Source organism: Streptomyces luteosporeus (assembly GCF_039532865.1).
GTDB lineage: Bacteria > Actinomycetota > Actinomycetes > Streptomycetales > Streptomycetaceae > Streptomyces > Streptomyces luteosporeus.
In genome coordinates, this window is record NZ_BAAASL010000029.1 from 1 (window position 1) to 56,373 (window position 56,373).

Annotated in this window: 50 protein-coding genes and 1 pseudogene (1 of these 51 only partly in view); 21 read left to right on the top strand and 30 right to left on the bottom strand. The window is 74.0% G+C overall.

From position 1 onward, the window contains the following. The 3 genes and pseudogenes from ABD361_RS28225 to ABD361_RS28235 form a co-directional block, all read right to left on the bottom strand. Positions 1 to 142 (bottom strand): annotated as a pseudogene (locus tag ABD361_RS28225) (NAD-dependent malic enzyme); the annotation flags it as partial. A gap of 74 nt (positions 143 to 216) precedes the next feature. Beyond that, a complete protein-coding gene (gene aspA / locus ABD361_RS28230; protein WP_344439449.1) occupies positions 217 to 1,668 on the bottom strand; it encodes an aspartate ammonia-lyase in 1,452 nt (483 codons plus the stop codon). 71 nt (positions 1,669 to 1,739) lie between these two features. Then, positions 1,740 to 2,747 (bottom strand): asparaginase, encoded by a 1,008-nt coding sequence (locus tag ABD361_RS28235; RefSeq protein WP_344439451.1) that lies wholly within the window; start codon positions 2,745 to 2,747, stop codon positions 1,740 to 1,742. Between ABD361_RS28235 and ABD361_RS28240 the strand changes: the two genes are divergently transcribed. Continuing rightward, positions 2,748 to 2,900 (top strand): hypothetical protein, encoded by a 153-nt coding sequence (locus ABD361_RS28240; protein ID WP_344439453.1) that lies wholly within the window; start codon positions 2,748 to 2,750, stop codon positions 2,898 to 2,900. It begins immediately after the preceding gene. A 20-nt stretch (positions 2,901 to 2,920) separates the two neighbouring features. Next, positions 2,921 to 3,379: an Lrp/AsnC family transcriptional regulator gene (locus ABD361_RS28245; RefSeq protein ID WP_344439455.1), complete on the top strand. Its 459-nt coding sequence runs from the start codon at positions 2,921 to 2,923 to the stop codon at positions 3,377 to 3,379. A 19-nt stretch (positions 3,380 to 3,398) separates the two neighbouring features. Here the strand turns inward: ABD361_RS28245 and ABD361_RS28250 are convergent, their stop codons facing one another. Continuing rightward, the gene (locus tag ABD361_RS28250; protein WP_344439457.1) at positions 3,399 to 4,562 is read right to left on the bottom strand and encodes a PP2C family protein-serine/threonine phosphatase; all 1,164 of its coding nucleotides are present in this window, start codon (positions 4,560 to 4,562) and stop codon (positions 3,399 to 3,401) included. A gap of 228 nt (positions 4,563 to 4,790) precedes the next feature. Here ABD361_RS28250 and ABD361_RS28255 point away from each other — a divergent pair, with 228 nt between their 5' ends. Further along, complete coding sequence (locus ABD361_RS28255; protein ID WP_344439459.1) at positions 4,791 to 5,666, top strand: YceI family protein; 876 nt, start codon at positions 4,791 to 4,793, stop codon at positions 5,664 to 5,666. On the opposite strand, the gene ABD361_RS28260 is transcribed toward ABD361_RS28255, so the two are convergent. The 7 genes from ABD361_RS28260 to ABD361_RS28290 all read right to left on the bottom strand — a co-directional run bounded on the left by ABD361_RS28260 (position 5,620) and on the right by ABD361_RS28290 (position 15,703). Then, on the bottom strand, positions 5,620 to 6,381 hold the full coding sequence (locus ABD361_RS28260) for a tRNA-dependent cyclodipeptide synthase (RefSeq protein ID WP_344439461.1): 762 nt from the start codon (positions 6,379 to 6,381) through the stop codon (positions 5,620 to 5,622). The two genes, ABD361_RS28255 and ABD361_RS28260, sit on opposite strands and share 47 nt — an antisense overlap. Next, positions 6,372 to 7,985 carry a class I adenylate-forming enzyme family protein gene (locus ABD361_RS28265; RefSeq protein ID WP_344439463.1) on the bottom strand — a complete coding sequence of 538 codons (1,614 nt, stop codon included), beginning with the start codon at positions 7,983 to 7,985 and terminating at the stop codon, positions 6,372 to 6,374. The genes ABD361_RS28260 and ABD361_RS28265 overlap by 10 nt, the downstream gene beginning before the upstream one ends. Before the next feature lie 132 nt (positions 7,986 to 8,117). Continuing rightward, on the bottom strand, positions 8,118 to 9,233 hold the full coding sequence (locus ABD361_RS28270) for a substrate-binding domain-containing protein (RefSeq protein WP_425583351.1): 1,116 nt from the start codon (positions 9,231 to 9,233) through the stop codon (positions 8,118 to 8,120). A 67-nt stretch (positions 9,234 to 9,300) separates the two neighbouring features. After that, a complete protein-coding gene (locus ABD361_RS28275) occupies positions 9,301 to 10,302 on the bottom strand; it encodes an ABC transporter permease (RefSeq protein ID WP_344439467.1) in 1,002 nt (333 codons plus the stop codon). Beyond that, positions 10,299 to 11,804 (bottom strand): sugar ABC transporter ATP-binding protein, encoded by a 1,506-nt coding sequence (locus ABD361_RS28280; protein WP_344439469.1) that lies wholly within the window; start codon positions 11,802 to 11,804, stop codon positions 10,299 to 10,301. The genes ABD361_RS28275 and ABD361_RS28280 overlap by 4 nt, the downstream gene beginning before the upstream one ends. Positions 11,805 to 11,850: 46 nt before the next feature. After that, on the bottom strand, positions 11,851 to 14,652 hold the full coding sequence (locus ABD361_RS28285) for a SpoIIE family protein phosphatase (RefSeq protein ID WP_344439551.1): 2,802 nt from the start codon (positions 14,650 to 14,652) through the stop codon (positions 11,851 to 11,853). A 112-nt stretch (positions 14,653 to 14,764) separates the two neighbouring features. After that, on the bottom strand, positions 14,765 to 15,703 hold the full coding sequence (locus ABD361_RS28290; RefSeq protein WP_344439471.1) for a cyclase family protein: 939 nt from the start codon (positions 15,701 to 15,703) through the stop codon (positions 14,765 to 14,767). Between the two features lie 111 nt (positions 15,704 to 15,814). On the opposite strand from ABD361_RS28290, the gene ABD361_RS28295 reads away from it, so the two are divergent. Together ABD361_RS28295 and ABD361_RS28300 are read left to right on the top strand one after the other, a co-directional pair. Further along, complete coding sequence (locus tag ABD361_RS28295; protein ID WP_344439473.1) at positions 15,815 to 16,504, top strand: hypothetical protein; 690 nt, start codon at positions 15,815 to 15,817, stop codon at positions 16,502 to 16,504. A 110-nt stretch (positions 16,505 to 16,614) separates the two neighbouring features. Beyond that, entirely contained in the window at positions 16,615 to 17,616 is a 1,002-nt protein-coding gene (locus ABD361_RS28300; protein ID WP_344439475.1) for a DUF72 domain-containing protein, read from the top strand. Here the strand turns inward: ABD361_RS28300 and ABD361_RS28305 are convergent. After that, entirely contained in the window at positions 17,515 to 18,450 is a 936-nt protein-coding gene (locus tag ABD361_RS28305) for a serine/threonine-protein kinase (RefSeq protein WP_344439476.1), read from the bottom strand. The two genes, ABD361_RS28300 and ABD361_RS28305, sit on opposite strands and share 102 nt — an antisense overlap. Then, entirely contained in the window at positions 18,447 to 20,276 is a 1,830-nt protein-coding gene (locus ABD361_RS28310; protein WP_344439477.1) for an ABC transporter ATP-binding protein, read from the bottom strand. The genes ABD361_RS28305 and ABD361_RS28310 overlap by 4 nt, the downstream gene beginning before the upstream one ends. 552 nt (positions 20,277 to 20,828) lie before the next feature. Here ABD361_RS28310 and ABD361_RS28315 point away from each other — a divergent pair. Further along, the gene (locus ABD361_RS28315; RefSeq protein ID WP_344439479.1) at positions 20,829 to 22,250 is read left to right on the top strand and encodes an alkaline phosphatase family protein; all 1,422 of its coding nucleotides are present in this window, start codon (positions 20,829 to 20,831) and stop codon (positions 22,248 to 22,250) included. Between the two features lie 35 nt (positions 22,251 to 22,285). On the opposite strand, the gene ABD361_RS28320 is transcribed toward ABD361_RS28315, so the two are convergent. Then, on the bottom strand, positions 22,286 to 22,987 hold the full coding sequence (locus ABD361_RS28320; protein ID WP_344439480.1) for a phosphatase PAP2 family protein: 702 nt from the start codon (positions 22,985 to 22,987) through the stop codon (positions 22,286 to 22,288). Between the two features lie 85 nt (positions 22,988 to 23,072). Continuing rightward, the gene (locus tag ABD361_RS28325; protein ID WP_344439482.1) at positions 23,073 to 24,188 is read right to left on the bottom strand and encodes a PP2C family protein-serine/threonine phosphatase; all 1,116 of its coding nucleotides are present in this window, start codon (positions 24,186 to 24,188) and stop codon (positions 23,073 to 23,075) included. Positions 24,189 to 24,408: 220 nt separating this feature from the next. Here ABD361_RS28325 and ABD361_RS28330 point away from each other — a divergent pair, with 220 nt between their 5' ends. After that, on the top strand, positions 24,409 to 26,742 hold the full coding sequence (locus ABD361_RS28330) for an Orn/Lys/Arg family decarboxylase (RefSeq protein ID WP_344439483.1): 2,334 nt from the start codon (positions 24,409 to 24,411) through the stop codon (positions 26,740 to 26,742). 127 nt (positions 26,743 to 26,869) lie between these two features. After that, entirely contained in the window at positions 26,870 to 27,406 is a 537-nt protein-coding gene (locus tag ABD361_RS28335; protein ID WP_344439485.1) for a DUF4232 domain-containing protein, read from the top strand. A 34-nt stretch (positions 27,407 to 27,440) separates the two neighbouring features. On the opposite strand, the gene ABD361_RS28340 is transcribed toward ABD361_RS28335, so the two are convergent. Both ABD361_RS28340 and ABD361_RS28345 read right to left on the bottom strand, forming a co-directional pair. Next, entirely contained in the window at positions 27,441 to 27,977 is a 537-nt protein-coding gene (locus ABD361_RS28340; RefSeq protein WP_344439487.1) for a methylated-DNA--[protein]-cysteine S-methyltransferase, read from the bottom strand. Then, on the bottom strand, positions 27,974 to 29,491 hold the full coding sequence (locus ABD361_RS28345) for an AlkA N-terminal domain-containing protein (RefSeq protein WP_344439488.1): 1,518 nt from the start codon (positions 29,489 to 29,491) through the stop codon (positions 27,974 to 27,976). Before ABD361_RS28345 ends, ABD361_RS28340 begins: the two co-directional genes overlap by 4 nt. Positions 29,492 to 29,680: 189 nt before the next feature. Here ABD361_RS28345 and ABD361_RS28350 point away from each other — a divergent pair, with 189 nt between their 5' ends. The 3 genes from ABD361_RS28350 to ABD361_RS28360 all read left to right on the top strand — a co-directional run bounded on the left by ABD361_RS28350 (position 29,681) and on the right by ABD361_RS28360 (position 32,069). Further along, positions 29,681 to 30,325 carry a DUF4360 domain-containing protein gene (locus ABD361_RS28350; protein ID WP_344439490.1) on the top strand — a complete coding sequence of 215 codons (645 nt, stop codon included), beginning with the start codon at positions 29,681 to 29,683 and terminating at the stop codon, positions 30,323 to 30,325. 91 nt (positions 30,326 to 30,416) lie between these two features. Beyond that, the gene (locus ABD361_RS28355; protein ID WP_344439492.1) at positions 30,417 to 31,064 is read left to right on the top strand and encodes a DUF4360 domain-containing protein; all 648 of its coding nucleotides are present in this window, start codon (positions 30,417 to 30,419) and stop codon (positions 31,062 to 31,064) included. A 78-nt stretch (positions 31,065 to 31,142) separates the two neighbouring features. Beyond that, positions 31,143 to 32,069 (top strand): MurR/RpiR family transcriptional regulator, encoded by a 927-nt coding sequence (locus ABD361_RS28360; RefSeq protein ID WP_344439493.1) that lies wholly within the window; start codon positions 31,143 to 31,145, stop codon positions 32,067 to 32,069. A 277-nt stretch (positions 32,070 to 32,346) separates the two neighbouring features. Here ABD361_RS28360 and ABD361_RS28365 read toward each other — a convergent pair whose 3' ends face one another. From ABD361_RS28365 to ABD361_RS28375, 3 genes are all read right to left on the bottom strand, one after another. Continuing rightward, positions 32,347 to 33,276, bottom strand: a complete 930-nt coding sequence (locus tag ABD361_RS28365; protein WP_344439553.1) for an anti-sigma factor RsbA family regulatory protein — start codon at positions 33,274 to 33,276, stop codon at positions 32,347 to 32,349. A gap of 2 nt (positions 33,277 to 33,278) precedes the next feature. After that, positions 33,279 to 33,638: an STAS domain-containing protein gene (locus tag ABD361_RS28370; protein ID WP_344439495.1), complete on the bottom strand. Its 360-nt coding sequence runs from the start codon at positions 33,636 to 33,638 to the stop codon at positions 33,279 to 33,281. 276 nt (positions 33,639 to 33,914) lie between these two features. Beyond that, positions 33,915 to 35,309: an amino acid permease gene (locus ABD361_RS28375; RefSeq protein WP_344439555.1), complete on the bottom strand. Its 1,395-nt coding sequence runs from the start codon at positions 35,307 to 35,309 to the stop codon at positions 33,915 to 33,917. Positions 35,310 to 35,709: 400 nt separating this feature from the next. On the opposite strand from ABD361_RS28375, the gene ABD361_RS28380 reads away from it, so the two are divergent. Next, positions 35,710 to 36,429 carry a transglycosylase SLT domain-containing protein gene (locus ABD361_RS28380; protein ID WP_344439496.1) on the top strand — a complete coding sequence of 240 codons (720 nt, stop codon included), beginning with the start codon at positions 35,710 to 35,712 and terminating at the stop codon, positions 36,427 to 36,429. 66 nt (positions 36,430 to 36,495) lie between these two features. On the opposite strand, the gene ABD361_RS28385 is transcribed toward ABD361_RS28380, so the two are convergent. Beyond that, a complete protein-coding gene (locus ABD361_RS28385) occupies positions 36,496 to 36,735 on the bottom strand; it encodes a hypothetical protein (protein ID WP_344439498.1) in 240 nt (79 codons plus the stop codon). Between the two features lie 172 nt (positions 36,736 to 36,907). On the opposite strand from ABD361_RS28385, the gene ABD361_RS28390 reads away from it, so the two are divergent. The 3 genes from ABD361_RS28390 (at position 36,908) to tpg (ending at position 40,356) form a co-directional block, all read left to right on the top strand. Next, positions 36,908 to 37,540, top strand: a complete 633-nt coding sequence (locus tag ABD361_RS28390; protein WP_344439500.1) for an alpha-ketoglutarate-dependent dioxygenase AlkB — start codon at positions 36,908 to 36,910, stop codon at positions 37,538 to 37,540. A 104-nt stretch (positions 37,541 to 37,644) separates the two neighbouring features. Continuing rightward, positions 37,645 to 39,789: a telomere-associated protein Tap gene (gene tap, locus ABD361_RS28395; RefSeq protein WP_344439502.1), complete on the top strand. Its 2,145-nt coding sequence runs from the start codon at positions 37,645 to 37,647 to the stop codon at positions 39,787 to 39,789. Positions 39,790 to 39,798: 9 nt separating this feature from the next. Continuing rightward, positions 39,799 to 40,356, top strand: coding sequence for a telomere-protecting terminal protein Tpg (gene tpg / locus ABD361_RS28400; protein WP_344439504.1), 558 nt, complete (start codon positions 39,799 to 39,801; stop codon positions 40,354 to 40,356). 31 nt (positions 40,357 to 40,387) lie between these two features. On the opposite strand, the gene ABD361_RS28405 is transcribed toward tpg, so the two are convergent. Both ABD361_RS28405 and ABD361_RS28410 read right to left on the bottom strand, forming a co-directional pair. Then, positions 40,388 to 41,347, bottom strand: coding sequence for a glycoside hydrolase family 25 protein (locus tag ABD361_RS28405; protein ID WP_344439506.1), 960 nt, complete (start codon positions 41,345 to 41,347; stop codon positions 40,388 to 40,390). Positions 41,348 to 41,502: 155 nt separating this feature from the next. Next, a complete protein-coding gene (locus ABD361_RS28410; protein ID WP_425583350.1) occupies positions 41,503 to 43,548 on the bottom strand; it encodes an ATP-binding cassette domain-containing protein in 2,046 nt (681 codons plus the stop codon). 127 nt (positions 43,549 to 43,675) lie between these two features. Between ABD361_RS28410 and ABD361_RS28415 the strand changes: the two genes are divergently transcribed. From ABD361_RS28415 to ABD361_RS28425, 3 genes are all read left to right on the top strand, one after another. Continuing rightward, positions 43,676 to 45,007 (top strand): ATP-binding protein, encoded by a 1,332-nt coding sequence (locus ABD361_RS28415; RefSeq protein ID WP_344439510.1) that lies wholly within the window; start codon positions 43,676 to 43,678, stop codon positions 45,005 to 45,007. Beyond that, complete coding sequence (locus tag ABD361_RS28420) at positions 45,004 to 46,125, top strand: tetratricopeptide repeat protein (protein ID WP_344439512.1); 1,122 nt, start codon at positions 45,004 to 45,006, stop codon at positions 46,123 to 46,125. The genes ABD361_RS28415 and ABD361_RS28420 overlap by 4 nt, the downstream gene beginning before the upstream one ends. Before the next feature lie 62 nt (positions 46,126 to 46,187). Then, on the top strand, positions 46,188 to 47,081 hold the full coding sequence (locus tag ABD361_RS28425) for a DUF2127 domain-containing protein (protein WP_344439513.1): 894 nt from the start codon (positions 46,188 to 46,190) through the stop codon (positions 47,079 to 47,081). A 7-nt stretch (positions 47,082 to 47,088) separates the two neighbouring features. Here ABD361_RS28425 and ABD361_RS28430 read toward each other — a convergent pair whose 3' ends face one another. After that, positions 47,089 to 48,396, bottom strand: a complete 1,308-nt coding sequence (locus tag ABD361_RS28430; RefSeq protein WP_344439514.1) for a globin domain-containing protein — start codon at positions 48,394 to 48,396, stop codon at positions 47,089 to 47,091. A 43-nt stretch (positions 48,397 to 48,439) separates the two neighbouring features. Between ABD361_RS28430 and ABD361_RS28435 the strand changes: the two genes are divergently transcribed. Next, positions 48,440 to 48,862 (top strand): hypothetical protein, encoded by a 423-nt coding sequence (locus tag ABD361_RS28435; protein ID WP_344439516.1) that lies wholly within the window; start codon positions 48,440 to 48,442, stop codon positions 48,860 to 48,862. Positions 48,863 to 48,968: 106 nt separating this feature from the next. Here the strand turns inward: ABD361_RS28435 and ABD361_RS28440 are convergent, their stop codons facing one another. From ABD361_RS28440 to ABD361_RS28450, 3 genes are all read right to left on the bottom strand, one after another. Beyond that, positions 48,969 to 50,624, bottom strand: coding sequence for a TlrC/CarA/OleB/SrmB family ABC-F type ribosomal protection protein (locus ABD361_RS28440; protein WP_344439518.1), 1,656 nt, complete (start codon positions 50,622 to 50,624; stop codon positions 48,969 to 48,971). Positions 50,625 to 50,841: 217 nt separating this feature from the next. Continuing rightward, positions 50,842 to 51,687 carry an SAM-dependent methyltransferase gene (locus tag ABD361_RS28445; RefSeq protein WP_344439520.1) on the bottom strand — a complete coding sequence of 282 codons (846 nt, stop codon included), beginning with the start codon at positions 51,685 to 51,687 and terminating at the stop codon, positions 50,842 to 50,844. Positions 51,688 to 51,794: 107 nt separating this feature from the next. Next, positions 51,795 to 52,835, bottom strand: coding sequence for a saccharopine dehydrogenase NADP-binding domain-containing protein (locus tag ABD361_RS28450; RefSeq protein WP_344439522.1), 1,041 nt, complete (start codon positions 52,833 to 52,835; stop codon positions 51,795 to 51,797). 71 nt (positions 52,836 to 52,906) lie between these two features. Here ABD361_RS28450 and ABD361_RS28455 point away from each other — a divergent pair, with 71 nt between their 5' ends. Further along, complete coding sequence (locus ABD361_RS28455) at positions 52,907 to 53,866, top strand: helix-turn-helix domain-containing protein (protein WP_344439524.1); 960 nt, start codon at positions 52,907 to 52,909, stop codon at positions 53,864 to 53,866. Between the two features lie 118 nt (positions 53,867 to 53,984). Here ABD361_RS28455 and dmpI read toward each other — a convergent pair whose 3' ends face one another. Together dmpI and ABD361_RS28465 are read right to left on the bottom strand one after the other, a co-directional pair. Beyond that, complete coding sequence (gene dmpI / locus ABD361_RS28460; protein WP_344439526.1) at positions 53,985 to 54,167, bottom strand: 4-oxalocrotonate tautomerase DmpI; 183 nt, start codon at positions 54,165 to 54,167, stop codon at positions 53,985 to 53,987. Positions 54,168 to 54,289: 122 nt separating this feature from the next. Beyond that, complete coding sequence (locus ABD361_RS28465) at positions 54,290 to 55,207, bottom strand: LysR family transcriptional regulator (RefSeq protein ID WP_344439528.1); 918 nt, start codon at positions 55,205 to 55,207, stop codon at positions 54,290 to 54,292. 98 nt (positions 55,208 to 55,305) lie between these two features. Here ABD361_RS28465 and ABD361_RS28470 point away from each other — a divergent pair, with 98 nt between their 5' ends. Next, a complete protein-coding gene (locus ABD361_RS28470; RefSeq protein ID WP_344439530.1) occupies positions 55,306 to 55,962 on the top strand; it encodes a hypothetical protein in 657 nt (218 codons plus the stop codon). Positions 55,963 to 55,989: 27 nt separating this feature from the next. On the opposite strand, the gene ABD361_RS28475 is transcribed toward ABD361_RS28470, so the two are convergent. Next, a protein-coding gene (locus ABD361_RS28475; protein ID WP_344439531.1) for a MarR family winged helix-turn-helix transcriptional regulator crosses the window boundary here: on the bottom strand, positions 55,990 to 56,373 show its 3' portion. The gene runs 129 nt beyond the window's last position; 384 of the gene's 513 nt are visible here — the last part of the coding sequence; its start codon lies off the right edge, out of view; the stop codon is at positions 55,990 to 55,992.

Below are 56,373 nucleotides of genomic sequence, written 5' to 3' on the forward strand. Positions count from 1 at the left end.
GGCCGGAGGCGGTCACGTCCAGGCCGGTGACGGACCCGCCCGAGGACTCCACGGCCGTGGTCAGCTCGCTGACCGCGGTCCCGCTCGCGGGAACCTCCAGCCGGACCGTCATCGAGTACGAGACGCTGGGCGCCGTTGCCATGGGGGTACTACTTCCTTGCTTCGGTGGTGATCGGTGTGATCGGCGGAACGGATCGGTGGAACGGAAAAGGCGTGTCAGGCCGACGTGGCTGCGGCCCGGTCGTGCGGGCGGGCCAGGTTGTCCGGGTGGAGGATCTCCTGGAGCCGCTCCGGGGTGAGCAGGCCCTTGGCCAGCACCAGGTCGTACACGGACGCGCCGGTGGTCAGCGCCTCCTGGGCGACGGCGGTGGCCTGTTCGTAGCCGATGTGCGGGTTGAGCGCGGTGGCCAGGCCGATGGACTGGCCCACGAGCTGCGCCAGGTGCTCGCGGTTGGCGGTGATGCCGCTGACGCAGCGCTCGGCCAGCGTCAGGCAGCCGGCCCGCAGGTGCGCCAGGCTCTTGAGGAGGCTGTGGGCGATGACCGGCTCGAACGCGTTGAGCTGGAGCTGGCCGGACTCGGCGGCCATGGTCACCGTCACGTCGTTGCCGACGACCTCGAAGGCGATCTGGTTGACCACCTCGGGGATCACCGGGTTGACCTTGCCCGGCATGATGCTGGAGCCGGCCTGCACCGGCGGCAGGTTGATCTCGGCCAGGCCGGCGCGCGGGCCGCACGAGAGCAGCCGCAGGTCGTTGCAGGTCTTGGAGAGCTTGACGGCGATCCGCTTGAGGACACCGGAGAGCTGGACGAAGGCGCCCATGTCCTGGGTGGCCTCGACGAGGTCGCCGGCCACGCTCAGCGGCAGACCGGTCAGCGCGCCCAGGTGGCCGCAGGCCGCCTCGGCGTAGCGGGGGTGGGCGTTGAGGCCGGTGCCGATCGCGGTGCCGCCGAGGTTGATCTCGCCGAGCAGCGCGCACGCCTCGCGCAGGCGCTCCCGGTCCTCCGCCAGCATCACGGCGTACGCCGCGAACTCCTGGCCGAGCGTCATCGGCACCGCGTCCTGCAGCTGCGTGCGGCCCATCTTCAGCACGTCGCGGAACTCGCCGGCCTTCGCCGCGAAGGCCGTGCGCAGCACCTCCATGGCCTCCAGCAGCCGGGCGGCGGACAGCTGCAGGGCGATGCGGACGGCCGTGGGGTAGACGTCGTTGGTGCTCTGCCCGGCGTTGACGTCCTCCAGCGGGTGGAGGTGGCGGTACTCGCCCTTGGCGTGGCCGAGGAGCTCCAGCGCCCGGTTGGCGACGACCTCGTTGGCGTTCATGTTGGTGGAGGTGCCGGCCCCGCCCTGGACGACGTCCACGACGAACTGGTCGTGCAGCTTTCCGGCGCGGATCTCCTCGCAGGCCGCCACGACGGCGTCCGCCTTGCGCGCCTCCAGCAGGCCCAGGTCGCGGTTGGCCATGGCGGCGGCCTGCTTGACGCAGGCGAGGGCGACGACGAGGTCGGGGTGGGCGGAGATCGGCGTACCGGTGATGGGGAAGTTCTCCACGGCCCGCAGCGTGTGCACGCCGTAGTACGCGGCTGCGGGGACGTCCCGGTCGCCCAGGAGGTCGTGCTCGGTGCGCACCTGCGCGGGGTCGTGCGTGGGGACGGTGGCGGGTGCGGGCATGACGGATCCGATCACGTGCGTGGAAAGAAGCGTGGAGGGAGAAACGTGGGGGAGAAGGGGGGAGGGGGCGGTCAGGCCGCGACGCCCGCCGGAGCGGCGGCGGTGGCGCCGAGCACATGGCGCAGCGCACGGGTGCGCTCGGCCGGGTCGGTCGAGGACAGGACGGCGCCGAGCACGGCGATCCGCGCCTGTCCGGCGCGCAGGGTGCCGGTGAGGACCGCACCGCCGGCGACGAGGTCCACCGCGCCGCCGTGGGTGTAGATCTCCGCGACCGGGCCGGTGGGCACCCGCGTGGTGAGGGCGACCAGGACGCCCCGGGCGACGGCCGCCTCGACGGCGGCGCAGACCTCGGGGGTGGCGTTGCCCGCGCCCGTCGCCATCAGGACGACGCCCTGGGCGCCGGCCCCGACGGCGGCGTTGAGCAGCAGCGGGTCCCCGTCGCAGTGGTGCATGACGACGTCCACCCGGGGCGACGCCTGCGTGGCCGGGGGCAGGGGGAGCGGCGCCGGGCGCTGCGGCCGCCGGTGGACGACGACGCCGCCGTCGCGGACGTCGCCGACGCGGCTGCCGGAGGGGTCGGCGAAGGCGTCGGCGGCTATCGTCTGGACCTTGATCGTGCCGCGCGCGGCGTGCACCTTGCCGTCGAAGACGACCAGGACGCCGAGGTCGCGCACGGTGGCCGCGGTCAGCAGTGCGTCGTGCAGGTTGCGCGGGCCGTCGCCGTCCGTTGCCCCGAGCGGGAGCTGGGCGCCGGTGAGGACGACCGGGCGGGGGTCGTCGTGGTACAGGTCGAGCAGGAAGGCGGACTCCTCCAGGGTGTCCGTGCCGTGCGTGACGACGATGCCGTCGACGCCGGGGTCGGCCAGCACCTCGTGCACGGTGCGCAGCAGCGTCAGCTGGTGCGCGGTGGTGAGCCGGGCGCTGTTGACGCTCATCAGGTCGACGACCCGCACGGTCACGCCCTCCGGCACTGCGGCCGTGGCCAGGACGTCCCCGCCGGCGGCGTCGGCGGCGTAGCCGGAGCCCTTCCAGCGGCTGGCGATCGTCCCGCCGGTGCTGATGACGACGACCTGTCCCACGTGCTGCTCCTCTTGCGCTTCCTGCTGATGATCGCGGCCGGTGACACCGCGCAGGTGCATCTCGCACGTCAGTTCGCGGTCGGCGGGCCGAGGGCAACCATAAAACGAAACGCGCGCAATCGGATCGCCAAGTCGGCCGCGTTCCGGCGGTAACCGTGGTGGATAATTGCGCGATGGACCAGATCGACAGAAACATCTTGCGCGAGCTCCAGAACGACGGCCGGCTGACGATCCAGGAGCTCGCCCAGCGGGTCGGGCTCACGTCCTCCCCGTGCATGCGCCGCGTCCGGCAGCTGGAGCAGGACGGGGTGATCCAGGGCTACCGGGCGGTGATCGACCCCGAGGCCGTCGGACGGGGCTTCGAGGTCCTCGTCTCCGTCGAGGTCCGGCGCGACCGGGAGGCCGTCGAGGCCTTCGAGGCGGCGCTGCAGGACATCCCCGACGTCATCGAGGCCTACCGGCTGTTCGGCAGCCCCGGCTGCCTGCTGCGCATCGCCGTCGCCGACCTCGCCGCCTACGAGCGGCTGTGGATCGAGCGCCTGACCACGCTGTCCGGCGTGACCGAGGTGAACTCGCAGATCATCATGAAGCGGGTCAAGGAGGCGCGGGGGCTGCCCGTCGACGACCGCTGATGCCCGGCGCGGCCCTCGCTCACAGCGCGGGGGCCAGGGCGAGGATGGCCACGTCGTCGTGGAACGCCCGCGAGTGGCACGGCAGGTCGCCGTCGAGGAAGTCGACGACCTCGACGGGGGTGGGGGCGGGGCGCGCGCCGAAGCGCTGCCGCAGCCGGTCCAGGAGCGGGTAGAAGCCGCCGTTGTCGTCGCGGGCCTCGACGAGGCCGTCCGTGCACAGCAGCAGGACGTCGCCCGGGGCGAAGGGGTGCCGGTAGGCCAGGGGGCGCTCGCCGGTCAGCGCGCCCAGTCCCAGCGGCAGTGACGGCGGTCCGGTCAGCGCCTGCACCTCGCCGGCGGAGATCAGCACCGGCTCGATGTGCCCCTGGTTGACGATGGTCACCTGCCGGGCGCCGGAGTCGTACTCGACGAGCGTGGCCGTGACGAACAGCTCCGCGTCCTGCAGGGCCCCGGCCTCGTGCGCGATGCGCCGCTCCATGCCGGCCGCGATCTCCACCAGGTCCCCCGGCTCGGAGGCGGCCTGCCGGAAGGCCCCCAGGACGTCGGCGACGGTGCGCACCGCCTGCAGGCCCTTGCCGCGGACGTCGCCGATGACGGCCCGTACGCCCGCCGGGGCGGCGTGGAGGTCGAACAGGTCACCGCCGACCATCGTCCCCGACTCCGCCGGCCGGTACAGGCCCGCGGCCAGGACGCCGTTCACCCGGGCCGGCACCGGCCGCAGCAGCGTGCGCATCAGCGCCTCCGCCACCGAATTGACGTGCACCAGGTGGGCCTCCTGCCGCCGCCGGTACCCCGCCAGGGCCACCGCCAGGACGCCCACGAGCCCGGTGCACAGGTACGCGGCGACGTAGTGCCGCTCCCACAGGTCGTGGGAGCTGCGGCCCGCGCAGCACGGCGTACCGGCCAGCAGCCCCAGGAAGGTGACGGCGACGCAGGTGGCGACGGCGACGCCGACCGGGCCGAGGGCGAAGGCGGCGACCGCGGGAAGCGCGATGAGCACGAAGCTCACCGGCCACTGCACCGGGGTCAGCGGCTCCAGCGCCAGGACGGCGGCGACGTAGGCCACCGGCAGCCAGCGCATCCAGCGGGGCGGGGCGGGGGCCCGGTCGCCGGCGTCGCTCAGCCGCACCGCCTTGCCGCGGTGCGCGGCCGCCCCGGTGCCGCGGCGGTGCTGCCGGCTCACCCATCACTCCCCAGCGACGTGGTCAGGACGCATCAGCCTGCCGTGGTGCGCGGCCGCGCGCCCCCATTGCTCCATCGGCGGCATGTCCTGGGGAGATCTGGGGGATTCAGGACCGCTGAGGGTGGGTAGGGGCGATTTTCAAGGCCAAGTAGTCGTTTTGCCTTGTAAAGGTCGGATGTGATGGTCTATCGGTCGATCATCTTTCGACCAGAGAAAGGGTCCCCAGGGATGCCCCTCGCGCTGCTGCGCCGTTTCCGGAACTCCCCGCGGCATTCAGGTGCCCCGCTCCCCGACGGGGCGGGCGCGCTCGACTGCCTTGTCCTGGACCCGGTGCAGCTGCCGATGCACCGCGCGGAGATATCCGTCCGGGACGCGTCCGGCCGCGAGGTCGTCCACGGGCAGACCGACCCGCACGGCCGGTTCGCCGCGACCGTCCCGCCCGGCGAGTACGGCCTGACCGTGACGGCCGAGGGCTTCCAGCCGGTGCGCCGGACGGTGGCCTGCACGGAGCAGACGCGCACCGCCCTCGACCCGATCGGCATGGAGACCGCGCCGACGCCCGCGATGCCGGCACCGGGGCCCTGGCGCATCGACCCCGACCACACGGCGGTGCGCTTCATCGCCCGGCACATCGGCCTCGCCGAGATCCACGGGCGGTTCAACCGCTTCCAGGGCACCTTGTGGGTCGGCGAGCGCATGGAGCACTCGCACCTCGACGTACTGATCGACACCGCGAGCATCGACACGGGCGTCGCCCTGCGCGACGACCACCTGCGCTCGGCGGACTTCCTGAACGTCGCCGCCTACCCCCACATGCGCTTCACCAGCGACCGCTTCGTGCACAAAGGGGGCTCGCGCTGGAGCGTGGAGGGGGTGCTGAACCTGCACGGCGTCAGCAGGAGCGTCTCCCTGGACACCCGCTACCTCGGCATCGGCACCGGCATCGCCGGCGAGACCCGGGCCGCCTGCTCGGCCGGCACCGAGCTGCACCGCGAGGACTTCACCCTCAACTGGCGGTCCATGCTGCAGCGCGGCATCGTCATGATCGGTACCACCATCAGGGTCGAACTGGACATCCAGGCGGTGCCGGAGCGGGGCGAATGACGGCGTAGCCCTGCCGGGGCGAGACAGGTATCGAGGACGTTCCGCAGAAGACGAACTCCGCCAGCGGCAGCGCCCGGTGGTAGAAGTTCAGCGACGACGCAACGCCGAAGACATCGGCCGACGCCACGAAGAAGGGGAGTTCGGCGACCAGATATCCCATGGCCCGCTCGATGCGCTCCCGGGTGAACGGCCCGTCGTACCCCCGGGCCGCCAGGACGTCCTTGCTCATCTGCGCGCACGTCTCCCACAGGGCGCCGTCCTCGCCCAGCGCCCGCTCGCATTGCGCGAGTTTCTCGCGATAGACGTCGTTCGACACCAGATCCGACATCCGGTGCAGGCCGTCGGCCGCCCGCGGTCCGCCACTGCTCTTCCAGGCCCGCACCACCCGGTTGTGCAGGACATTGATCTCGGCACGCGCCTTTTTCGCCGCACGGCGGGCGTCATAGCCCAGGGCCGCGTACGTGTGCTCCAGCGCCGCATCCGGAATGACCACGTCGACGCGGGCGAATTCGGTGCACAACCAGCCGAGCAGCTCGGTCAGCCGCGTCACGTGGAAATAGCTGTTCCCGGGACTGACCCCGAACACCACGTGCTGCCGCCGCTCCCAGACCGCGCGGCAGGACGGCGTGAACGGCTCGACGACGAAGGGCCCCCGCCGGAACGCCGGGGTTTCGCGCCGGCCGACCGCGCCCTTCTGCGCCGCCGTCACGTCCACCGCCCCGTTCCCGGGTGCTCGGCGCCGGAAAGGAAGCGCCGGCGGAGCTCCTCCCGGATGATCTTTCCGGTTCCGGTGCGGGGCATGTCCGGGAAACCGATGACGACCGGCTCGGCGAATGCGGGCAGCCCGCGCACCGCCCTCGCCCATCGCTCCTCGTCCAGTCGGCCGTCGGGCGTGGCGACCACGGGGACCGGCGGCCCGTCGGGCACCGGCAGCAGGGCCACGTCGTGTCCCACGGGCAGGCGGTCGACGAGCACGTCCTCCTGCTCCAGCCAGCTCACGCCCGGGGTGTGGTTCACCTCGCGGTCCAGGAGCTTCAGGCTGCCGCTGCGGGTCTTGATGCCGATGTCGCCGGTGTTCCACCACTCGCCCACGACCTTCTCGCTCCACCGCTCCGGCTCCCGGTAGTAGCCGATGCACCGCGCCTTGGTGCGGGCGAGCACCAGGCCCGGCCGGCCGTTCGGCACCGGCTCGAAGGTCTGTGGATCCACCACCTTGAGCTGCACGAATCCCGGCATCGGCCGCCCCACCGTGCGGGGGCCCGCCTGCTCCTCCCGCCGCTTGTTCGCCGTGCGGCGCGTGATGAAGGTCATGCCCAGCCCGCCGGTCTCGGACTGCCCGTAGCCCTCGCGCCACAGCGGGAACGGGTGCCGGGAGGCGTTGAGGAAGGTGCGGATCGTCGACCAGCGCACCGCGTCGAAGTTGCCCACGAACATGCGCACCGAGGAGAAGACGTTGTGCTCGCGCTCCTCGGCGAGCTTCTCCAGCCGGGCGAAGTCGATCGGCAGCCCCTCGATCACGGTGGGCCGGTGCTGCCGGAACAGCGGGCCGACGACCTGCGGATCGCTGTCGGCCACCAGCAGGACCTTGCCGGGGGAGAGGGTCAGGACCGAATAGATCCAGGTGAAGGCCCGGGCGTGCACGTACGGCGTGGACATCGCCACCGTGTCGCCGCGCCGGAAGGTGATCGGCGGCAGATGGCGGCACTCCAACCGGGCCATCTGCCCCTGGAGTTTGGCCGGGGTGTACATGATGAGCTTCGGAATGCCCGTGGTGCCCGAGGTGTGGGTGAGCATCATCAGTTCGTCGTCGCGCCGTGGCGCGGGCACCGGATCGCTGCTTCCGTAGAGGTCGGCGAAGTCCAGTGCGCCCGGTAAGCCGCCGTCGAGGCACAAGGTCCGCTCGGCGAACGCGGACAGCGCGTTCACGTCGCTCCCCTTGCCCGTCAGGAGCCGCCGGCTGCTCACCAGCAGCTTCGGCTCGACACGCTGCAGCAGGGGACGCACCGAGTCGTGGGGCAGCAGGCCCGACAGCATCACGGGGACCGCGCCGATCCTGATTCCGGCGGCGGCCAGCAACAGGCAGTCGAAATGGTTGTCCTTGTACACCGCGAACCGATCGCCGGGACCGATTCCCGCCGCGTGCAACGCACCGGCGGCATTCCGCACGTATTGGGCGATTTCCTCGACGTCGAGGAGGGTCCGGCCCGCCGGATCGATATCGAGGGGGCGGCTCAGCCGGAAAATCATCGGCTTGCCGACTTCCGCCCTGCGGTCGAAGAGGAGCCCCACACCGGACTTCCACAGCCGGACGTTGCGCATCGATCCCCCCAAGTGCCGGTGGCCTGACGAGCGGTCACGATGATCGGGGGTGACCCTAGAGTCGGCTCAAACCGTGCGTCAAGACACCGGGATGCATTCCACGGAATCCGTCATCTCCGCAACGCTTTCCCGTTACCGCGCGCCGCCGCCCGTCCAGATCCGGCGGTAGGCCGTGCGGTAGCCGGGCGGGTCCCACGTCGTGGCGCCGCCGGTGTTGGCGGCGGTGGCGACGTGTGCGGGGGTGACGTATCCGCTGGCGGGCGCGCCCGCGAAGGCGCGGTTGAATTCGTCGACGATCTGCCAGCCCTGCGCGGCGAGCGGCTCGGGCACGGTCGCCGTCTGGAACGCGCCCTCGTTGATGCGCTCGAACGCGGACGGGTCGCCGTCGCCCGCGCCGATGTTGAAGGGGGCGCCGGTTCCCTTCCTGCGAGCGGCCCGCAGGGCCGGGGCGGCATCGGCGAAGTACACGTCGTTGATGGCCACCGAGTGCGTCCAGCGCGCGCCGTAGCGGGACAGCAGCGAGGAGACGGCCTGCGGGGTGCGGCTGCCGGTGTCCGGCAGCGGGATGTTCTCCTCGGCCAGCAGCCGCACCCCCGGGCAGGTGGCGAGCTCGGCCCTGATCAGCTGCGACTTGTGCCGGGCGAAGGGGATCGAGGCGTCGGTGAACAGCACCGCTCCTCCTCTGCCCCGGGAGTGCGTGATCACCCAGTCGGCGCTGGTGCGCGCGACGTCCTCGACGCGCGTCGTGACGTTGGAGAACAGCGGCGGATCCGCGCTGGGGCCCGGGGCGTCGACCGCGTGCCAGCCGACGAGCACGATGTGCCGGGCGGTGGCCGCGGCGACCTGACGGGAGGTCAGGCGAGGGTCGAAGCCGCCGACGACGATGCCGGCGGGCCGCAGCGTCACCGCCTCGCCGAACGCCGCCTGGATGCCGGCGGGGGTGCCCTGGCCGTCGAGCACCCGCACGCTCCAGCCGGCGGCGCGCGCGGCGTCCCGTACGCCCCGGGCCGTGCCCGCGACGCCGGGGTTGGTCATGCTCTGCGCCACGTACACCACCTCCTTGCCGCGGGCCGCCCGCGGGCCGGCCACCGGGCCGGTCCACCGGGCGTCGGTCCGCTCGGCCCGGCGGACGGCCTCGGTCGCGCGCGCCAGAGCCGTGGGGCAGCCGGCCGCCGTCGGCCGTACGGGGGAGGGCGCGGGCCCCGTCGAGACGTCCCGTTCGCAGCCGGTGAGGGGCGCGGCCGTCATCGCGAGGAGCAACGTCGCCCCCAGGGCGGTCCTGCGTCGTCGGAGCACGGGCACTCCTCGCGCGCCTTCAGGCCGTCCGCCGCCGGCGCACCTGCCGGCGGGCGGCCCAGCCGGCCAGGCCGACGGCGATGAGCAAGGTGGCGCCGTTGAACAGCGGGGTCACCCAGAACTGGGCGCCGAGCTGCTCGATGCCGGCCAGCCCGACCGCGAGGACGCTCACGGCGACCAGGGTGCCCGGGGCGTTGGCCCGGCCCGGCCGGATCGCGGTGGAGCCCAGCAGCGCCCCGACGAACGCCGGCAGCAGGTAGTCCAGGCCCACGCTCGGGTTGCCGGTCTGCTGCTCGGCGGCCAGCAGCACACCGGCGACGCCGGTCACCAGCCCCGAGCCGGCGAAGGCACAGGTGATGCAGCGCCGGACGGGGACGCCGAGCAGGTCGGCGGCGCGGCGGTTGGAGCCGATGACGTACAGGTACCGGCCGAGGGGGAGCCGCTCCAGCAGCACCCACAGCAGCACCGTCAGGGCCAGGACGTAGAAGGCGGCGACCGGCAGCCCGAGGAGGTACGAGTCGTACAGCGCGGTGAAGGCGGGCGGCAGCCCGTGCGGGCCGGGCACGATCCGGGCCCCGCCGGTGAGGGCCCCGGTGAAGGCGTACATGATGCTGCCGGTGCCGAGGGTGGCGATGAACGAGTCGATCCTGGCGAACTCGACGACCAGGCCGTTGACGACCCCGGCGGCCGCCCCGCCGAGCACCACCACCAGGCAGGCGAGCGGCCAGGGCCACCCCTCGGCGACGATCAGCTGCATCGTCAGGACGTGGGCCAGGCCCAGGCCGTAACCGATCGACAGGTCGAACCGGCCGGCCGCGATCGGCAGCGTCGCGCCGAGCGCGAGCAGGGCGGGAATCGACTGGTTGGACAGTACGGCGGAGACGTTGTCGAGCGTGGGGAACGTCCGCGGCAGCGCGAGGGAGAAGGCCGCGAAGAGCACGACGGTCAGTGCCAGCAGCCCGTAGGCGCCCACCAGGTGCCCGACCCGGTGTCCCACCAGGTGCCGCAGCCGGGCGCTCACCCGTGCGCCCCGGTCACGGCGGGCATGGCCGAGGCGGCGCGCGTCAGGGCGGTGGCGGTCAGCTCACGGCCGGCCGGGCGGGCCGCGACGGATCCGCGCACGAAGACCAGTGCCCGGTGGCACACGTCGGCGATCTCCTCGAAGTCGGTGGAGACCAGCAGGACGGCGAGCCCGCCCGCGAGCGCCTCCCCGAGCAGGCGGTGGACCGCGGCCCGCGCGCCGACGTCGATCCCCGCGGTCGGCTCCTCCAGGACCAGCAGCCGCAGGTGCTGCGGCAGCCACCGGCCGAGGACGACTTTTTGCTGGTTGCCCCCGGAGAGCGCGGCGATCGGCGCCTCGGTGTCGGGCGGGCGTACCCCGAGCCGTGCGACCAGCGCCGCGGCCCTCGCCCGTTCGGCCGCGGTGCCGATCCAGTGCGCGCCCCGCCGGCCGCCGGCGGGCGGCCCGGCCAGCAGGTTCTCCCGTACGGTCAGCTCGGCGGCGCACCCCTCCTCCAGGCGGTTGCCGGTCACCAGGCCCACGCCGGCGCCGACCGCGGCCGCCACCGAGCCCGGCCGGTACGGCCGCCCGGCGAGCAGGACGCGCCCGCCGAGCAGCGGACCGCAGCCGGCCAGGGCGCGGCCCACCGCCGCATGCCCGGACCCGGTCAGGCCCGCCAGGCCCACGACCTCGCCGGGACGCACCGTGAGCTCCAAGGGCCCGGTCCGCGCGGTGCGCACGCCGTCCAGGGTCAGCACGGGCGGGCCCGGGGGCGGGGTCGCGAAACGGTGCCGGCCGCCGGGGTCGTGGCCGACGATGTCGTGCACCAGGCGGGCGGGGTCGTGGCCGGCGACCGGCCCCCGGCTGACCAGGCGCCCGTCGCGCAGCACGGCGAAGGTGTCGGCGACCTCGTACACCTCGTCCAGCCGGTGGGTGACGAAGACGACTGCCCGGCCGCGGTCGCGCAGGGCGCGCAGGACGGCGAAGAGACGGGCGCAGTCCGCCGCGGGCAGGCTCGCTGTCGGTTCGTCCAGGACGAGCACCGGGGCCCGGGTGGCCAGGGCCCGGGCGATGGCCACCAGCGAGCGCTCGGCCCGCGGCAGGCCGGCGACGACGGCGTCCGGGTCCAGGTGGGCGGCGACGAGGTCCAGGGCCTCGGCGCACCGGGCGCGGGTGCCGGGCCAGGAGATCAGGCCCGCGCGGCGGGCGTAGCCGGTGCCCAGGGCGATGTTCTCGGCGACCGTCATCCACGCGACGAGCCCGAGGTCCTGGTGGATGAAGGACGTCGCGCGCGAGGCCGCCTCCGTGCCGAGCGGGTGCCCGGCGACGGTCACCTCGCCCGCGTCCGCGCGGTGCACGCCCGCGAGCACCTTGATGAGCGTGGACTTGCCCGCGCCGTTGGGGCCGAGCAGGGCCAGGACGCTGCCGGGGCGGATGTCGAGGTCGACCCCGTCCAGCGCGAGGGTGCCGCCGAACCGCTTGCCGAGGCCGCGGATGCGCACGAGGGGCTCCGGGGGCCGCATGCCCGTCATGCTACGACCCCTTTCGCCCGTGATGCCGGATGGAGCGTCAGATAGCCGGTATGTCGTCGAAGGAGGCGAGCGCGAGGTGGGCGTCCAGGTCCTTGCCGGCGGCCATCTCCAGCGGGCACTCCGCCCAGATGACCTTGCCGCCCGGGGTGTAGCGGGTGCCCCAGGACTGCGAGAGCTGGGCGACCAGGAACAGCCCGCGGCCGCCCTCGTCGGTGCTCGCCGCGTGCCGCAGGTGCGGGGCGGTGCTGCTGCCGTCGGAGACCTCGCAGGTCAGGGTGCGGTCGTACAGCAGGCGCACCTGGATGGGGGTGCTGCCGTAGCGGATGGCGTTGGTGGCCAGCTCGCTCAGCAGCAGTTCGGTGGAGAAGGCCAGCTCCTCCAGCCCCCACGCGGTGAGCCGGGCGGTGACGGCGGAGCGCACCGAGGAGACCAGCGCCGGATCGGCGGGCAGGTCCCACACGGCGATCCGGTCCGGGTCCAGGACGTGGGTACGGGCGACCAGCAGCGCGATGTCGTCCGCGGGATGCTCGGGGACCACCGCCTCCACGACGGCCCGGCACGTCTCCTCGGGCGGCCTGCTGGGGTGGGACAGGGCCCGGCGCAGCAGTTCCAGGACGGCATCGAAGTCGCGCTCGCGGTCCTCGATGAGCCCGTCCGTGTACAGCACCAGCTGGCTGCCCTCGGGCAGGTGGAACGTGGCGGTCTCGAAGGGCAGGCCGCCCAGCCCCAGCGGCGGGCCGGCGGGCAGGTCGGGGAAGGTCACGGTGCCGTCGGGGTGCACCAGTGCGGGCGGGCAGTGCCCGGCCCGGGCCATGACGCACTCCTGCGAGGTGGGGTCGTAGACCGCGTACAGGCAGGTCGCGCCGATGATGCCGGTCAGGCCCGCGCCCGGATCCCCGCACTCCTCCCGGTCCAGGCGCCCGACGAGGTTGTCGAGGTGGGTGAGGACCTCGTCCGGGGGCATGTCCAGCTCGGCGAAGTTGCGGGCGGCGGTGCGCAGCCGGCCCATGGTGGCCGCGGCGTGCAGGCCGTGGCCGACGACGTCCCCGACCACGAGGGCCACGCGCGTGCCGGACAGCGGGATGACGTCGAACCAGTCGCCGCCGACCCCGGACTCGGCCGGCATGTAGCGGTGCGCGACCTCGACCGCGTTCTGCTCGGGGAAGGTCTGCGGCAGCAGACTGCGCTGCAGGGCCAGCACCATCGCGTGCTCGCGCGTGTAGCGGCGCGCGTTGTCGATGCAGATCGCGGCCCGCGTGGCCAGCTCCTGCGCCAGCGCGCGGTCGTCGTCGCCGAAGGGGGCCGGATCGCGGGCGCGGTAGAAGCTCGCGATGCCCAGCACCATGCCCCGGGCCAGCAGCGGCACGGCGATCAGGGAGTGGACGTTGTGGGCGAGGATGCGCTGGGCCTTCGTACGGTCCTGGGCGACCCACCCGGGGGCGGCCCGCAGGTCGGGCTCCAGCACCGTGCGCCGGGTGGTCAGGCACTGCAACTGCGGTGTCGTCGGCTGCAGGTCGACGCGCCCGCCCGCCGGGTAGAAGGGGCAGTCGTCGCGGACGCCGTGCACCACCGTGCGGTACAGGTCCCTGGCGGGATCGGCCGGCTCGTCGCCGCGCAGCACCGCCTCCGGCAGGTCGACGGTGACGAAGTCCGCCAGGCGCGGGACGGCCGCCTCGGCCAGCTCCTGCGCGGTGCGCGTGACGTCCAAGGTGGTGCCGATGCGGGTGCTGGCCTCGGCAAGCAGCTCCAGGCGGCGCCGGGCCGCCACCGCGTACGTCCCCACCCCCGGCTCGCCGACCATGACCAGCTCGCCCGCCTCCTCCCGCGCCGCCGGCCGGGAGGGCGGCCCGGCGACGGGGACGCTCTCGGCCAGGGCCTGCCGGCCCAGCAGCCGGGCGGGCCCGCCGGCCACCGGCGCCCCCGGCTCCGGGACGACGGCGAGACGCTCGTGCCGGGCGGGCAGGACCGCCTCCACGGCCAGGCCCTCCACACCGGAGGGGCTGGTCACCGGGCGGCTGAGCAGGGTCACCCGCCGCCCGCCGGGCAGGGACACCGCCAGCGCGGCCCGCTGGCCCGAGGAGATCAGTTCGGCGGCCTTCTCCTTGAGGATCATCTGGTCGCGCCAGTCCAGTCCGCTCGCCGCCAGCTCGCCCAGGCGCGCGTCGCCGTCCGGCAGCAGGCGCCTGGCGTCGAAGTAGGCCTGCAGCAGGGCCCGTTCGCGCCCCGTGCTCTGTTCGAGCAGTCGCTGTTCGATGGCGCCGGCCGCCCTGCGGATGACGGTGTCCAGCCCGCCGTCCACGTCCGCGTACGGGTAGCCGAAGCACAGCACGCCCTCGATGCGCCCGCTGAGCAGGTCCCGCACGGGGATCGCGGAGCAGGCGTTGGACTGGGAGCGCTCGGCGAAGTGCTCGGCGCCGTAGACGTTGATCAGCCGGCGCTCGGCGAGGGCCAGGCCGATGCCGTTGGTCCCCGCGTACTTCTCCGCGAACACGAAACCCGGCACGCTCTGGATCGCCGGCAGGCTCCGGGCCAGGGAGGCCGTGCCGAAGCGGCGCTGCAGCACCGCGCCGCGCCCGTCGGCGAGGCAGATGTTCATGTTGCGGTCGGTGAAGCGGGCCTGCAGCCGGTCCATGACCGGCGCGGCCGCGCGGACCAGGCGACCGTCCAGGTCCAGGTCCTGCACGTACGGCAGCTCGCAGCCGTCCGGCGACAGCCCCAGCTGCCGGCTGCGCTCCCAGGAGCTGAGGATGGGGCCGCGCACGGCCTCCTCGACCGTCCCGCCGCGGAAGAACTTCTCACGGGCGAGCACCGGCCCGATGTCCTCCGCGACGAGGCCCATCCGGATCACTTCCCGTACGACACTGCGGAAGTCGCTCGACGTTCCATTTTAAATCGCCCCTCGGGCTTCGCCGGGCGGGCGCCGGTCACGCTCGGCTGCGCACCGTCCACGCTCAGAGAACCGCCACCGGGTTGACCGGGGATCCCGTGCCGCCGGGGACGTCGAGCGGTGCCACCACGCACAGGAACGCGTACCGGCCCGCGTCCGCGCAGGCCGCCGCCAGCGCCTCCAGGTCGAGGTTGTCCAGCAGCGGAACCCCCATCGCGGCCACGGTCAGGGCGTGGACGGGGGAGTGCACCCCCTCCACCGGCGAGGGCCGCACGTCGTTGTCGCCGTCGGCGCCCAGCAGCGCGATGCCGCGCTCGGCCAGCAGCGGCACGGCATGGACGTGCAGGCCCGCACCGGCCTCGTCGGCGTCCCAGGCACCCAGGCGGCGACGCCGCCGGAACCGGCCGGTCCGCACCAGCAGGGCGTCCCCCTCGCCGATGCGCACGCCGTGTGCGGCCTCCGCCGCCAGCAGGTCCGCGGCGTGCACGGCCTGCCCGGGCTCCAGCCAGTCGGTGCCCTGCACCGCGGGCAGGTCCAGCAGCACCCCGCGCGTCACCAGCGGGCCCAGGGCCGCGACGTCGCCGAAGCGGGCCCCCGCGGCGCCCACCAGGCGCCCGGCCTCGCCCCCGTCGTACAGCCGCCCGCGGTAGGCGACGTGGCTCAGGGCGTCGAGGTGGCTCACGCCCTTGCCGTGGTAGTCGGCGCCGATGAAGTCCTTGTGGGTGGCGGGCTCGGGCGGCTCGACGTCACCGAGGTCGGAGAAGTAGTGCAGGGCGGGCTTGCGGTTGTCCGGGCCGCAGACGGTGTTCCACGGCAGCCCCATCGCCACGACCGTTCCCGACCGCACCAGCTCCACCGCCCGCCGGACCTGGCCGGCACCGACCCGGCCGAACGCCCCGCGCCCGGCGTCCGCCCAGCGCCCCCACGTCCGCAGCCGCTCGAAGAGCGCGTCGAACTCCGCCCGCGCGACGGCCGGGGACGACCCGGAGGCAAGGCTGCTCACCTGCCCCAGTGTGACCGCCCCCCGGGCGCCCGGCACGCCCGGATGCCTGAGTACGCGATCTGAGTACGGGCACTCAGGCCGCAGCCCCGCGCGGAGGGAAGGCTCAAGGCCATGACCAGCCCGACGCCGCCCTCCCCCCAGCCGTACCACCCGCCCTGCCCGGCCCATGCGCCTGCCCCGCCCCCGGCCCCCCGGCCCGCGCGGCGCACCGCGGTGATCGCCGGCGCCACCGCCCTGGCCGTGCTGCTGGCCGGGGGCGGCGCGCTCACCTGGTGGCTGACGCGCGAGGGGGACGACTCCCCGCTGGCCGGCCGGCCCCGGGTGGACGACACCAGGGCCGGACTGTCCTACGCGATACCCGCCGGCTGGAAGCACGACGCGGCCAAGGACGCCGGCCTGATGAGCGCCTTCACCTCACAGATCATCAGGAAGCCGGACGCCGCAGCCGCACACGACGCGACCGGCGCCACCGTCATGGCCGGGCGGTCCGGGCAGGTCGTCCCGCCCGCGGCCCTGCCGCAGCAGACCGAGCGCGCGGCCCGGTCGAACGCCGAGTTCTTCTTCCCCGACCAGCCCGCGACGCTGGAGGACTCCCGCCCGGCGCAGGTCGGCGATCAGCCGGCCCACACCGTCACGGTGAGGATCACCGACCCCAAGGGCGGCACCGCACACCTGAGGATGACCGTGGTCACCGTCGACCACCGCCGCACGTCCTTCGTCCTGGGCCTCAGCGGCGACGCCCCCGGCACCCGGGCCGGCCAGGAGGTCGACGCGGTGCTGCGCAGCACCGCGGTCCGCTGAGGGGGTGTCACCGGGCCGATCCGGGGAACACGCCTGAGCTCCCGGTCCGCCACGCACCGGCGGCACCTTCGACCGGGAAGGCACCGGGAAGGCACCGGGAAGGAGACGGCGTGAGCACCATCGACCGGTCCGGCATCCTGGTCGGCACCTGCTCCTGGACGGACCAGGCCCTCGTCGCGAGCGGCTGGTACCCGCCGGGCGCGCGCTCCCCCGAGGGACGGCTGCGGCACTACGCGGCCCGCTTCCCCGTCGTGGAGGCCGACACGACGTACTACGGGCTGCCCGCCCCGCACATCGGCCACCAGTGGGCGCAGCGCACGCCCGCCGGCTTCACCTTCGACGTCAAGGCGTTCGCGCCCCTGACCGGCCACCCCGTACGGGCGGCCATGCTGCCCGCCGACCTGCGGCCGCCGGGGCCGGCCGAACGGCGCCTGACGAGCGCGCAGCTGCCGCGCGAGCTCATCGGCGAGCTGTGGCGCAGGTTCACCGAGGGGATACGGCCGTTGCGGGAGGCGGGCCGGCTGGGCGCGGTCCTGGTGCAGTTCCCGCCGTGGCTGGCCCCCGGGCCGCGCAGCCGCGCGCGGGTGGCCGCCTGCCGGGCGTACGCCGGTGACCTGCCGCTGGCCGTCGAGTTCCGCCACCCCGGCTGGTTCGGACACACCGAACTGCCGGGCACCCTCGGGCTGGCGCGGGAATGCGGCATGGCGCTCGTGGCGGTGGACACCTCCCCGCGGGTGCCCGGGGCCGTCCCGCCCGTGGCCGAGGTCACCTGCCCGGACCTCGCGGTCGTGCGCTTCCACGGCCGCTCGGCGGCCTGGGGGCGGGGCAGCAAGGAGGACCGCTTCCGCCACGACTACACCAGCGCCGAGCTGGCCCCGTGGGCCGCGCGCGTGCGGCGGCTCGCCCGCGGCGCCGCGCGGGTGCATGTGCTGTTCAACAACTGCTGCGGCCAGGCCGCCGTCACCGCCGCGGAGACCATGCGCACTCTGCTCGCGACAGCGGCGGCCCCCTCACTCCCGGGGCGCAGCGGTGCGGCGCCCCTGCGGCAGCAGGGCGTCGAGCGCGGCGGCGAGGGCGTCCAGCGGGGGGCGGGCGGCCGGGTCCGGCCGTAGGCAGGCGTCGATCGCCGCGGCCAGGCCGGCGGGCAGGCGCCGGCGGGCCGCCACGGACGGTGCCCGCCCGCGCAGCTGCGGATAGCGCGCGGCCAGTTCCTCTTCGCCCCATGCGTCCTCGTCCGGCTCGTCCTCGCCCGGCGGCTCGTCGGAGGTCTCCTCCTGCGGCTCCTCGCCCTCGTCGAACGGCACTGTTGCGGTGGCGGCCTCGTACAGCGTGACGCCGATGCCCCACACGTCCGTCGCCGCCGTCAGCGGCCCGCCGCGCGCCTGCTCGGGGGAGAGGTAGCAGCGGGTGCCGATGCCGGGCTCACCGGGGCCGGGCGGGGCGGCGGTGCTCAGGTCGAGCAGTTTGGCCCGGCGGCAGTCGATGACGACGTTGTCCGGCTTGATGTCCAGGTGCAGCAGCCCTTGGCCGTGCAGGTAGTGCACCGCCGAACACAGCTGCACGCCGAGCAGGGCCAGGTCGCCGGCGTCCGGCAGGGCGTCTGCGTACTGCACCAGGTGATCGAGCGTCTCGCCGGTGAGCGTCTCCAGGACGACGTACGGCCGCGGGTCCGCGGCGCCGGCGACCTCGTAGGCGCGCACCAGGTGCGGGTGCGTGAAGTCCTTGAGCCAGCGGCCCTCGCGCAGCAGCCGCTCGCGCAGCTCCGGATCGGCGTCGCGGTCCGGGCGCAGCACCTTCACCACGCAGCGGCACTCCCGCTCCCGGCTCCAGGCGTCGTACAGATCCAGCCAGCCGGTGCGATGCAGGTGCGCCAGCACCTCGTAGCCCGGTGCGACGAGCGCCCCGGCCGGCAGCGGCGCCGGCCGCGGGCCGGCGCGGGCGCTCATGCCGCATCCCCTTCGGCCGGCGCGAGCGGCAGGCCGCCGCCGGCGCCGTGCAGGCGGTGCAGCCGCCGGTAGGAGGCGCTGCGGGCGAGCAGCTCGGCGTGGGTGCCGCTGTCGGCGACCCGGCCGTCCTCCAGCAGCACGATGCGGTCGGCGCTGCGCACGGTCAGCAGGTTGTGGGAGATGATGATCGTCGTGCGCCCGGCCATCAGCATCCGCAGCGGCTGCAGGATCCGGCGGCCCGACGCGGCGTCGAGCCCGGTCGTCGGCTCGTCGAGGACGAGGACGGGCGCGTCGCGCACCATGGCCCGGGCGATCGCCAGGCGCTGGCGCTGCCCGCCCGACAGCAACCGGCCGTGCTGGCCGACCACCGTGTCGTAGCCCTGCGGCAGGCGGCGGACGAAACCGTCGGCGTCCGCGGCCCGTGCCGCCGCGACGATCTGTGCCTCGCTCGCGCCGGGCCGGCCGTAGGCGATGTTCTCCCGGACGGTGCCGTGCAGGACCGGCGTCTCCTGCAGGAGCAGCGCGATGTTCTCGCGCAGCTCCGCCAGGCGCAGCTCGCGCACGTCAAGGCCGTCGATGCGCACGGCGCCGCGCTCGGGGTCGTAGAAGCGCAGCAGCAGCTTGGCGACGGTCGACTTCCCCGCACCGCTCGCCCCCACCAGGGCCAGCGTCTCGCCGGGCCCCGCTCGCAGGGAGACGTCCGTGAGCGCGGGCCGGGCGGCCGCCGGATAGCGGAAGGTGACCGCGTCGAGGACCACCTCGCCGCGAGCCCGCCCCAGCCGGGCGGGGAAGAGAGTCTCGGTGACCTGCGGCCGCTGGTCGAACATCTCGATGATCCGCTCGGCGGCCGCGGACGCCGCGTAGAAGGTGTTGCTCAGCCGCGCCACGCCCCGGATCGGCCCGTAGAGCCGGGTCAGCAGGGTGAGGAAGACCAGCAGCCCGCCCAGGGTCAGACCGCCCCGGGTCAGCTCCCAGGCCCCCAGCCCCATGACGACCAGCACGCCGCCCAGCTCCAGGACGTCGACGACCGGGCCGAAGAGGGCGGCGATGCGGGCGGAGGCCATCTCGGCCCGGTACCGGCCGAGGTTCTCGGCCCGGAAGCGCTGCTGCTCGTGGCCCTCGCGCCCGTAGGCCTGGGCGAGGGCGACGTTGGCCAGGCTCTCCTCCGCGACGGCGCTGATCGTCCCGCTGCGCCGCTGCCGCTCCCGGGAGGCGTCCTTGACCAGGGTCGCGAACCAGCGGGCGGTGCCCCAGAACAGCGGGGCGACCAGGAGGGCGACCACGGTCAGGTCCCAGCTGAGGTAGAAGAGCACGGCCAGGAAGACGGCGAGTTCCATCAGGTGGGCGATCGCGGTGACGATCCCGGAGAGCAGGAACGTCTCGACCGCCTCGACGTCGCCCGTCAGGCGGGCGAGGACGTCACCGAGCCGGCGGCGCTCGAAGAAGCCGAGGGAGAGGCCCTGCAGGTGCCGGAAGAGGTCCGCGCGCAGGGTCATCAGGAAACGCTCGCCCACCCAGGTGGAGGTGACCTCGTCGCCGAAGCTCACCAGGCCCGCGGCCAGCGTGATGCCCACGTAGGCCAGGGCGACGGGCACGAAGAGGGCGAGGTGCCGCGGCACCAGGACGTCGTCGATGACGATCTTGAACAGCCAGACGCCGGCCGCGTCCAGCACCGGGCCGGCGGCGACGAGGACGAGGAGGACCGGCAGCCAGCGGCGCCCGCCGCGGGTGTAGGGCCAGAAGCGGCGGAAGACCTCGCGCAGCGGCACCGGGGGAGCGGCCGGGACGACCGACTCCTCCTCCTGCGGGTTGGCGATGGCGGCCACGAACCGCCGCGGCGACCACACAGCACGTGCCCCCGCCCCATCGACACGGCCGGGCCTGCGAGGCCCGGCCTGGACGGTTGCCGGATGCCGTCAGTAGCCCTTGCCGTAGCGACGACGGTGATCCGTCTTCTTGTGGTGCCTGCTCCTCCTCCTGCGCCTGTCGTCAGTGCGCTTGCGCATGCTGCCGAGGGCCGGAGTCAGGTTCGCCAGGATCCCCATGGCGTCCTCCGGATCCTTCCGGTCCCCGCACCGGGAGATTGCCGGAACGGGGATTGTTTAATCTGCCACGATTCCAGCGTAACGCGGTGCCGCCGACACCTTCCCCGGCGCCCGGCCGGATGCCGGGCGCCGGGGTGCGGGGCCCGTGCCCCCCGTACGTGATCGCCCGGCGCGCCATGGCGTCCTCCCGGGCGCCGATCGGCCAACTTCCCCTCATTCACAGCTAATTGCCGCATCGTTCACTCCCTCCCCCCTGTCGTCGACGGGCCCGTACCGGGACAGTCGTACCGGTCATGCGTGTGGCCCCCACACGACACCCAGGGAGGGATCCTCATGTCCGACATCACCCGGCGCAGGCTCCTCGGCGCGGCGGCCGGCACCGCGGCTCTGTCCGTGCTGCCACCCGGCCTCCAGCGGGCGGTGGCCGCAGGACCCGCGCGGGGCGGCTCGCTCGCCGACGTCCGGCACGTCGTGCTGCTGATGCAGGAGAACAGATCCTTCGACCACTACTACGGCACCCTCAAGGGGGTGCGCGGCTTCGCCGACCCCGGCGCCCTCACGCTGCCAAGCGGACGCAGCGTCTTCCACCAGCCCGACGCCAAGAACCCCAAGGGCTACCTGCTGCCCTTCCGCCTCGACACCCACCGCACCCGCGCCCAGGCGATCCCCTCGACCGACCACTCCTGGCGCACCCAGCACGAGTCGTGGAACGGCGGCAGGATGGACCGCTGGATGGCCGCCCACCGCCGCCCCGGCTCCGACGGCGCCAAGGCCCCCTACGTGATGGGCTACCACACGCGCGAGGACATCCCCTTCCAGTTCGCGCTCGCGGAGGCCTTCACCATCTGCGACAACTACTTCTGCTCCGTCCTCGGCCCCACCTGGCCCAACCGCCTGTACTGGATGACCGGCACGATCGACCCCGGCGGCACCCGCGGCGGCCCCGTCATCGACAACACCGCGCCCACGCCCTACCGGTGGACCACCTACGCCGAGCGCCTGGAGAAGGCCGGCATCAGCTGGCGCGTCTACCGGGAGGAGGACGACTACGGCACGAACATGCTGGAGCAGTTCCAGCAGTTCAAGAACGCCAAGCCCGGCAGCCCCCTGTACGAGCGCGGACTGCGGGCAGCCCCCGAGGGGGCCTTCGAGGCCGACGCGCGAGCCGGCCGACTGCCGGCCGTCTCCTGGATCCTGCCCACCACCGCCTCCTGCGAGCACCCCGACTCGCTGCCCGCCGCCGGCGCGGACTTCATCGCCAAGAAACTCGAAGCGATCGCCGAGAACCCCGAGGTGTGGCGCAGGACCGTCTTCATCCTCGACTTCGACGAGAACGACGGCCTCTTCGACCACGTGCCCCCGCCCGTCCCGCCCAAGGGCACCCCGGACGAGTTCGTCCAGGGCCTGCCGATCGGCGGGGGCTTCCGCGTGCCCTGCCTCATCGTCTCGCCGTGGACAGTGGGCGGCTGGGCGGCCGGCGAGGCGTTCGACCACACCTCGGTGCTGCGCTTCCTCGAACGCTGGACGGGGGTGCGCGAGCCCAACATCAGCGCCTGGCGCCGGCGCACCTTCGGCGACCTGACCTCCGCCTTCGGCTTCGGTTCCGCCGCCGGCAGGCCGCCGGGCCTGCCCACCGACACCGAGGAACGGCTGCGCCAGGCCGAGTGGGACGTCGCCCACCTGCCGGCACCGGCCTTCCCCGGCGCCGCCCAGCAGCCCCCGCGCCAGGAACCGGGCACCCGGCCCCGGCGGTAGGGCCCTGCGGCTCAGCGGCTCAGCGGCTCAGCGGCTCAGCGGCTCCCGGCGCGGGCGGCACCGCGCCGGGAGCCCGCGGGCCGTCGTCGCTGCGGCCGGGCGGGTACGGGGAGCCACCGGGCGGCCGCCCACACGCCCGCACCGCACCACGCGACGGCGAACAGCCAGCCCCCGACGACGTCGCTGATCCAGTGCACGCCCAGGTAGGCCCGCGTCAGCCCCACCGCCGCTCCCCAGCAGCCGGCCAGGACGGCCAGCGGCCACCGGGCCCGTGGCGCGCGCAGCAGAGCCACCGCGACGAGCAGGGCGGCGGTCAGGGCCGCCGTCGTCGCGTGCCCGGAGGGGAAGGACCAGTCCGAGGCGTGCGTCGCCCAGTCCCGCGCGGGCGGCCGCGCCCGTTCGACCGCGTACAGCACCGCCCGCCGCAGGCCCTGGCCCGCCCCCAGGAAGAGCAGGCACCACGCGGCGTACAGCAGGCGCTGCCGGGCCGTGCGCCCGGCAAGAAGCCCGGCCAGGACGGCCAGCAGGTACGGCACGGCACCCGTGCCGGTGTCGGTCAGACGGCGCGCGAAGGTCACCGCCGGGCCCGGCCGGTGCTCCACGGCCCACCCCAGCACCCAGGTGTCCACCGGCCAGGGGGCGCCGCCCCGGACGACGACCAGAGCGGCCAGCACGGCGAAGGCGGCCAGTGCCACGAGGCCGGTCACGGCTGCTGCCCGGCGCTGGACGGACGTCATCGGCCCCCTCCTCGGCTGATCGGCAGCACTGTAGACGACGACCGAGGACGGCCACCGGCCGCACCGGGCAGGGCCCGGCAATCGCCTACGGCGCGGCCAGCCGCTGGACGGCCACCATGGCCGCGTCGTCGCCCAGGGACCCGCCCGCATGCGCCAGCAGGTCCTCGCGCAGGTGCCGCAGCAGCGCCTCGGGATGGTCCCCCGAGCGCCCCGCCAGCCGCTCGGCCAGGGGGTAGAACACCCCGGCTCCGTCCCGCGCCTCGATCACCCCGTCCGTGTACAGCAGGACGACGTCACCCGGGCCGAACGCGAAGGACTCCAGGACAAAGCCCGACCGGTCGAAGGAGGCCAGCCCCAGCGGCAGCCCCGGCTGTGCCGCCTCCAGCGCGCTCACCCGGCCCTCGCGCAGCAGCAGCGGAGGCGGGTGCCCGCAGCTGACCATGTGCAGCACCGGCACCCCGTCCGGCACGTCCAGTACGGCAGCGGTGACGAACGCCTCGCTGCGGTCGGCCCGCTCCCGCCCCCCGAGCCCGTTCACGCCCGAGGCGAGGGCGCCCTCCAGATCCGCCACCAGGTCCGGCAGCTCCGCCTGCCGGTGCGCCGCGGCCCGGAACGCCCCCAGGACCAGCGCCGCGTCCCCGACCGCCGCCAGCCCCTTGCCGCGCACGTCCCCCACGACCAGCCGCGTGCTGCCGGCCGTCCGCGCCACCGCGTACAGGTCGCCGCCGATCTGCGCCTCGGCCTCGGCGGCCAGGTAGACCGACGCGATGCGCAGCGGGCCCGAGCGCCGCGGCAACGCCCGCAGCACCACGCCTTGAGCGGCCTCCGCCACCGACCTGAGCTGCGTCATCTGCCGCTCGTGCCGCTCGCGGCGGTGCGCGAAGAGCGTCACGATCGCCGAAATGAGGATCAGCGCCGTGACCTGCAGCGTGTGGTTGAGATCCGTCAGGGAGGTGCGCAGGACGGCCACGAGGACCTGCGCCACCACCGCCACCAGGCCGACGAACGCCGTCAGCCGTGCCCCGCCGAACGACGCCGTGACCGCGGGCGCGGCGACCAGGAAGGGACCGAGGTGCACCTCGGGCGGCGCCAGGACGTCCACCACCGTGACGACCAGGATGAGCACGAACGGCACCGCGACCAGGGCCCGGTTGCCCCGCCCCGGCCGGCGCGGGGCCCCGCGCGGTCGCCAGAGATCCATGCCTCCTGCTTACACCACCGCGCCCCGGGCCCGGCCCGCCGCCATGCCCGCCCGCGGCCCGTTCCCACCGATCAGCCCCACCGGGGGCACCCGCCCGCAGCACGCGCACCGATTGCCCACGACCGGGTGGTTTGGGCATCGGCGGACCTCGTGCGGGGAGTGGCCGCGGCCCACCACGGGCAGGGTGTGGTCCGTTGATCTCAATAACGGGGGAGTTGAGATGACCGACGGAACCGTCCTCTTCGCGCTGCAGCAGGACCCGCTCGCCGCCGGATCCCACAGCGAGCAACTGCGCAGGATCCGCGCGGCGGTGGAGTCCCACGGGCTCGAAGTGCGCTGGGCCCGCACCGACTCCGACGCCCGGGCGGTGCTGCGCACCGAGGCCGGTCTCGCGGCCGCCGTCGTCTCCTGGGACCTCGCCCCGGCCGGCGCCCCCGCAGCGGACGGGCCCGGCGGCGCCACCGTCCTGCGCGAGATCTCCCGCCGCTTCAAGGGCCTTCCGGTCCTGCTGGTCATGACCGACGACGCCGACGAGGACCTCGAACGCCTGCCCCTGTGGGTCGCCGAGGCGGTGGTCGGCTACGTGTGGCCGCTGGAGGACACCCCGGCGTTCATCGCCGGCCGCATCGCCGGCGCGGCCCGCGCCTACCGCGAGGCCGTCCTGCCGCCCTTCTTCCGCGCCCTGCGCCGCTTCCACGACGCCCACGAGTACTCCTGGCACACCCCGGCCCACGCCGGCGGCGTCGCCTTCCTCAAGTCCCCGGTCGGCCGCGCCTTCTTCGACCACTACGGCGAGCGCCTCTTCCGCACCGACCTGTCCATCTCCGTCGAGGAGCTCGGCTCCCTCTTCGAGCACACCGGCCCCGTCGGCGACGCCGAGCGCAACGCCGCCCGCATCTTCGGCGCCGAGCGCACCTACTTCGTCCTGCACGGCAACTCCACGGCCGACCGCATGGTCGGCCAGTACTGCGCCGCCGAGGACGAGATCGCCCTGATCGACCGCAACTGCCACAAGTCCGTCCTGCACGGACTGGTCCTCTCCGGCGCCCGGCCCGTCTACCTTGTGCCCACCCGCAACGGCTACGGGCTGGCCGGCCCCCTGCCCCCGGCGGGCGTCGCCGCCGACGCCGTCGCCGCCCGCATCGCCGCCAACCCCCTCGCCGCGCAGGCCACCTCGCCCGCCGCCCAGTACGCCGTGGTCACCAACTCCACGTACGACGGCGTGTGCTACGACGCCGTGCGCCTCGCGCACGAACTGGCCCCCAGCACACCGCGCCTGCACTTCGACGAGGCGTGGTTCGCCTACGCGCGCTTCCACCCCCTGTACGCCGGCCGCTACGGGATGGCCGTGGGGCCCGGCACCTTCCCCGGGCCCGAGCGCCCCACCGTCTTCACCACCCAGTCCACGCACAAGCTGCTCGCCGCGCTCTCGCAGAGCGCGATGGTGCACGTCCGGGCGGCGCCCAGGGCCCCGGTGGACCACGAGCGGTTCAACGAGGCGTTCATGATGCACGGCACCACCTCGCCGCTGTACCCCGCCATCGCCTCCCTCGACGTCGCCGCCGGCATGATGGACGGCCCCCAGGGCCACTGGCTCGTCGACGAAGCGGTCACCGAAGCCGTCCGCTTCCGCCAGGCCGTGGTGCGCACGGCACGCCGCATCGAGCAGGCCCAGGACCGGCCCGCCTGGTTCTTCGGCGTCTGGCAGCCCGAGGAGGTCACCGACCCCGCCACCGGCGAGCGGTACGCCTTCGCCGACGCCCCCGCCGACCTGCTGCGCACCGAACCCTCCTGCTGGCAGCTCGGACCGGACGCCGACTGGCACGGCTTCCCGGGCCTCGACGAGGGCTACGCCCTGCTCGACCCCGTCAAGGTCACTCTCACCTGCCCCGGCATGGACGCCACCGGCACCTGGGCCGAGCGCGGCATCCCCGCCCGCGTCCTGGTGGCCTACCTGGCGACCCGCAACATCGTGGTGGAGAAGACCGACAGCTACACCACCTTGATCCTGTTCTCCATGGGCATCACCAAGGGCAAGTGGGGCACCCTGCTCGACGCCCTGATGGACTTCAAGTCCCTTTACGACGCCGCCGAACCGCTCGAGCGCGTCCTGCCCGGCCTCGTCGAGCGGCACCCCGGCCGCTACGCCGGCGTGACGCTGGACGAGCTGTGCCGGTCGATGCACGAGCACCTGCGCCGGGCCGACCTCGTCACCCTCCTCGACCGGGCCTTCCGGGAACTGCCCGAGCCCGTCGCCGTACCCCGCTGGTGCTACCGGCAGCTGATCCGCGAGGGCACCGAACGGGTCAGGATCGCCGACGCCGCGGGACGGGTGGCGGCCGCCATGGTGACCGTCACGCCGCCGGGCATCCCCGTGCTCATGCCCGGCGAGTCCACCGGCGGCGCCGACGGGCCCCTGCTGCGCTACCTGCGCGCCCTGGAGTCCTTCGACCGGGCCTTCCCCGGCTTCGGCTGCGAGACCCACGGCGTGACGGTCGACGAGGCCAGTGGCGACTACCAGATCGAGTGCCTGCGCAAGGACAGGCTCGGCTGAGGCGCATCACACACCCTCCCTGTGCCGCAGGGCGTTTGGGGAGACCTGCGCGAGGCAGACGGAAGAGAGATCATGGAGAGCACGGGGAAGGCTCGTGCTTCTCCTCTCCACTCCGAGGGGGCGTGTGATGATACGGAACGCACTGGGCAGGACCGCCGCGACGGTCGCGGCGACGGCAATGGCGGCCGGGGTCGTCCTCGGCGGGGCAGGCGCCGCCTCGGCCGCACCGGCCGAGGCAACACCGACCTGCGGGGTCGCGGGCCTGAAGGCCTCGCTGTCGGACGCCGGTCACCAGGTGGGCATGTCCCACGAGGGCACCGTCCTGAAGCTCACCAACACCACCGGGCACACCTGCGCCCTGCGCGGCTACCCGGGCCTGGGGCTGGAGGACGCCGGGCGCAAGGCGCTGACCACCCACACCCGCTGGGGCAGCACCTACTTCGTGACCGACCCGGGCAAGCGCACCCTGTTCCTGAAGCCGGGCGGCTCCGCAGAGGCCGCGCTCGCCTGGGCGCACGCCGACGCCCCGGTCATGGTGCGGGCCTCGTACCTGCAGATCACCCCGCCGGCCTCGCGCGAGCACCTGACCGTGCCGTTCGACAAGCTGGTGACCAACGGCGACCTGTCCGTGACCGCCTTCGCCGAGCACATCGACGTGCAGTAGTCAAAGGCGTGCCGTAGTCGCAGACGTGCCGTAGTCAGAACAGGGCCGCCTGAGCGTCGCCGGAGGTTGCCGGCAGGGCGCACTCGTGCGCCAGCAGGGCGCGCTTGCGCTCGATGCCGCCGCCGTAGCCGGTCAGGCTGCCGTCCGCGCCGACGACGCGGTGGCAGGGCACGACGATCCCGAGGGGATTGCGGCCGTTGGCCAGACCGACGGCCCGGGACCCCGTCGGCTGCCCGATGTGCTCGGCGAGCTCGCCGTACGTCCACGTCCGCCCGTACGGGATCTCGCGCAGCGCCGCCCAGACCCGTTGCTGGAAGTCGGTGCCGTGCAGCAGCAGCGGCAGGTCGAACTCCCGGCGCTCGCCCGCGAAGTACTCCCGCAGCTGCCGGACGGTCTCGGCGAACGGCTCACCGCCCGCGTCCGGCAGCCGCCGGCCGAAGCGTTCCACCGGCGGGCGGTGCCGCTGGTCCTCCATGTACAGACCGACCAGATGCCGGCCCTCGGCCACCAGGGTCAGCGGCCCGTACGGGCTGTCGACGACGGTGTGGGTGCGCTGGACTGGCGTGGTCATCGGTGGGCTGCTCCTCGGTCGTCGGTGCGGGCCGGCGCGGCGACGACGTCCGCGGTCGGCATGTGGTTGACGGGGTGGTCGCCGGTCGCCCACAGGTGCTGGACGGCGTACGCGCGCCACGGCCGCCACGCCGCGGCGCGGCGGGTCAGCGCGGCCGGCGTCGTGGGCAGGCCCAGTCCCGCCGCGGCGAGCCGTACGCCGAGGTCGGTCGCGGTGAACGCGTCGGGGTCGCCCAGGGCGCGCATGGCGATCGTCTCCACGGTCCATGGTCCCACCCCCGGCAGGTCCGACAGCACCTGCCGGGCCCGCTGCCAGTCGCTGCCCGCCGCCAGGTCCAGCCGCCCGGCCGCCAGCACCTCGACGAGGCCGGCGAGGGCCTCGCGCCGCTTGCGGGGGAAGGCGACGGTGGCCGGATCGAGGCCGGTCAGGGCGGTGGGGGAGGGGAAGAGGTGGGTCAGCCCGCCGCCGGGGTCGGCGACCGGCGTGCCGTGGGCGGCCACGAGCCGCCCGGCGTGGGTCCGGGCCGCCGCCGTGGAGACCTGCTGGCCGAGCAGCGCCCGCACGGCGAACTCCGCACCGTCCACCGTGCCCGGCACCCGGCGGCCGGGCGCCTTGCGTATCAGGGGCGCGAGGACCGCGTCGCCGCCGAGCAGTTCGTCGACGGCCTCGGGGTCGGCGTCCAGGTCCAGCAGCCGCCGGCAGCGGTTGATGGCGGTGGTCAGGTCGCGCAGGTCGGACAGGGACAGCCGGCACTGGACGTACGGGCCGGGGCCCGGCCGCAGTTCGGCGATGCCGTGCCCGTGCGGCAGGCGCAGGGTGCGGCGGTAGGTGCCCGCGCGCCACTCCTCCACGCCGGGCACGGCCGTGGCGACCAGGTGCCCGAAGAGGTTGTCGGGGCACAAGGGGGCCCGGTAGGGCAGTCGCAGGCACAGCTGGCCGGCGGTGTGCTCGGGGCGGCTGCGCCGGCGCAGCTCGGTGGGGGAGAGGGCGAAGACCTCGCGGACCGTGTCGTTGAAGGCGCGTACGGAGGCGAAGCCGGCGGCGTAGGCCACGTCCGCCATCGGCAGCGTGCTGGTCTCGATCAGCAGGCGGGCCGCCTGGGCGCGCTGCGCCCGGGCCAGGGCGAGGGGGCCGGCCCCCACCTCGGCCCGCAGCCGGCGCTCGATCTGCCGGGTGCTGTAGCCGAGCCGGGTGGCCAGCCCGTCGACCCCCTCGCGGTCGACCACCCCGTCCCCGATGAGCCGCATGGCCCGGGCCACGAGGTCGGCGCGCTCGTTCCACTGCGGTGAGCCGGGGGTGGCGTCGGGCCGGCAGCGCTTGCAGGCCCGGAACCCCGCCTGCTGGGCGGCGGCCGCACTGGGGTGGAAGGTCATGTTCTGTGGTTTGGGCGGCACCACCGGGCAGCTGGGCCGGCAGTAGACGCCGGTCGTCAGCACCGCGGTGAAGAACCAGCCGTCGAACCGCGCGTCCTTGGACTGCACGGCTCGGACGCATCGCTCCCTGTCTTCATGCACCCGCTCAGCATGACGGCAGGCAGGCGCGGTGGCTGGCGGATTTCCGACATCACCCTCGGGCCGCGGCGGCCGCCCCGGCCCCGGGCCGGGGCGGGCATTCTCGGCCTGTCTTGTTCTGTACATGCCCGCCCCTGCCTGCTGGTATGGACCGCGCCAAGCACGCTCCTGCACCCCGATGGGAGGACTCCCGTGCTCAGACCCGCACTGATCGCCGGCGCCACGACGGCGCTCCTGGCCGCATCGTTCGCGCCACAGGCCGCCGCCGTGCAGGGCCCGCCGCCGCCCGACCGCATCGTCATCGACGTCGTGGCCGTCAACGGCTCCGGCTGCCCCGCCGGCACCGCCGCCGTGGCCGTCGCCCCCGACAACACCGCCTTCACCATCACCTACAGCAACTACCTCGCCCAGGTCGGCATCGGCGCCAAGCCGACCGACTTCCGCAAGAACTGCCAGCTGGGCCTGAACGTCCACGTCCCGCAGGGCTTCACCTACGCCATCTCCCGCGCCGACTACCGCGGCTTCGCCCACCTGGAGCGGGGCGCCACCGGCATGGAGCGGGCCGGCTACTACTTCCAGGGCTCCCCGCAGACCACCGCGGTCAGCCACCGCTTCAGCGGCCCGGTCACCGACAACTGGCAGACCTCCGACGTCACCGACGTCGACGCCCTCGTCTACGCGCCCTGCGGCGTCCAGCGCATCCTCAACGTCAACACCGAACTGCGCGTCGGCGCCGGCTCCTCCGACCCCTCGACGACCAACAGCTTCATGGCGATGGACTCCACGGACGGCAGCGTCAACACCCTCTACCACTTCGCCTGGAAGGAATGTCCCTGACCGGGTGCGGGGCCCGCACCCCGGGCCCGCACCGGATCGCTCACGTCCGCTGCCGGCCCGGGCGGGCCCCGGTCCGCGGGAGGGATGAGACATGCTCGCACCGGTGCTGACCGCGGGAGCGGTCGCGGCGCTGCTGGCCACGCCACTCGCGCGGCCCGCGGGCTGGGAGGGCACCCCGCCACCCGACAAGATCGTCATCGACGTCGTGGCCGTCAACGGCTCGGGCTGCCCGGCCGGTTCGGCCAACGTCAACGTCTCGCCGGACAACACGGCCTTCACCGTCTCCTACAGCAACTACGTCGCCCAGGTCGGAGTGGGCGCCAAACCGACGGACTTCCGCAAGAACTGCCAGCTCAGCCTGAACGTCCACGTGCCCCAGGGCTTCACCTACGCCGTCGCCCGCGCCGACTACCGCGGCTTCGCGCACCTGGAGAAGGGCGCCACCGGACTGCAGCGCGCCTCGTACTACTTCCAGGGCATGCAGCAGACGTCCTACGTGAACCACCCCTACACCGGCCCGCTGAACGACAACTGGCAGAACTCCGACACCACCGACATCGACGCCCTCGTCTACGCGCCCTGCGGGGCCCTGCGCAACTTCAACATCAACACCGAGCTCCGCGTCGACGCCGGCACGTCCGACCCCACGAAGACCACCAGCATGCTGGCGATGGACTCCGCGGACGGCAACATCAACACGCTCTACCACTTCGCCTGGAAGCCGTGCCCCAAGCCATGAGCGGCACAGGCGAACGCACCCGGGCTGCGGGCCCGGGTGCGTTATGTTGAGCCGCACAGGCGAGAAGGAGACACACCGGTGCGACCAGGGCAGCAGCAGCGTGCACAGGCCTCGGCGATCACTCGCGGGAGGCCCCCGGCGGCGGCGGAGCCGGCCCCGGCGGAGAAGCTCCGCGCGCTCTTCGGCGACCACCGGCTCTCGCCCGGACAGCGCCGCATCGCTCAGTACATCACCGACCACCTCACCGAGGCCGCGTTCCTGACCATCACCGACCTCGCCGAGCGGGTCGGGGTCAGCCAGCCGTCGGTGACCCGGTTCGCCTGCTCGCTGGGGTTCACCGGCTACCCCGCGCTGCGCGAGGCCCTGCAGCCCATCGCCATCGGCGCCCTCGCCGGCGCACCGGGAGCGGAGCCGGCGGAAGCGCGGCCGAACGAACTGCAGGCGGCCGTCGACGCCGAGATCGCCAACCTGGAGGCCCTGCGCCGCCTCTTCGCCGGCACCGACCGCGTCCTGGAGATCGGCCGCGAGCTGGCCACCTCCGTGCCCCTGACCGTCATGGGCCTGCGCATCTCCGTCTCGCTCGCCGAGTACTTCGCCTACGCCGCCAAGCGCATCCACCCCGACGTCCGCCTGGTCTCCCGCGGCGGCAGCGTGGCCCACGACGCGCTCCTGCAGGCCCGCGAGGCCGGCGGCACCTGGGTGCTGGCCTTCGCCATGCCCCGGCACGCCAAGGAGACCCTCGCCGCCCTGCGCTCGGCGCGCAGCACGGGCCTGCGCGTCGCCCTGATCACGGACGTGGCCCTGGGCCCCCTGGTGGAGGCCGCCGACGTCGTCTTCACCGCCGGCACCGGCTCCCGCCTGGTCTTCGACTCCTACGCCGCCCCCGGCGTCCTGTCGGCGGCCCTGCTGCAGGCCATGGCCGACGCCGACCCGGAGCGCACCCAGCTGCGGCTGGAGAAGTACGAGCAGGCTGCCGAGCAGCACGACTTCTTCCTCGAGGACTGACCCCGCCCCACCGCGCCGGGCGGGGTTCTTTCAGACCTCGGAAGGAATGAAAATTTTCTTACCCTTGCGTACTTGGCAGTAAATATATTTACTACTCCTGCCCCCGCCGACCGCGCCGGAGCGGGATCCACGGGGCGGACACCATGGACGACCCCCTCCTCGTCGGCCCGACGGTGTTCCCTTCCGGGCGCTCCGCTCCCCTCGGACGCCCCGGCGGCCCCGGTCTCCCCCTGGACCTGGGCCACCGGCACCGCCACGCGCTGCACGCTGCGCCTGGTCAGCGCCGCACATAGCAGCGCGTGGTGGTGCCGCCCGGATGCGTGTGCGTGCGCACCAGGTCGCTCAGGCAGTGCACCAGCAGCAGCCCGCGCCCGCCCGGCCGGTCGACCGGCGGCGGGCGCCGCCCGGCCAGCGGGTCGCCCAGGAAACCCCGGTCCGTCACCTCCCACACCACGTGCCCCTCCTCGGCCCAGACCTCCACCGTCCCGCTGCCGCCGCCGTGCACCACGCTGTTCGTCGTCAGCTCCGCCACGGCCAGCGCCAGGTCGTCCAGCCGCGCCCCGTCCAGCCCCAGGGCCCGCGCCCGTTCCGTCACGAAGTGCCGGGCCTGGGGCAGGGTCTCCCCGTCGAAGCCGAAACGGTCCGGCGGCCGGTCCGGCGGCACCAGGGGCCGGTTGTACAGGGCGACCACCTTGTCCGGGGCGAAGAGAGGACTCGGCACCGGCCGCCCGTCCCGGATGACCACCGGATGCGTGGCGTAGGCGTCGGCCAGCGCCCGGGCGTCCAGCTCCGACGCGTCGTACGGGCACACGATCGTCACCCGCCGGCCGGCGAAGGCGTGGTTGATCAGCGCCTCGTGCTGGGCGCACGCCGGGTACTCGGCGGCCGAGCGCCCCGACCAGACCGGCTCGCCGATGATGCGCACGTGCTCCTGCGGATGGGCGTCGGCGAACGCCCGCAGCACCCGCGGGATGATCCGGCCCGGATTGCGGCCGGCCTCCTCCATGTCGACGAAGTGCACCGCCCCGCCCGCCTCGCCCAGCTCCTCGCGCAGCAGCGCGAGCCGGCCGGCCGGCACGGCCACCGCCACCGGCTCCCCGGCGGCCAGGCCGTCCCGCACGAACGAGGTGGTGGCCGCCACGTACTCGGACCGGTCCCGGTAGAACAGTGCCGGGTGGACGAACGGCTCCCCCTCGGCGCTCACCATGCTCACACTGTCACCTCGATCGCTGCCAGGTCGGACCAGAACGTCTCCAGGACACGGCGCAGCGACGGCGGCGGCCTGTCGACGACCAGGCGCCGGCCGGCCCCCAGCCGCTGGGCGGCCAGGGCCAGGGTGGTGGCGCCGAAGACATCGACGAAGGTCAGCGCGGACAGCTCCAGGTGGACCTCGCTCCCGCCGGCAGGCAGCGAGGCCAGCGCCCCCTCCCAGGCCGGGTGGGTGCGCAGACTGACCTCGCCCGCTATCCGCAGCCCCGGCGGCTCCCCCAGCGTGCGCACCACCAAGTCGGCCCCGACCGCCGGCCCGGGGGCCGCGCGCGGCCCCCGGGGGAACTCCGCATGTGCCATGCCCACCCCTCACGGATACCGGACAGCCGTGGGCAGTATTCCGCACCGAACGGGGGGTTCACACGTGCGAGGCCGGTCCCCGGAAAAAGGGGACCGGCCTCTGGCGGTGCGTACGGTGCCCCGTAGGGGCGCGGGGCCGTGTCGATCTGCGGCTGCCGCCGCGTGGGCGCGATCGGCCACTGACGGCCCGCAGTCGAGGTGCCACCCGGGGTCCGGGCGAGCACGGCACTTCGTCTGCGGGGGCGTCGTGGCTTGTCGCGCCGTTCCCCGCGCCCCTTAGGGGGCGCTCCGCTGCCGCAGCCGGCCGGTCACGGCCAGAGCCAGGGCGAGCCCGCCGGTGAAGTACAGCTGCACCCGCGTGTCCGCTTCGAGCGTCATCAGCACCAGCACGCCCGCGACACCGGCCAGCGTCACCCACGTCAGGTACGGGAAGCCCCACATCCGCACCACGAGCCGCTCGGGCGCCTCGCGCTCCAGCCGGCGGCGCAGGCGCAGCTGGGAGGCGGCGATGAAGCCCCACACCACCAGCACCACCGCGCCGACCATGTTCAGCAGCCACGCAAAGACGGTGGTCGGCCACCAGTAGGACAGCAGGACGGCGAAGAAGCCGAACGCCGACGACGCCAGCACCGCACGGCGCGGCACCCCGCCCGTGGCCTTGCCCAGGGCGGCCGGGCCCTGCCCGCGCGCCACCAGGGAGTAGGCCATGCGGGAGGAGCCGTAGATGTTGGCGTTCATCGCCGACAGCAGGGCGATCAGCACGACCACGTTCATGATCTGGCCGCCGGCCGGAACGCCGAGCTGCTCGAGCACCGCCGCGTACGGGCCGTCCTCGGTGACGGCCTTGCTGTGCCACGGGACCAGGGTGACGATCACGAGCATCGAGCCGACGTAGACGACACCGATGCGCCACATCGTCGTCCGCACTGCCCGGGCCACCCCGCGCCGGGGGTCCTCGGACTCCGCAGCCGCGATGGTGACGGTCTCCAGACCGCCGTAGGCCACGACCGAGGCCAGCAGGCCGGCCAGCAGACCGCCCGCCCCGTGCGGCAGGAAGCCGCCGTCGTGCAGCAGATGGGTGGTGCCCGGGGACGCCGTGCCGGGCAGCAGGCCCCAGACCGCGAGGGCGCCGAGGACCAGGAAGACCGCGATGGCGCCGATCTTCAGGGCGGCGAACCAGAACTCGAGCTCGCCGAAGCGGGAGACCGCCGCGAGGTTCGTGCCGCAGAACAGCGCCATGAGCCCCAGGACCCACAGCCACGACGGCGTGCCCGGGAACCAGCCCTGCAGGATGTGGGCCGCGCCGATCGCCTCGACCGCCACGCCCACCACCAGCAGCGTCCAGAACATCCAGCCCGCCGTGAAGCCGGCCCACGGGCCGAGGGCCCGGTCGGCGTGGACGGAGAAGGAACCGGAGGCCGGGTTGGCCGCGGACATCTCACCGAGCATCCGCATCACGAACATCACCAGCAGCCCGGACACGGCGTACGCGAGCACGATCGACGGCCCGGCGGCGGCGATGCCGGCGCCGGAGCCCACGAAGAGGCCGGCGCCGATGACGCCACCGAGGGCGATCATCGACAGATGCCGTTGCTTGAGCCCGTTGGCCAGCGGTTTCGCCTGCTGCGGCGGGCTCTCGGGCTGCGCGGGAGGGGACTGGAGGGTCCGCATCATGGTCGTGCCTGTCCGTTATCCGAGACGATGGAGATCCCGAGTATGACCAGTGCCTAGGGGAGCCGCGTCGCACGTCCGATATTCGGACGATTGATTTACGGAGAGTGGCGAGAGACGTAGCGCCCTGTCGCCGTGCGTAGCGGCGGGCGGGGTGGGGCGTGAGCCCGCCCATAGGGCCTGGATCACATACGAAAGGGGGCCGTTGGTATCGGCCGACGTCGTGGCCCTGACGTGTGCTCGGGCACGAAAGAAGGCCGTATTGGGGGGCTTTGCCAGGGGTTTCGAGCGCCGCTAACAATGGCTGAGTCGCACGGCGCCGTCCGATCGAGAACGGCGCTTGTTTATGCGCCGCTTCCGGGCTCGTGCGGCATCCCCGATCGAGAGGTTCAGCTCCTTCATGCGCTCCAACCACTCCGGCTATACCCGTCTGACCAAGACCCACAAGTTCATCGCTGCCGGCCTCACCGCCGCCGGTGCCACGGGTGTCGTGCTGGGCGTCGTCCCCGCCGCCAGTGCCGCCACCCACGCCCCGGTCAAGCCGGTGGCGTGGAACGCGGAGGCTTTTGGTCAGACCCAGGACGCCGAGCTGGCCAAGACCGCTGACGCCGCTGCCACCCAGGCCACGACCGATGCCCAGGCCAAGGTCAAGGCCGCCGCCGATGCCGCCGCCAAGGCCAAGGCGGATGCCGAGCGCAAGACCAAGGAGCAGGCCGCCTCCCGCGCCCAGGCCCGCACCGCCCTCAAGCCCGCCGCCAAGCCCGCTGCCAAGCCGGCCGCCCCGGCGCCGAAGGCTTACGCGGACAACCTGGACGGTTGGATCACGCAGGCTCTGGACATCATGAAGTCCAAGAACATTCCGGGCTCCTACGAGGGCATCAAGCGCAATGTGATGCGTGAGTCCACCGGTAACCCGCGTGCGATCAACGACTGGGACGTCAACGCCGTCAACGGTGTCCCCTCGAAGGGTCTGCTGCAGATCATCGACCCGACGTTCAAGGCGTACCACGTCGACGGCACGTCCTGGGACATCTACGACCCGGTCGCCAACATCGTCGCGTCCTGCAACTACGCCGCCGACAAGTACGGCTCCATGGACAACGTCAACTCCGCCTACTGATCAAGCGGATCGTCAAAAAAGCGGGTGGCATCCCGAGGATGCCACCCGCTTTTGCCTTGTCGTCCTTCAGGTGCCCGGCTTCTTGATCCAGCCCTTCTTCACCAGCTCGTCGCAGTGCCATTTGGCGTACGCCGGGCTTTCCTTGTGCTGCTTGGCCGCGGCCAGGCAGTCCTTGTAGGGCCACGGCGGCTGGTCCATGCCGGTCGGCACCCGGACGGGGGCCGCGGCCGCCGGTCCCGCCGCGACGGCGGTGCCCATCGCGGCGGCGGCGAGAACGGTGACGAGCCTGCAAACGATCCGACGCACCAGCACTCCTTCGACTCTCCTCATATCCGGAAGCGGGCTGCCCCGGACACGGGGGACCAACGACGACACCCCCGCGACCGCAACCGAGCGTCGCGTCAATTCACTCGCTGTAACCAATCCTCGGCCCACTCGACCCGTACGACTGTTCTATATGTGACGTACGCTGAGGTGTATGCACCTGCAACTTCAAGGGTCGTTGTTCGATGTGGCCGACGAGATTGCGCTGCGGCGACCGCTGGCGGAGGCCCGGCGCATCGAGCTGGGGCAAGGTGCCTGGCTCGACGTCCTGCCCGGCTGGCTCGCCGGTTCCGACCCGTTGTTCGAGGTGCTGGTGCGAACGGTCCCGTGGCGGGCCGAGCGGCGGCACATGTACGACAACGAGGTCGACGTCCCCCGGCTCCTCGCCCACTACGGCGAGGGCGACGACCTGCCGCACCCGGTCCTGACCGAGGCGCGCGAGGCGCTCAGCACGCACTACGCCGCCGAGCTCGGCGAGCCCTTCCGCACCGCCGGCCTGTGCTTCTACCGCGACGGGCGGGACAGCGTCGCCTGGCACGGCGACCGCATCGGGCGCGGCTCGCGCGAGGACACGATGGTCGCCATCATCGGGATCGGCGAGCCCCGGCCGCTGCTCCTGCGGCCGCACGGCGGCGGCCCCACCCGCGTCCGGCAGCCCCTCGGCCACGGCGACCTCGTCGTGATGGGCGGCAGCTGCCAGCGCACCTGGGACCACTGCGTCCCCAAGACCTCCCGGCCCGTCGGCCCGCGCATCAGCATCCAGTTCCGCCCGCGCGGCGTGGGGTGAACCCGGCGCGCCGTACGCGAAAAGAGCGGGACAAGTACGGCAGAAGTCCGTGTCGTGGTCGGGGAGAAGTCCGCTCGGGCTATGATCACCGCAGGAGGTGACCTGTGTCCGAGTTGTTCGACGCGGTCGACGCCCTGATCGCCTCGGCCTCGCCCCTGCCCCCGCCCGCCGAGCGCGAACGGCTGCGCAAGGCCCATGGCCTGTCGCAGGAACAGGTGGCCAAGGCGCTGAAGGTGCGGCGCGCGACGGTGGTGTCCTGGGAGAACGGCAGGACCGAGCCCCGGCCCCCGCAGCGCGAGGCCTACGCCCGCCTGCTGGAGCGCCTCGCCGAGCTCTACCCGCCCAACGCCCCCGCCCCCGCGGAGGTCACGCCCGCCGCGCCGCTCGCGCCGCCCGTCCCGGCCCCCGCAGCGGCCCCCGAGCCTCGGACCCCGCAGGACCGGACCCCGCAGGCCGAGGCCGACCGGGCCCAGGCCCCCGCCCGGCGCACCGCGCCACGCCGCCCCGCGGCCCCCGGCGCACGGTCCGACGCCGACGCCGACGCCGACACCGACGCCGGCACCAACACGGACGCCGCGGCGCGCTTCGAGAGCGGCCCGCTCGCCGTGCTGGACGGTGACGGCTCGGCGTACTGCGCCGCCGGCCTGGTGCTGCACTGCCCGGCCACCACCCTGCCCGCCCTCGTGGAATGGGCGCTGACCGAGGCGCGGTTGGGCGCGCCCCGGCTGCACCGCAACGGCAAGGACGCCGACCCCCTCGTCGTCCTCACCGCCACGGCCGCCGTGCGGCTGGGGCTCCCCGAGCACCTGGAGGACCGCAGGGGTCTGCGGCTGCCCGCCGACCACCCGGCCGTGCGGCAGCTGACCCGGGCCAAGTGGCAGCTCACCCGCCGCGGTTTCGGGCCCTGGGCGCGTGTCTACCGCCCCGCGGACGGCGACCGGCGCCGATGCGTGCAGCTCGCCGTCCTGCCGTGGGGGGCCCTGGACCCACGGGCCTGGGGGGAGGCCGACCGGCTGCCGGCCCCCGAGCTCGCCCGCGTCCTGACCGACTACGCCTCCCGCGTCCTGACCCCCCGCGGCTCCACCGCCGTCACGGGCCTGGAGCTGATGACGGCCCTGCGGCCACCCACCCGTGCCGTGAAGGACGAGGCCACGGGCACCTGGGCCTCGGCCCCGGCGCCGGGCGCCCTGACCGAGCCGGTCGCGTGCGCGCCCCCCGAGGCCCCCGACGGTCACCCGCTGGTGGCCGCGCGCCACCCCCTCCACCACCAGCGCACCCCGGACGAGATGCTGATGGAGGAGGCCTGCGCGTGGGCCCGGCAGCTGACGGACGAGGAGTGCACGAAGCCGTACGTCGTCGGCATCGACGTCAACATGGCCTTCGCCGCCGCCGCCAACCGCCTGAACGTCGGCCTGTCCGCCCCGGTCCACCTCAGGCGGCCCGCGTTCGACAAGACGCTGCCCGGCAGCTGGCTGGTCGACCTCTCCCACATCGCCTTCGACCCGCGCCTGCCGTCCCCCTTCACCCCGACCGGACACCGGCCCGAGGGGCCCGCCTGGTACGCCACTCCCACCGTGGCCTACGCCGTCGAACTCGGCCACCACGTCGAGCCCCTGGAGGCGTACGTACGCCTGGAGCACGGCCCGTACCTCGACCCCTGGTACACCCGGCTGCGCGACGCCTACCTGGCCACCATGGAGCAGCTGGGCGTCACGCCCGGCATGGCCGAGGAGGACTTCCTCGCCGCCATGGCCGAGCACAAGCGGACCGACCCCGGGCAGGCCGCCGTGCTGTCGGCCGTCAAGGCGACGATGAAGGGCGGCATCGGCAAGCTGCGCGAACGCCCCCAGGGCCACTGGCGGCCCGGCGAGCCCTGGCCGGCCCTCGAACGCCCGACCTGGCGCCCCGACATCCGTGCCGCCGTCATCGCCACCGCCCGCGTCAACATGCACCGCAAGATGCTCCGGCTCGCCGCGGTGGGCCTGTACCCGGTCGCCGTCAACTCCGACTGCGCGGTCTACGTCTCCGACGGTCCCTCGCCGCTGGACTTCCTGCCGCGCACCCCGGACGGCAGGCCCCTGCCCGGCGGTTTCCGGCTCGGCGTAAGTCCCGGCATGGTCAAGCACGAGGGCACCCAGTCCGTGCTGTGGGCCGAGGGCCTGATGGAGGAGTACGGCACGGACGGCGTGAACATCGCCCGCCACATCAAGGACGGCACCGTGGGTGCCGGCTGGGACGACGGAGAGTAGGACAGCGCGATGGGCATCCTCGGCGACAGCCTCCAGCGGGCTGCCGAGAACACCTTCACCCGCCCGGTGCCGAAGTCGGCCGGGGCGCAGATGCGGTTCCTGGTGCGGCAGTACAAGGGCTCCACGCGGGAAGTGGCCCGGCTGCTGGGCGTCTCCCAGCGCACCGTGGAGCGCTACGTCAAGGACCAGCTCCGGCACCCGCGCAAGGACCTTGCCGCCCGCCTGACCGCCGAGGTGCGCCGGCGGTGGCAGCCGAAGGTCCGTCAGCGGGCCCGCGATCAGGCCGCCACCAGCACCGGCATCGTCATCGAGACCCGGGCCCGCTTCGGCTTCACCGCGGCCCCCGGCACCACCGACGACGCCCGGCAGCGCCTGATCACCCAGCACCTCCCGCCCGACTACGCGGCCCGCCTCTTCGAGGCACAGTCCGCCGGTGCCGCCGAGCAGCACCTGCGGGAGATCGCCGCCGAGGGCCTGCAGGAGGTCTACTTCAAGGACAGCGGCCGCCGGGCCGCCGGCCTGCTGGTGGAGTTCACCGACATCGACTACGCCGAATTCGACTATTGAGCTGAGGCCGTCGCCCGTCGAGCCCGTGCCGTCACGCCACCTGGCGGCCGGTGATGTAGCCGACGAGCGGCGCGGTCGACTGGATGCGGATCTTGTCGACGACCGCGCCGGCGGGCAGCGGCTGGACCAGCTTGCTGCCGGCCACGGTGAGCGCGAAGGACTGGGCGGGGGCGTCCCAGTTGCCGTCCTCATGGTGGAAGGTGAGGGTTATTCGGGCATCGCCTCCCTGCGGGGCCAGGCAGAGCCAGAGGGGGCCGTTGCGGGCGCCGCCCTGCGGGGCCGCGGCGGTGCCGGCGGGTTCCACGGGCAGGTCGAAGACGGTGGATGCGGGCACGGTGAAGTAGGCGAGCACGTGGTCCTCCGTGTACCGGGGAGCGGGTGGGGTGGGTGGGGTGGGCGGCGTGGGCCGGAAGGACAGCGCCCAGGCGCGCAGGGCGTCCCGGCTGGCCAGATGGCAGTAGTCGCGGTCCATGCCGCCGGATTCGCTGTACTGGTGGAAGAGCCAGGGGGCCTGGATGCCGGGCCGGCCGGCGGGGCGTCCGGCGGTGGCGATCCACAGGAAGTCGCCGTAGTTGGACGTCTGGTCGACGTGGAGCCAGTAGTCCAGATTGCAGTACATCCCGACCGGGTTGTCGGGCATCCGGTCCTTGACGTACGCCAGCCACGCGTCCCGGTAGGCGACCTGGCGCGATTTGGGCACGCCGGCGTTGGCGTCGTCGTAGCCCTCCCAGTCCAGGACGATGATGTCCCCCGGCCGCCAGGCCACCTGCCGCAGGAAGTAATCGGCCTCCCTGCGCGCGTCGTTGGCCATGTGCGGGTAGTGGTAGCCGCCCCACACCAGCCCGTGCGATTTCGCGTGGTCCCGCTGTGCGACCCACTTGGGGTTGACGTAGCCGAGCCCTTCGGTGATCTTGACGAACGCGAAGGACAGGCCGCTGGTGTCGGGGTTCGACGACTGGTACGAGGCCCAGTCCTGTCCGTAGATGCCCATGTCGTAGACCTCTCGCGGTGAGCCGGGTGCGCGGGACCGCGGCCGGCGCACGTCCGGGCTCTGGGAAGTGTGGGTCAGCACCCCGTCCAGGACAAGCACAGTGACGCGGCGAAATCCCGGTTGCCCGACGGGAACCGGTCGCCGCCCGCGGCGCTTCAGGCCGGCTGCTGCTGCCCGGACAGCGCCACGCCGCGGAACTGCGCGCGCTGCATCTCGTACAGGGCGCGGAAGACGCCGCCGGGCCGGGCCAGCAGCTCCTCGAACGTACCGCTCTCGCGCAGCTCGCCCTTCTCCAGGACGTGGACGAGGTCGGCATGGCGGACGGAGGCGAGCCGGTGGGTGATCAGGACGACGGTCCGCCCGCCGTCGGCGAGCTTGCGGATCTGCTCGAAGACCTCCAGCTCCGCCTTCGCGTCCAGCGCGGACGTCGGCTCGTCCACGACGAGGATGTCGGCGTCGCGGTAGCGGGCACGGGCCAGGCCCAGCCGCTGCCACTGCCCGCCGGAGATCTCGTGGCCGCCCTTGTAGCCCTTCGACAGCAGCGTGTCCCAGCCGTGGGGCAGCTGCCCGACCACCTCGTCGGCGCCGGCGTACGCGGCCGCCGCCGCCAGGTCCGCCTCGTGCAGCGGACGGGCGGGCCGGCCGATGGCGACGTTCATGCGGCAGGTGAACGGCCAGCGGTGGAAGTCCTGGCTGACGAGGGCGACCTTCGCGAAGACCTGCGCGCGGTCCAGCTGCCGCACGTCGACGCCGTCCCACAGGACGCGGCCGCCGTCCGGCTCGTACAGCCCGGCCAGCAGCTTGGAGACGGTCGTCTTGCCCGAGCCGTTCTCGCCGACCAGGGCGACGATCCTGCCGAGGGGCACGTCGAGGGTGACGTCCTTGAGCGCCGGCCGCGCCTGCGACGCATCGACGCCTTGGTCGACCGGATAGCGGAAGGTGACGTTCTCGAAGCGGATCAGCGACGGCCGCTGCGGCACCGGCAGCCCGCCGACGGGAATCGTGCGCGCCGCGGCCTCCTCGATGAGCCGCTCCAGATCGCTGACGTAACACGCCTCCTCGTACAGATTGTTGACCTGCAGGACCAGGGCGGACAGGCTCTGCCCGCCGGTACGGATGGCCAGCACGGCGGTGCCCGCCACCGACAACGCCATCACCCCCGTCACCAGCAGCAGGCCCAGAGCCGCGTACGTCAGGGCGGCCGCGGCACCGGTCAGCGCGGCGGCGAGCAGCCGCACCCGCGCGGCGCGGGAGGCCAGGCGGGCCTGCTCGGCCTCGGAGGCCTGCGACATCTCCCGGAAGTGGTGCAGCAGGAACGGCCCGACGTCGTGCACGCGGATCTCCGGGGCCGGCCCGGTGCGCAGCAGCGTCTGGGACAGCAGCCGCCCCGCCCGCGCGTGCTGCACCCACCGCAAGTAGCTCCCGTAGCGCGCCCGGGCGATGCGCAGCGAGGCCCACGACCTGGGCAGGGTCATCAGCACCAGCAAGGGCAGCAGCACCGGGTGCAGCACCGTCAGCACCCCGCCGGCCGCCACGAAACTCACCAGCGAACCGACGACGCCGGTGCAGTAGCTGGTCATGCGCCGCGCCGAGGAGGCGCCGTACTGGGCGGAGTCCAGCAGGCGGTGGAATTCGGCGTCCTCGATCGCGGCCAGCTCCACCCTGATCACGTGCTCCAGGTACATCTCGGTCGCCACCCGCTCGACCTTCGGCTCCAGCCGCCCCGTGCCCGACGTCGACGCCGAGGTCGCCAGGGCACCGACGATGCCGGTCAGGGCCGCCACGACCATCGACGGGACCGCGGCCTGCACCCGCTGCTGGATGGCGCCCGCGGCCAGCACGGCGGCAAGGACGCCGTTGACGGCCACCAGACCGACGGCCTGGCTCACCCCGCGCACGAGCTCCCCGGCCCCCACCGTCCACAGCGAACGCCGGTCGGCACGCCAGGCCAGCCGCACCGTGAAGGCGACCAGGCGGGGCAGGCGCACGGCCATCGCCCCCAGGGACATCTCGAAGAACGCCGTCTTGTGCCGGGTCCACAGCGCGTCGTGCAGCAGCGGCCCGCCGAAGAGCAACCGCTCGGACGCGGACCCCTGCGGCGACGACTCGCCCTCGTCCTGCCGGCGTTCGTGGCGGTGCAGCACCGTGCTTCCTCCAGAATCCGAACAGGCGTCGATCGACCGGGGATGCCCGGGGAGCATGCCCGGCACCGCCCGGGCGATTCGCCCCACCGGCGCCGCTCACCCGATCCGGTAAGGGCTTCGCGGCCGGGAACGAGCAGGCACCACGGCGGACGACGCCGTCACCCGGCCGCATAGGCTGTGCCCCATGCCCGAACCGTCCCCGCTCATCAAGAGCCTGCGCGCGGCCGTGGAGGCCGCGCCCGACGACGTGCCCCTGCGCCTGCACCTCGCCGAACTCCTGCTCGGCCTGGGCGAGGGACACGAAGCGATATCCCACGCGGCCGCGGCCCTGCAGCGCGAGCCCGGCAACCCCGAGGCGCAGGCCCTCATGGCCCGCGCCGTCGCCCCGCCGACCGCACCCGCCGCACCCCCGCCCACGGCCCCGGCCGCACCACCCGCTCCCCAACCCCCTTCCGGTGCCCCGCCGTCCGGCCAGGCCTACGACTGGCAGCGCGCCGAGGAGGAACTGTCCGGCATCGTCCCGCCCCGCTTCGTCGGTGACCACGATTCCCCCGCGGCCCGGGCCGGCGACACCCCCGAGCCGCCCCACGCCGCCCAGGACGGCGGCCCCGGCCCCGCCGACGACACCGGCGGCCTGTGGGACGTGGAGCACGCCACCCTCACCCTCGCCGACGTCGGCGGCATGGACGAGGTCAAGCAGCGCCTCGAAGCCGCCTTCCTCGCCCCCCTGCGCAACCCCGACCTGCGCCGGCTCTACGGCAAGTCCCTGCGCGGCGGACTGCTGATGTACGGCCCGCCCGGCTGCGGCAAGACCTTCATCGCCCGCGCCGTCGCCGGCGAACTCGGCGCCCGCTTCATGAGCGTGTCCATCAGCGACGTCCTCGACATGTGGATGGGCAACTCCGAGCGCAACCTGCGCCGGCTCTTCGAAACCGCCCGCCGCCACGCCCCCTGCGTGCTCTTCCTCGACGAACTCGACGCCCTCGGCGCCAAGCGCAGCCAGATCCGGCACACCGGCATGCGCACCACCGTCAACCAGCTCCTGACCGAACTCGACGGCGTCGGCGCCGCCGACGACGACGGCGTCTTCGTCCTCGCCGCCACCAACCACCCCTGGGACGTCGACACCGCCCTGCGCCGCCCCGGCCGCCTGGACCGGATGCTCCTCGTCGTACCGCCCGACCGGCCCGCCCGCGAGGCCGTGCTGCGCCACCACCTCAAGGACCGCCCGGTCGCCGGCATCGACCTCGCCGCGCTGGCCAAGCGCACGGACGGGTTCTCCGGCGCCGACATCAAGCACCTGTGCGACTGTGCCGCCGAACAGGCGCTGATGGACTCGGTACGCACCGGCGAGGCCCGCATGATCGGCATGGCCGACTTCGCCGCCGTCATCGGCCGGATACGCCCCTCCACCGGCCCCTGGTTCGCCTCCGCCCGCAACGTCGCCCAGTTCGCCAACGAAGGCGGCACCTACGACGAACTGCTGACCTACCTCAAGAAGCGGAGGATGCTGTGAGCACGGGCACCGAGCCGAAGGAACGCGCCCGGGCCCTGATGGAGGCCGGCCGCCACGAGCAGGCCGCCGAACACCTCGCCCGCCACCTCGCCCAGGACCCCGCGGACGCCCACGCCTGGGCGCAACTGGCCCACTGCCGCTTCAGGACCGGCGACTGGGAAGGCGCCCTGAAGGCCGCCGACGAAGGCATAGCCGCCGACCCCCGCTGCGACGACGCCTGGCGGCAACGGGCCCTCGTCCTGCCGTACACCGGCCTCAAGGGCGGCAGCACGGCCGACCCCGCCCGGGTGCGCCTGGCGCTCGACGCCGCCCGCGAGGCCGTCCGCATCGACCCCCGGGAACCGGCCAACCACAGCATGCTCGCCCGCTACCTGGGCCTCACCGGCAGCGACGAAGAGGCGTACCACGCCGCCCTTACGGCCGTCGCCCTCGACCCCGGGAACCCCACCGCCCGCTTCAACCTCGCCCACTTCGCCGACGTCACCGGCCGCCCGGATGTTCGCGAGCAGACCCTGCGCGAGACGCTGCGCCTGGACCCCGACCACGCCGACGCCCGCGCCGCCCTGGCCGAGCTGCAGGCCGACGCCGGCCGGATGGCACTGCCCGAACTCGCGGGGGAGTACGGCGCGGCCCTCGGCGCCCGGCCCGACGCCGGCCACATCGAGAACAAGCTGAACCTGCTCGTCCTGCGGCTGCTGCGCCGCACCCGCTGGTTCGCCCTGCTGTGCCTGACCATCGCCGCCCTCGCCGCACGGGCGTTCCCCACCAGGAACGACGCGACGGCCCTGCCCGCCCCGCTCGGCACCCGGCTGTGGGCCGCCACCGCGATGGGCCTGGTCTGGGCCGTGGGCGCCTGGTACCTCGCCTACCGCAAACTCCCGCACGGCGCGCGCACGGCCCTGCGCTCGCACCTGCGCCGCCGGTGGGTCGCCCGGCTGCCCCTCCTGCACGCCGCGTGGGGCACCGCCCTCGCCCTCGTCACCGTGCTCGCCCCCCTCACCGACCGCGCCGCCGTGCAGACGCTCGTCCTGACCGGCGCCGTCCCGGTCGTCCTGGCCATGTGGTACGGCAGCGCCCAGCGCCGCGTGGCGCGCGAACAACAGGAGCGCACCACCTGAAAAGCCCTCGCATGGCGCGTTCCGCCCCCGTCCGGCGCCCCGCCGCGCCATGATGCCGTGCTGTGGGCGAAGCGAAGGAGCACAAGGAACAGGGGAGCGGCACGGCGGAGCGCGTACCGCCGCCCGGGGTGCTGCCCGGGCACCGCGGCCCCTGGTACGAACTGATCGGCTGCGGCCTGCACGGCCACCACCTCGTGGGCACCGACGCCGCCCGGCTGCGCCCCGGCGACGCGCTGCTGGCCCGGACGACGCCGGACGGCCTGCGCTGGCACCGCTGCCTGCGCTGCGACGCGTGGATCGTGCTGCCGCCCCCCGAACACCCCGCCCGTGACGTGCCCCCGGACCGCGACGGGATCCGCCTGCCGCTGCGCGGCCGCTCCCTGCGGGACCGCTACGTGCTGCGCCTGATCGCCCTCGACCGGCTGCTGCACTTCGTGGTCCTCGGCGTCCTGGCCCTGGCCGTCTTCCTCTTCGCCGACCGCCGCGAGCACCTGCGCGGCCCCTTCTACCGCGTGGTCGACGCCCTGCAGAACGGCATCGGCGGCCCCAGCGGCCGGCACGGCCACGGACTGCTCGGCGAACTCGACCGGGCCTTCGCCGCCCGCAGCTCGACCCTGTGGCTGATCGGCCTGGTGCTCGCGCTCTACGCCCTCCTGGAGGGTGTGGAGGCGGTGGGCCTGTGGTACGCCCGCCGCTGGGCCGAGTACCTCACCTTCGTCGCCACCTCCGTGCTGCTCCTTCCCGAGCTGTACGAGCTGACCGGCCGCATCAGCGCCACCAAGATCCTCACCCTGGTCGTCAACCTGGCCGTCGTGGTCTACCTCCTCCTGGCCAAACGGCTCTTCGGCGTCCGCGGCGGCGCCCGGGCCGAGGAGGCCGAGCGCGCCCACGACACCGGCTGGCACGCCCTCGAACGCACCCACCCCGGCCCCGCGCCGGGCCCGGCACCCTCCTGAAGCCCGCTCAGCGGCCCGCCCCGGCAACGGGCTCGGTGCCCAGCACCGGATCGTGGTGGATCCGCTCGGCCGGCACCCCCAGCCCGGCCAGCCGCTCGACCGTGGCCGCCACCATGCGCGGCGGACCGCTGACGTACGCCGCACGCTCACGCCAGGGGCCGCCGGCGGCGACCGCCTCGGCGACCGGACCCACAGGGGTGCCGGCCGGCCCCGGTTCCCCGCTGAAGACCGGCACCACGCGCAGCCACGTCCGCCGCGCCTCCAACTCGGCCAGCCACCGCGCCGCGTACAGGTCGGCGGGAGCGCGGGCGCCGACGTAGACGTCCACCCGGCGATGGCCCTGGCGCCGCGTCGCCAGCTCCTCCAGCAGCGCCTTGACCGGGGCGAGACCGGTGCCGCCGGCGACCATCACCAGGTCGTGCGTCAGCTCCCCGTCCAGCGTCATCGTGCCGGCCGGCGGTCCCAGGCGCACCTCGTCCCCGACGCGCGTACGGTCCACCAGTGCCTCGCTCACCCCGCCCGGGCCCGTCCGCCGGACGTGGAACTCCAGGACGTTGTCGGCGCGCGGCGCGCACGCCATCGAGTACTGCCGCCAGGCGTGCGGCAGCAGCGGCGAGGCCACCGCCCCGTACTGGCCGGCCCGGTACGGGTACGGCTCGTGGGTGCGCACCCGCAGCACGGCCAGGTCCGCACCGTGACGCTCGTGTGCGGTCACCACGCCCTCCCAGGCGGGCGGCTCGGTCAGCGCGGCGTCCGCGCCGGCGACCATCAGGTCGACGGCGAAGCGCAGCATGCGCGTCCACGCCGCGTCCAGCTCCGCGGTCAGGCCGGGACCGCCGCAGACCCGCAGCGCCTCGCGCAAGGACGCCTCGAAGGTCTCGTAGTGCACCGGCCGGACCCCGAGCTTGCGGTGGTCACGCCCCAGGCGGGTGAAGGTGGCGGCCGTCTCCTCGGGGGAGCCGGGCGACTCGATCAGATACCGGAACATGTGCGCCAGGTGCCGCCGCTGGAAGTCCATCGAGGCGGGGAAGAGCGACCGCAGGTACGGCCAGCGCCGGAACATCACCTCGTAGAGATGGCCGATCAGGCCGTCGAAAGGCGTCACCAGAGGCAGATGACGCATGATCAGCTCCCGGTCGGCCCGGTCGTAACGGCGCTGCTGCGCCCCGGCCGGCTCCGGCTCGCGCGGGGCGGGGGAGCGCTCGGGCGCCAGCAGCCTGCGGCGCAGCCGCATGGCGTCGTGCCGGGCCAGCAGGGCGTAGTACTCCTCGCCGAGCTGGGTGCTCACCGGCGTTCCGGCGTCGGGACGGGACATGCGCAGGGCTCCTGGTCCGAAGGTACGTGGTGCGTGCAGGAGTATGGCAACGGCCCCCGGGGACCGACCGGCCCGGGGCGAGGGGGCCGAACGGCCCTGGACAGCCTCGGATTTCGCCCCCCGTTCCGGCGCCGCGCTCGCCGGCGCGCTGCCCGCAGTCCTCCTCTGGACCGTCACCGGCAGCCCGGCCCCTGCCACGGCCGATCCCGCCGACGGCGTCATCGTCACCGCCTCCGCCGCCTTCACGGTGACCGGCACGCGCGACGCGTCCGCCCGGGACTTCTGCGTGGCCCCGCGCGCGGAGCAGGACGCACTCCCCGACACCACCGCCGGCGAGCCCGTCACCCATGACTCCCCACCGGGGGTCTCCGGCGGCACGGCCCTGACGGCCGCGGCCACGTTCCTCGTCCTAGGGGCGGTAGCCTGGACCGCCTGGCACCGCTACCGCCGGCGCTCACGGCCCTAGGGGGGCGCCCCGTAAGGGGCGCGGGGAACTGCGCGACAAGCCACAACGCGCCTGCAGACGAAGTTCCGCGCGGCGGAGCCGCAAATCGACACTGCCCCGCGCCCCCTTACGGGGCGCTGTCCGCCATCGCGTATTCCACCGGGCGTCCTTCGCACAGCATCAGGCGCGACCCCGCGAAGCGGGCCCGCATGCGCCGGTCGTGGGTGACGACCACCAGCGCTCCCCGGTAGCCGGCCAGGGCCGCCTCCAGCTCCTCGACCAGCGCCGGGCTGAGGTGGTTGGTCGGTTCGTCGAGGAGGAGCAGGTCCACCGGCTCGGTGACGAGGCGGGCCAGTTCGATGCGCCGGCGCTGGCCGTACGACGCCTCGCCGACCCTCAGCCCCAGGTCGCGCGTGCGGAACAGGCCGAGGGAGAGCAGCGCGTGGGCGTGGTCCTGCGCCGCGCCGCCGCGGCCGTGGGCGAAGGCCTCCAGCACGCTCAGCCCCGGCGGCCAGGGCGTCTCCTCCTGCCGCAGGTGACCGACGCGCCCGCCGACGCGCACGGTGCCGGCGTCCGGCGTCAGCTCCCCGGCCAGTACGCGCATCAGCGTGGACTTGCCCGCGCCGTTGGGCCCGGTGACCAGGAGCCGTTCGCCCGCGGCGAGGCGCAGCAGCGGCAGGTCGAGGCGGCCGGCGACCCGGACGCCGGTGAGCTCGGCGGCCGCCTCCACCGCCGTCCCCGTCTCCGGGACGCCGATGCCCGCGCGGAACACCAGCGGCTCGGGCGGCGGCGCGACCGGCTCGCGGGTGAGCCGCTGGACGCGTTCCTTGGCGTTGCGGATCCGCACCGAGGCGCCGTGCGTGCGGCCGCGCGCACGGAACGCGCCGTGCCCGAAGACCGACAGCGGCAGCTTCCGCGGGACGGCCCCCATGCGGGCCACCTGCGTCTCGGCCAGCCGGCGGTTGCGGTCCAGCTCGGCCCGCCACTCCTCGTACTCCCGCAGCCGCCGCCGGCGTTCGGCCGCCTTGGCCGTCAGGTAGCCGGCGTAGCCGTTGCCGTGCCGGGCGAGACGGCCGTCGGCGACCTCGACGACGGTGGAGGTGAACCGTTCCAGGAACACGCGGTCGTGCGTGACGGCGACGACCGTGCCGCGGTGCGCGCGCAGCCGTTCCTCCAGCCAGGCGGTCGCCGCGTCGTCCAGGTCGTTGGTCGGCTCGTCGAGCAGCAGCAGCTCCGGACGGGAGGCCAGCGTCGCCGCGAGCGCCAGCCGGGACCGCTCGCCGCCCGACAGGCTGCCCAGTGCCCTGCGCCGGTCCAGGCCGGGCAGCCCCAGGTCGTACAGGGCGGCCTCGACGCGGGAGTCGGCCGTGTGCCCTTCGCGGGCCTCGTAGCGGGCGACCAGCAGGGCGTAGTCCTCCAGGGCGGCGTCGAGCCCGGCGCCCTCGGCGTGTTCGAGCGCGGCCTCCGCGCGGCGGATGTCCGCCCGCAGGCGGCGCAGGTCGGCGAGGGCGAGGTCGACGGCGTCCTGGACGGTCGCCTCCGGCGGGAGCCCGAGCGTCTGGGCGAGGTGGCCGGTGCCGCCGGCGGCGACGACGGTCACCTCGCCGTCACTCGGCACGATCCGCCCGGCCAGCAGGCCGAGCAGGGTCGACTTGCCGGAACCGTTGTCCCCGACGACGCCGGCCTTCTCACCGGGCCGCAGCGAAAGGGAGACGTGGTCGAGGACGACGCGGTCGCCGTACTTCATGGTGACGTCGTGCAGAGCGAATTGTGAGGTGTGCATGGAAGCGCCCCCTGTTCTGGCCGTGCCGCAGTGACGGCAGCGCCGGGTCGGAGCAGACCGGCGCGCCGGTGTCACGACGCGCCGGTCCGGCGGGAATCGGGCTGACGGACAGCACCGGCGGCGGAGCGGAGCTCTACGCGGCCGGGTGTGCGGTGATCACAGGGAACCCCATGCGCAAGACTCTAAAGATCAGGCGGTCCGCGGGGCAACGGGTCTTTCAGGGCCGGCGGGCGTGGAAGATGCCCCAGCGGATCCGCTCGCTGCGGCACGCGGCCACCCACAGCGGGATGTTCTCCCGCAGACCGCGTACGTAGTCGGCGCTGACGGCACCGGCCAGCTCGGGGTTCTCGCGCGCGACCTCCCCGGCGAGCCGCTCGTAGTGCGTGAGCATGTGCGCGCTGAGGTCCTCGTACTCCACCTCGGCCAGGCCCAGCCGGCGCAGCTCGGCGTCGTAGAAGGCGGGCGTCGCCAGGTCGGGGGCGGTCAGGCGCTCCATGAGCGGGCGCAGTTCGTCCTCGCCGGTGGTGGCCGCCGCCATGATGTCGGTGAAGACCAGGTGGCCGCCGGGCCGCAGGACGCGGGCCGCCTCCCGCAGCGTGGTGGCGCGGTCGCCGCTGTGGCACAGGGCCTCCTGCGACCACACCACGTCGAAGCTGGCGTCGGGCGCCGGAATGTCGTTGAAGGAGCCGGTGACCACGTCGATGAGACCGTCGAGGCCCCGTGCGGCGTTCGTCGCGCGGTGCCGCCGGTTCTGCACCTCGCTGATGTTGAGGGCCACGACGCGACAGCCGTAGGTCTGCGCCAGCGCGCGGGCCGCGCCGCCGAAGCCGGAGCCCAGGTCCAGCACCGTGCGCCCGGGGGTGAGGGCATCGGCGGCCTTGGCGGCCACGCGGTCGATGGTGCGGCGGGAGGCCGTCGCGACGTCCTCCCGCTCGTGGGTGTACATGCCGACGTGAATGTCCTCGCCGCCCCAGGCGTGGGCGTAGAAGCCGTCGACGTCACGGGTGTCGTAGTACGTGCGTGCGGTGTCGGTGGCGCGCGTCGCGTCGGTGTTGTCGGTCATGGCGCATACCTCGGCAGCGCGCCGCCGCGGTAAACCGCACGGGGCGAGGAAGATCGACACGGCGCGTTTCCTCCCCCTCACCCCCTCGGCCTTCCGCCTTTCGCCGGCTAGCGGATGTGCACCGACACGTGCGGTGCGAGCGCGTGCAGGAAGTCGCGCGCGTCGAAGGCCGCTCCGGCCGCCGCGACGCCGGTCGCGGCGATCCTCCCGGAGAGGGCCCGCTGCACGGCCTCCACGGCCAGCGGCGCGCTGACGGCGTAGATGTCCTGGCCGCGCGCGACCGCCCGCCGCTCGAAGCCGGCCGCGCGCACGACGACCTCGACGAGGAAGGTCTGGGCGGACCGCCCCCGGTCGTCGACCGGCACCGGTGGCGGTGTCTGCGCGCCCAGCACGTCCTCGACCGCGCTCGTCGTCATGCAGGTGCGGATGTCGCGCGGCCGCAGGTGGTGCCCGATCGTCACGCTGTCCGCCGTCGTGAACTCGCCGAGCACGGCCTGCCCGCCGACCGGTTCGGGGAAGGACCACCAGCCCGTCGGCGCCCGGTCGGTGCGGTACTCCATCCGCCCGCCGGTGTGGACCAGACGCCGGCCGCCCCGGCGCTCCCGGGAGACCCGGCTGGAGGCCCGCGTGCCGTCGGTGGGGTGCCAGCTGCTCAGTGCGTAGGCGATGAGGATCTCGTCGGCCGCCCGCCCGTCCAGCGCCGCCGTGGCCATGAGGTCGGCCAGTCCGCCGAAGAAGGCCATCGCGGGCACGACCGGCACCCCGGCCTGCCGCGCCCGGTCCGCGAAGTGGGTGAAGGTGTCGGCGACGGCCTCCACTTCCCCCGCCACGTCCACGTACGCGATGCCGGCCCGCAGGGCCGCCTCGATCACCGGCGCGGCCGTCACGGCGAACGGCCCGGCACAGTTGACGACGGCCGCGGCCCCGGCCAGGGCCCGGTCGAGGGAGGCCGGATCACCGGCCGACGCCGGGCGGGCCTCCACTCCGCCCAGGTCCGCCGCCAGGGCCCCCAGCCTGTCCTCGTCACGGCCGGAGAGGACCGGGGTCAGACCGCGGTCCAGCAATTCCTTTACCACGAAGCGGCCGGTGTGCCCGTAGGCCCCGAAGACCGCCACCGTCCCCGTCTTGTCATGAGTCGCATCGTTCACGTCGACCATCGTGCCGCCGCCGGACCACGGCGGTGAGTGGCAGGAATGCCACGGCACGTACACTTTCGGACGTGCACACTGTCGCGCTGGCGGTCACCGAAGGGGTCCCGCACTTCGAACTCGCCACACCCTGCGAGGTCTTCGGCACCGACTGGTCCCACCTCGCCGATCCCTGGTACCGCTTCGCCGTGTGCGGCCCCGGACCGGTGGGCGTCGGCGGCCGCTTCCGCCTGGAGCCCGACGCCGGGCTCGACGCGCTCGTGCACGCCGACACCGTGATCGTCCCCGCCGTCGCGGACCCCGGCCGCGAGCCGCCCGCCGACCTGGTCGAGGCCGTCCGCGCCGCGCACGCCGCCGGGGCGCGCGTGGCCTCCCTGTGCACCGGGGCGTTCGTCCTGGCGGCCGCCGGGCTGCTGGACGGACGGCGGGCCACCACCCACTGGGCGCACGCCGCGGCCCTGGCCGCCCGCCACCCCCGGGCGGAGGTGGACCCGGACGTGCTCTACGTCGACAACGGCACCGTGCTCACCTCCGCCGGCAAGGCCGCCGCGATGGACCTGTGCCTGCACCTGGTGCGCCTCGACCACGGCTCCGCGACCGTCAACGCCCTCGCCCGCCGGCTTGTCGTCTCCCCGCACCGGCCCGGCGGCCAGGCCCAGTTCGTCTCCACCCCCGTACCGGAGGAGCGCCGGCACTGCCTCGCCGCGCTCTTCCCCTGGGTCCTGGAGCGGCTCGACCAGCCGCTGACGGTGCAGGACATGGCCCGGCGCGCGAGCGTGAGCCCGCGCACCCTGGTCCGCCAGTTCCGCACCGTCGCCGGCACCACGCCCCTGCGATGGCTGCTGACCCAGCGGATCCACCGGGCCCAGGAGCTCCTGGAGACCACCGACGCCACCGTGGCCGCGATCGCCACGGCCACCGGCATGGGCACCGCCACCACCCTGCGCCGCCACTTCACCCGCACGCTCGGCGTTCCCCCGGACACCTACCGGCGCACCTTCCGCCAGGCCCCCCGCGGGCCCGGCGGCTGACGGGCGGAGCCGCGCACCGCTGCGGGGCACCGCCGGCCGGGCCGGCCGCGGACGCGCCGCGCCGGCCCGGACCCCCGGGTGACCGCACCCGGTCACCGCCCCCTGGTGACCCGTCCGGTTACTTGTCGGCGGTGAGCCGGCCCGCCACGCCCCAGCTGTCGGCGGGCACTTCCTGGATCCAGACCTGCACGGCCTCGGCCGGGATCTTCAGCGAGTCCACGAAGGCGTCGGTGACGCGGGCCACCAGCTCGCGCTTGAGCTCGATGTCGCGGGGACCCTGCTGAATGGTGACGATGGGCATGATGTGCTCCTGTAGTCCCGGGCGCCGCACCGGCCACTCCGGTGCGTTCCGCCCTCGGACAACAGTTCACCCTGGCAGGCCCGGGCCGACCCAGACCCGGATCGCTCTCGCAGCGATCACGATCACTGATCGCTGCAGGCCGGGGCCGTCAGAGCGGCCAGCAGCACCTCGACGAGCGGCGCGGTGCCGGCCCCGGCCCGTACCGCCAGCTCGACCGGCAGCCGCAGCCCCGGGCCGGCGAACGGCACGAAGGCCACCCTCGGCACCCGCAGACGGCGGGCGTTGCCCTCGTAGACCACGGTCCACAGGGGCACGGAGCCGGAGCCGACGGCGGCGAGGGTGTCCTGGAGGTTGCTGGTCGCAGGTCCCGGTACGGGTGCGAAGCCGGCCCGGCGGCAGCCGTCGAGGACGAGGTCGACGAGCGCGGGGTGGTTGCGGCGCTCGGTCAGGCACAGGGCCAGCCCGGCGAGGTCGCCGAGCCCGACGGCCTCCCGCTGCGCGAGCGGATGCCGGGCGGGTACGGCCGCCACCAGCTCCTCGTCCCACAGGGGACGGCGGAGCAGGCCGCTGCCCTCGCCGCCGCCGCCGTCCGGCGCCGCGCCGCGGACGAGGGCGGCGTCCAGCCGCCCGTCGGCAAGCCGCGCGAGCCGTTCCCGTACCGGGACGGAGACCAGCTCGACGCGAACGTGCGGGGCGTGCTGCGCGAAGGCGTCGAAGAGGCGGTCGAGCCGGTCCCCGAGGCCGGTGACCGTGCCCAGCCGGAAGACGTCGCGCCGCCCGCCGGCGAGCTCCGCGGCCACGGACTGCGCCTGCTCCTCCGCCGCCAGCACGGCGCGGGCGGCGGGCAGGAACGTCTCACCGGCCGCGGTGAGCCGGACCGTGCGCGGCGTCCGGTCGAACAGCTCGACCTTCAACTCCCGCTCCAGCCGGCGGATCTGCTGGCTGACGGCGGGCTGACCGATCACCAGCCGCTCCGCCGCCCGCCCGAAGTGCAATTCCTCCGCGACGGTCACGAAATAGCGCAACTGGCGCAGCTCCACGCTTCCCCCTGTCGATCGTTCACCGGTCCGTGCGATCGATTTTCCAGGACGTCTGGTACTGCTAAGAGCTTCCACAACAAGCCAGGAGGACATGAACCATGAGCCAACACGACGGTACGGGCCCGGCCGCGCCCCGGCGACGACGGGCGGGATGCCTGCCCGTCCTCGTCGTTCTCGCGGTGGTGCTCGGCCTGAGTTACGGGGCGTCGAAGATATTCGGCGACCACGACAAGCCCGGGAAGGCCTCGCCCTCCTCCTCGGCCACCCACGACAAGGGCGAATGGAGAGTGGGCGACTGCGGGGGACCGGACCCCGATCGCGCGCCGGACGGCTACAAGCCGTACGACTGCAGTGACGGGCACGCCACCTTCAAGGCCATCGAGGTCAAGGAGGGCACGTTCCTGCCCAACTCCGTGCAGTGTCCGGGCGGTACGGACCTCATCGTGAAGGTGAGCGTGTCCTTCGGGTCGAAGGACAGCAAGGGCGGGGGCATTCCCACCAAGACGCTGTGCGGCCGCAACCTTTCCGGCAGCCACCCGGGCGACCCCGGCGCCGGCGGCGGTCAGCTGGTCAAGGGCGACTGCGTGACCTCCACGGCCAAGGAGGTCCCGTGCTCGTCGTCCGGCTCGGACGCCTACAAGGTGCTCGACCTGGTCAAGGAGCGGTCGCAGTGCCCCTCGGGCACCACCGAGCCGATGGAGCTGACCCTCTCCATCGGCAGGCCCTACGACGTGATCTGCGCGGCGAAGGAGTAGACGCAGGAGCAGCCGCGCATCACGTGCTCACGCCCGGCCGCCCTCCGTGAGGCGGACGGTGGCCTCGCGGGCCGCCGCGTCGAGGCGGCGCGTGATCTCCAGGAAGAACGCCAGCCGGTCGGCGTCGTAGTCGCCCAGGATGGCCGCCACCTCTTCGCCGAAGCCGGCGAAGAGGTGCTGCATTTCTGCGTCGTGCCGGCCGGTGGGGACCACGACGACCTTGCGGCGGTCCTCCGGGGCGCGGCGGCGCTCGACGAAGCCCCGCCGCTCCAGGCGGTCGAGGACGGTGGTGACGGCCGAGGTGCTCAGGCCCGTCGCCGCGGCGATGCGCCCGGCCGTCAGCTCCTGCTCGCTGCGCAGCAGGTCGAGGCACTTGAGGTCCGTGAAGTTCAGGCCGAACCGTTCCGCCAC

Coding starts and splice junctions, on each gene's coding strand:
- aspA (WP_344439449.1), bottom strand. CDS start 1,668: ATGCCCGCACCCGCCACCGTCCCCACGCACGACCCCGCGCAGGTGCGC.
- ABD361_RS28245 (WP_344439455.1), top strand. CDS start 2,921: ATGGACCAGATCGACAGAAACATCTTGCGCGAGCTCCAGAACGACGGC.
- ABD361_RS28255 (WP_344439459.1), top strand. CDS start 4,791: ATGCCCCTCGCGCTGCTGCGCCGTTTCCGGAACTCCCCGCGGCATTCA.
- ABD361_RS28265 (WP_344439463.1), bottom strand. CDS start 7,985: ATGCGCAACGTCCGGCTGTGGAAGTCCGGTGTGGGGCTCCTCTTCGAC.
- ABD361_RS28270 (WP_425583351.1), bottom strand. CDS start 9,233: ATGACGGCCGCGCCCCTCACCGGCTGCGAACGGGACGTCTCGACGGGG.
- ABD361_RS28280 (WP_344439469.1), bottom strand. CDS start 11,804: ATGCGGCCCCCGGAGCCCCTCGTGCGCATCCGCGGCCTCGGCAAGCGG.
- ABD361_RS28285 (WP_344439551.1), bottom strand. CDS start 14,652: ATGGGCCTCGTCGCGGAGGACATCGGGCCGGTGCTCGCCCGTGAGAAG.
- ABD361_RS28295 (WP_344439473.1), top strand. CDS start 15,815: ATGACCAGCCCGACGCCGCCCTCCCCCCAGCCGTACCACCCGCCCTGC.
- ABD361_RS28305 (WP_344439476.1), bottom strand. CDS start 18,450: ATGAGCGCCCGCGCCGGCCCGCGGCCGGCGCCGCTGCCGGCCGGGGCG.
- ABD361_RS28315 (WP_344439479.1), top strand. CDS start 20,829: ATGTCCGACATCACCCGGCGCAGGCTCCTCGGCGCGGCGGCCGGCACC.
- ABD361_RS28320 (WP_344439480.1), bottom strand. CDS start 22,987: ATGACGTCCGTCCAGCGCCGGGCAGCAGCCGTGACCGGCCTCGTGGCA.
- ABD361_RS28325 (WP_344439482.1), bottom strand. CDS start 24,188: ATGGATCTCTGGCGACCGCGCGGGGCCCCGCGCCGGCCGGGGCGGGGC.
- ABD361_RS28330 (WP_344439483.1), top strand. CDS start 24,409: ATGACCGACGGAACCGTCCTCTTCGCGCTGCAGCAGGACCCGCTCGCC.
- ABD361_RS28335 (WP_344439485.1), top strand. CDS start 26,870: ATGATACGGAACGCACTGGGCAGGACCGCCGCGACGGTCGCGGCGACG.
- ABD361_RS28340 (WP_344439487.1), bottom strand. CDS start 27,977: ATGACCACGCCAGTCCAGCGCACCCACACCGTCGTCGACAGCCCGTAC.
- ABD361_RS28355 (WP_344439492.1), top strand. CDS start 30,417: ATGCTCGCACCGGTGCTGACCGCGGGAGCGGTCGCGGCGCTGCTGGCC.
- ABD361_RS28365 (WP_344439553.1), bottom strand. CDS start 33,276: ATGGTGAGCGCCGAGGGGGAGCCGTTCGTCCACCCGGCACTGTTCTAC.
- ABD361_RS28370 (WP_344439495.1), bottom strand. CDS start 33,638: ATGGCACATGCGGAGTTCCCCCGGGGGCCGCGCGCGGCCCCCGGGCCG.
- ABD361_RS28375 (WP_344439555.1), bottom strand. CDS start 35,309: ATGCGGACCCTCCAGTCCCCTCCCGCGCAGCCCGAGAGCCCGCCGCAG.
- ABD361_RS28380 (WP_344439496.1), top strand. CDS start 35,710: ATGCGCTCCAACCACTCCGGCTATACCCGTCTGACCAAGACCCACAAG.
- ABD361_RS28390 (WP_344439500.1), top strand. CDS start 36,908: ATGCACCTGCAACTTCAAGGGTCGTTGTTCGATGTGGCCGACGAGATT.
- tpg (WP_344439504.1), top strand. CDS start 39,799: ATGGGCATCCTCGGCGACAGCCTCCAGCGGGCTGCCGAGAACACCTTC.
- ABD361_RS28405 (WP_344439506.1), bottom strand. CDS start 41,347: ATGGGCATCTACGGACAGGACTGGGCCTCGTACCAGTCGTCGAACCCC.
- ABD361_RS28410 (WP_425583350.1), bottom strand. CDS start 43,548: ATGCTCCCCGGGCATCCCCGGTCGATCGACGCCTGTTCGGATTCTGGA.
- ABD361_RS28415 (WP_344439510.1), top strand. CDS start 43,676: ATGCCCGAACCGTCCCCGCTCATCAAGAGCCTGCGCGCGGCCGTGGAG.
- ABD361_RS28430 (WP_344439514.1), bottom strand. CDS start 48,396: ATGTCCCGTCCCGACGCCGGAACGCCGGTGAGCACCCAGCTCGGCGAG.
- ABD361_RS28435 (WP_344439516.1), top strand. CDS start 48,440: ATGGCAACGGCCCCCGGGGACCGACCGGCCCGGGGCGAGGGGGCCGAA.
- ABD361_RS28440 (WP_344439518.1), bottom strand. CDS start 50,624: ATGCACACCTCACAATTCGCTCTGCACGACGTCACCATGAAGTACGGC.
- ABD361_RS28445 (WP_344439520.1), bottom strand. CDS start 51,687: ATGACCGACAACACCGACGCGACGCGCGCCACCGACACCGCACGCACG.
- dmpI (WP_344439526.1), bottom strand. CDS start 54,167: ATGCCCATCGTCACCATTCAGCAGGGTCCCCGCGACATCGAGCTCAAG.
- ABD361_RS28470 (WP_344439530.1), top strand. CDS start 55,306: ATGAGCCAACACGACGGTACGGGCCCGGCCGCGCCCCGGCGACGACGG.